This window comes from Mesorhizobium zhangyense, assembly GCF_011045115.1.
In the GTDB taxonomy this organism is placed as follows: Bacteria; Pseudomonadota; Alphaproteobacteria; order Rhizobiales; family Rhizobiaceae; genus Mesorhizobium_M; species Mesorhizobium_M zhangyense.
The window spans coordinates 113,348-171,018 of the sequence record NZ_JAAKZG010000011.1; the positions used below are offsets into that span (position 1 = coordinate 113,348).

A 57,671-nucleotide genomic window follows, 5' to 3' on the forward strand; every position below is an offset into this window, starting at 1 on the left:
CTATCAGCAGCTGATCGACGACCACAGCTACACGCAGGCTGATCTTGGCCAGGTCATTGGCAAGAGCCGTAGCCATGTCGCCAATACACTGCGGTTGCTGAAGCTGCCGGATGTGATCCGCGACATGCTGGTCGACGGAGCCTTGTCGGCAGGCCATGCGCGCGCTTTGGTTAGTGCCGCAGATCCGGCCGGTCTTGCCAAGCGGATTGTCGAGGAAGGCCTGTCGGTCCGCCAGGCCGAGGCCTTGGCCCAGCTGCCTGCTGAGACGCTGCATGAGGCAAAGACCACTGTACCGGTGGAAAAGGATGCGGACACGCTGGCGTTGGAAAAGCTTCTTTCCGACGTGACAGGTATGAAGGTCGGTATTCAGCACAAGAACAAGGGCGGCGAGGTGCGGATTGCGTATCGTACGCTCGAGCAGCTCGACGATCTTTGTCGCAGGCTAAAGCACTGATCTCATTGGTTTTAGTGTATATATTAGCCGGCTAACCACGGGCTCGCGCACGCTGGAAAAGACGCGCGCTTTCCACGGCGATGCCCAGCAGCGCCTGCCGTGCAATGGCAGTGGAAAGATCAGGCCGGCGGCGCGTCTGCAAGACTGCCTCCTGCAGCCGCGCAAGCGCACGGGAAAGCGCTTCGCCACTCCAGCGTTCCACGGCGTTCTCCACGATCTTGCGCCGGGAAAAGAAAATCGGCGGGCGAGCATTGGCGACAATTGCCGCCGCGTTGCGCGCACCGTTGCTCATTGCGCCGCGCATCAGATGGATGGCCTGGAACTGCCGCATGGCAGCAGCCAGAAGCAGGAACGACTGGCTGCCGGTCAAGGCATGGCGCGTGAAGACGGCGTCGAACTCCTCAACCTTGCCTTCGAGAATGGCGTCAACGGCATCGTCGAAGGACAGGCCGGAGACGTCGCCGATCATCGCCTTGACGTCTTCGAGCTCGATCTGCTTGCGGCCCATGGCATAGAGAGCAAGCTTCTGGACCTCGCCGCGCGAGGCGAGCCTGTCGCCGCCGAGATTTCGGCGGAGAGCCTGCCGTGCCTCGAGGGTCAGGGATAGGCCTGCCTTCTGCATCTCCTCGTCGATAACGGCGTCGATGCCCTTGGCTTCGTCGGCATAGCAGGGCAGCGCCATGGCCCAATCGCAGGCCTCGACAGTCGTGCGCAGGGCCGCATTCTTCTTCAGCTCGCCAGCCTCGATCAGGATGATGGCATCGCGCGGCGGCTCGGCGCACAATGCCTTCACATCATCAGCCAGGCCTTTCTGGCCGGTCGCGTTGCGGACCCACAACAGCCGGCGCGATGAGAACATCGGCACAGTGCGCGCTTCATCGAGCAGCCGTCCCTCGTCCTTGTCGACCTCCGATCCGTCGAGGCGGACCACGGAAAACGGATCGTCCAGCGGCAGTTCGGTTCGCGCGGCATAGGCTCGCGCACGTTCCGCGACGAGCCCGCGATCGGGGCCGTAAAGCAGGACGATGGCGGTCTGCGGATTGGGCCGCGCCAGCCAGGAATCGACTTCGTGTGCTTTCTTCTGTGCCATCCTGCTCGGTTACCACGTTGGCGGCCGCTGATGAACTGGAATCCGAGTTGAGCCTGACTGTGGGGCGCCGGTTTCAGGCCTTGCGCAGGAGTTTTGGCGTTGCGGCGACCAGAGCCTTGCCGATTGCCGACTTCGGATTTGCCACGACTTCGGCGGCAGGCCCGGTCTCGACGATCCTGCCGGCATCCATGATCGCCACGCGATGCGCAATGGAGCGGACGACGCCAAGGTCATGCGAGATGAAGAGGTAGGCGATGTTTTCCGCTTCCTGCAGGTCGAGCAGCAGTTCGAGAATTTGTCCGCGCACAGAGACATCGAGCGCGGAAACGGCTTCGTCGAGAACCATCAAGGCCGGCTTGGTTGCAAGCGCCCGGGCAATCGCCACGCGCTGGCGTTGACCGCCGGAGATTTCGTGGATGGCGCGGTCGCGCAGGTTCGGGCTTAGTCCGACTCGATCGAGCAGGGAGGCGATGATCTTGGGACGGTGGGCACGATCAGCAAGATCATGAATGCGTAGCGGATCGTCCAGCACCCGCGCCACAGTTGCGCGTGGATTGAAGGCGGCAAGCGGGTCCTGGAAGACCATCTGCAGCTTTGCCCGTCCGGCCCGAAGCCGAGCGCCGTGCTGGGCAAGAAAATCCTCGCCTTCGAAATGGATGTTGCCGGCATCGGGTTCGATCAGCCTCAAAATGGTGCGGGCCACCGTCGACTTGCCGCTGCCGGACGGGCCGACCAGCGCCAGCGTCTCGCCCTGCCCGATTTCAAAGCTTACATTGTCCAGCGCGACGACAGTCTTGCCACCGCGGCTGAAGCGCTTGTGCAAACCAGAGGCGACGAGGAGCGGCGCCGTCATGAAAGCTTTCCCGCTTCGGCTTTTCTCAACAACGGTTCAACATCGAGGCCCATATGGGCATCCAGAAGCTGGCGCGTGTAGGCCTCCGTGGGTGCCGTGACGATCCTGTTGGTGTCGGCTATTTCGACCAGGCGCCCATAGCGAAAGACTGCGATTCGATCGGCGATTTCCGACGCCAGCGCGATGTCGTGGCTGATGAAGAGCAGCGACATGCCGTCTTGCACTATCAGTTCCTGGATCAGCGTGACGATCTCTGCCTGAACGATTGTGTCGAGTGCGCTGGTTGCCTCGTCGGCGATCAGCAAGGCGGGTCTGGCGGCTATCGCCTCGGCTATCGCTACACGCTGCCGCTGCCCACCGGAAAGCTGGTGCGGAAAGGCGGAAAGGGCGGAAGCCGGATCGGGCAGGTGGACGCGGTGCAGAAGTTCTTCCGCGCGCTTGTATGACTGCCGCCAGTTCAGGCCGAGATGAGTGCGCGCCACCTCGGCGATCTGCTCGCCTATGGTCAGCACCGGATTGAGGCTGGACGCCGGATCCTGGAAGACAAAACCGATGTCGCGCCCGTTCTGCGGCACGCGCCCAAGCTCGGGCCAGTCGATGCGACCTTCGATCCTTGTCGAAGCCGGAAGCAGACCGGCGATAGCGAGCGCCAGTGTGCTCTTGCCCGAGCCACTTTCGCCGATAATCGCCAGCCTCTCACCAGTACGGATTTCCAGTGAGATGTCGCGCAGCGCTTCGACCTCGGTCCCATTACTGCGGTAGCTTACCCCGAGCTCTTGCAGGAACACGCGCGGCGTCATGAACGGCCTCGCCGAACGGCAGTGGTTTCCACCGCGCCCTCGCCGGCGAGATAGACGCCGAGAACGGTCAGCACCAGGGCGATGCCGGGTATGATCGACAGGAAGGGCGCCGAGCGGAGCACGGTGCGTCCTTCGGCGATCATGCCGCCCCACGTCACGCGGTTGGGGTCGCCAAGACCGAGGAAGGAAAGTGCTGCCTCCGTCAGGATCGCAGCCGCGACGATGACCGACGACAGCGCAAGAACTGGCGGCAGCGCGTTGGGCAGGACTTCGCGAAAGGCGATCTCCAGCGGATGCATACCGATGACCCTCGCGCTCGCGACATAATCGCGCTCGCGGATCGAAAGCACTTCGGCCCGGGCAATGCGCGCCGGGCCTGTCCAGGTGCCGAGCGCGATGGCCAGTACAACGACGAATAGTGACGGGCCGATCACGCTGACGAAGGCCAGTGCCAGAAGGAAGCCGGGCACGGTCTGGAAAGCGTCGGTGATGCGCATCAGCGCTTCGTCGGTCAGGCCGCCAGCGAAGCCGGCCAAAGTTCCGACGATCGTTCCTATGATGATTGCGGTCGCGGCCGAGGCAAGTCCGACGGCGAGCGAGGTTCGCGCACCGTGAAAGAGTCCGGCGAGCACGTCGCGGCCGAGCCGGTCGGTGCCGAGCGGAAGCGACCAGTCCTGAAACGGGCGCAGTAGTGCGGGGCCGGCAATCGAAAGCGGATCGCGTGGAAAGAGCAGCGGTGCAAAGAGCGCCATGACGACGAGTACGCCCAGGATCGACGCGCCAATCACGGCTTCGGGCGAGCGCGAGAAGCGGCGAAAGAAGCTCACGCGGCCTCCTCGCTTGCGCCGACGCGCGGGTCGAGCACGGCATAGAAAATATCGACGACCAGATTGATGACGATGACCATAACGGCGCAGACGAGAATGATGCCAAGCAGCAGCGGCGTATCCCGCGAGCTGACTGCCTCCTGTGCCAGCCTACCCAAGCCCGGGACGGAAAAGACGCTTTCGATGACGACACTGCCGCCGAGCATCGCTGCCGATTGCAGCCCGAGCATGGTGACCAGCGGCAACAGCGCGTTGCGCGCGACGTGGCGCAGAACGATGCGGCGGCGGCTGAGGCCCTTGGCGCGGGCGGCGAGCACAAAATCCATGCGCCAGACCTCGGCCATGCCGGCGCGCATGATGCGCAGGTAGAGCGCGAGATAGATGACGCCGAGGGCCGCAACCGGCAAGGCAAGATGCTGCGCAATATCGAGCGTCCGGGCAAATCCGGTCTTGCCGGAGGCTATGGTTTCAATGCCGCTGCTTGGAAACCAGCGCAGTTGCACCGAAAAGATCACGGTCAGCACCAGGCCGAGCCAGAAGCCCGGAACGGCATAGAGGGCAAGTGAGCCGATCGACAGGAACCGGTCGCGAAAGCTGCCCGGCCTGGCACCTGCAACGATACCAAGCGCGGAACCAAGCCCGAAGGAGAGTGCGGTGGCGCTGCCCATCAGAAGAAGGGTGTTGGGCAGCCGCTCAAAAATCACGTCGCGGATGGGGCGTGAGAAAGTGACGGAATAGCCGAGGTCGAGATGGGCGAGGGACCAGAGATAGGCGGCAAGCCGCGTCCCCGCCGACTGATCGAGACCCCAGCTTTGGCGCAGGCTTTCGATAAGGCCGGCGTCACCGCCGGTCGTGCCTATATAGGCATCGACCGCGTCGCCAGGGGCGGCTTCAAGGAGCAGGAATGTGCCTATGACCACGATCAGCAGCACCGGAATGCTGCCGATCAACCGCCTTCGCAGCAGGATGAATGCACGTCTCACGCTCTGTCACGGACCTCGAATGACGAAACGCCAGATGATGTCACGTTTCGAGAACAGTGTCCGCCCAGTTCGACACCGCCCAGCGCGGATTGTTCGAGACGTTCTTGACCGTGTTTCGGGCGACCGTGATGAAGCCCCATTCGGCGACATTGATCAGCGGCAGGTCTTCCGCGACCTTCTTCTGGAAATCGCGGTAGAGGGCGATGCGGGCTTCCGGGTCGAGCGTCTCGGACGCCTTGGCGATCAGCGCATCCAGGTCTGCATTGGCGTAGCCACCCTGATTGGAGAAGGGCACGCCGTCGGGAATGCCGCTCTGGACAAGGATGGTGGTGGAGATCGCCGGGTCGCCACGGAAGACCGGCGGTGCGACAGCGAGGTCAAAGGTGTGGTCGGTGTAGACGGCCTTCTGGTGGCCCGCCGCATCATTGTTGACCAACTCGGCATTGATGCCGATTTCGGCGAGCGCCTGGCGCAGATAGTCGCCGAACTGCTTCGTCTCGTTGAAGTAGGGAGCGGGCAGCAGCTTCAGCGCGAACCGTGTGCCGTCGCTGCCACGCTTGTAGCCGGCCTCGTCGAGCAGCGCGTTGGCCTTGGCGACGTCGAAAGCGTAGGTCGGCACATCCTTGGTGTAGAATTGCGGATCGTTCTGCGGCACCGGCCCGGTGGCCGCTTTGGCGTAGCCGAGGAAGATCGTCTTGACGACGAAATCCTTGTCGATGGCGTGCGCGATCGCCTGCCGCACCTTCACGTCCGCGAGTTCCTTGCGGCGATGGTTGATTTCGACGACGAGCTGATAGGTCAGGGCTTCATAGCCCTTGGAGATCACCTCGATGCCCGGCACTTTCGAGATGCGCTCCAGATCGGCAAGCGGCACCGCGGAGAAGGCGGCGAGATGGATTTCCTCGGCCTCCAGCGCGCCGGCGGCGGCGGCGCGGTCGGGCAGGACGCGATAGACGATCTCGTCGAGATGCGGTTCGCCTTCTCCCCAGTATTTGTCGTTGCGTTCGAGCCGGTAATATTCGCCCGGCTTGTGCTCGGCGAATTTGAACGGGCCGGTGCCGATCAAAGCGGTGTTGGCCGGATTGTCAGCAATCTCGCCTTTCTCAAAGATATGCTTGGGCACGACGCTGGTCAGAGCCGGAAGCGCGTTGCGGATGAGCTGGAAGGGTGTCGGCTTGGCGAAGCGGAAGACCGCGGTGTGCTCGTCTGGCGTGTCGACGGCTTCCAGGTCCTTGAACACGACGCGGCCGAGGTTCTGCAGCGGCTTCCATATCTGCAAGGCCGAGAAGGCGACATCTGCCGAGGTGAATGGCTTGCCGTCATGCCAGGTCACGTTCTCGCGAAGCTTGAAGGTGACCGTCAGGCCGTCGCTTGAGCCCTCCCAACTGGTGGCGAGGCGTGGATCGAGACCGTCCTTGCCCTCAAAGGAGGCTTCGGCCAGCGGCTCGACAACCTTGCTGGCGACGAAGAACACGCCGTTGGAGGCGACAATCGCGGGATTGAGATTGCGCGGCTCGGAATCGGCGGCGACGATCAGGCGTCCACCTTTCTTTGCTTCCTGCGCGCGGAGGATGCCGGGCAGCGCGGTCGAGGCAAGCAGCAAGGCCGAGCCGGCAAGTACGCCGCGCCGGGAAATCGTGAAATCTGACATGGCGTTCTCCGTTCTTTTCAACAGCGGATAACCGGATCATCTACCCAGGTTCGAAAACACATGGCCTTCGATGTCCGCCAACAAGATTAGTCGAGTATTCCGATTATCGATACGGAGACGCATTAAGCCAGACACGGATTTGCCACGGCCAGCCTTGATCCCGGAATTTCCATCCGGAAATCAACGGCGCCGTGATCGAGGTGCTGTGCAGGGTTGGTTTAGCGCGGCTTTGAAGCCGGCTTGTGGTAGTCGTGGAAACGCGCGGCTGCTTCCGTCCTGTTGTGCGCGCCAAGCTTCCGGATGATGTTGTGAAGGTGAATCTTCACGGTATGCTCCGACAGCCCGAGCGCTGCGGCGATGGCTTTGTTCTGCAGGCCGCGCGAGACCATTTCCAATATCTCGATCTCGCGGCTTGTCAGATCTGACAGGTCGTCTTCCGAGGTGTTTCTTGCAGCTGATGATGCCGAGCTGTTTGCTGGGCGAGCGGTCGAGTTCCGTACGAACTTGTCTGCGTAGGAATGGAACAAGCCGGTCGGGAAATATTCACCGCCGCGAAGCATCAACCTGATGACGGATAGCCACACATCGAGCTTCAGATCCATGGGCAGGACGCCGCGAATGAGCTTGGACTCAAAAATCTCTGGAAAGGTGGATGAGGGGTTGTGACTGTCGAGCTCCATCACCGCCGTCAAGGCCAATGGATGAAGCCGAGAAATGTCTGCTGCGGCATCCTCAGCCGCCTTCACATGCTCAGGATCAATCAGGATAAGCGACACCGGATGAGAAAACTTGGTGCAGGCTGCTTGTATATGCTCGACCCGTTCTATCACGAGCCAGGGCAATTCCCGCTCAATGGCATAGAGCAGGCAATCGGCCACCGATCCGGGCATCGTTACGAAGAGAAGGGTACGACGCAATCCTTGCTCGGCCTCGACGCGTGCGACGCTGGTAACTATGGAACCGTCTTCTGTGTCCATTTTCAACAGTTGGGTCATTTGAGACATCTGCAGTACCACCAGCGCATCCTGAGCCTCTAAGTAAGTTTCCGTTCAGGTGACTGATCAAACCGTATAGCGAAACGGTAATCTAAGAAATATAGACCGGACGGACTAGGACAGACATCGTTGTTTTTGTGCTGAAATTTGGCTTTAACCGATAGTGCTAAAGCGGTATCTGGAAATACCCAAAACCGATGGACGTCTACTCTTCTAATCAATTTGGCATCTGAAACCGGCGCTTGGCTGTGTTCGGGGGAAATTGCGCGGGATAGCCATCACTCCCTCGGTTGGTGGGGCTGTCATGTGTAGATGGCAGCCAGAGGCTATCCCAATGAACTAGCCAATACGGTCACTGCCATCTGTTTCGTCATGGTCATACTCTCAACGGTCGCTACGCCGTCGCGGACTACGGTATCGGCCGGCAAATCCTGACTGTTCGAGACTCCCGGCAAGCAGGGACCGCAATCGAGGCGTTTCGAGCGCCGCAAAAGGGCTTCCGGCGGCCTCTATCGCCCTGACTAGCTCAAACGGGGTAGTGAGCGTCGGCACAATCGGAAGCGCCTCCACCAATCGTCTTATCCGCTACCCCTCATTCAGACCAAACTGGCTAGGCTGTGCTGCGGGGAAATACTTAGGATCGATAGCAGACGCTCCAGGCCTCCCCCTTTCTCGACGTGATGTATCAAGATGTATGAGGTCTGAGATCGAGGCTTCCTCTTCTCAACTTCGCGAGAACTCCGCACATTGAACCCTGCTGAACAAGCCTCGTCGATCTGGCGAGGCCGGTCGTTGAGCGGAAACCTGAGATCAAGTTTCAGCCAGCGGGTTGGAGTCATTAATGGCTGTGCACTGCAAGATTCAATTGAGGCGCTTCCGCCAGGTGCTTGCACTCGGCGTTGCTTTTGCCGTCGGCTTGACGAGTCTAGCCGGCGCCGAAAACGGCGAACTTGCGCCTCAGACAAAACTGCGTCTCACGGTGGTGCAATGGATGCCGACCAAGGGCGAGTACCAGCAATGGGGTGCGCTGGGTGGAGAGTTCATCGTCTCGCAGGCCGGTACGGTTCTTCTTCCGGTAATAGGCTCGATCCCGGTGGGAAATCTCGACACAAGCGGCCTGGCCGAGGAAATCGCCACGCGGCTTCAGTCGAAGATCGGCCTGGTGAACAAGCCCGATACGACGGTCGAAATTGTCGAATATCCGCCGGTCTATGTGGTCGGCGATGTCACGAAGCCCGGCCAGTATCAGTTCAGGCTCGGAATGACGGTGCTGCAGGCGCTGGCCCTGAGCGGAGGCGAACTGCGTTCGGACGCGCATTCCCAGGATGAGATCAAGCTCGTCGGGGAGCTGAAGGGCGTGGACGATGACATCTTGCGCTGCATGGCGCGCATTGCCCGGCTGGAAGCGGAGATGTCCGGGACAACAGAAATAAAGTTCCCGCAGCCACCGCTCGGAAACAGCGAGAGCAGGGCTGCTGCGGAGATTTTCGGTCAGGAAAAGATCATCTTTTCGGCGCGCGCCAATGCGCTTGACCGGCAGACGAAATCATTGTCGGAACTGCGCGATCTCCTGGACGCCGAAATCAATGTCCTCCAGGAAAAGATCAAGGGCGCCGATCTCAACATCAAGAGCGCTGAGGACGAACTCGTCGGCGTCAAGGTGCTCGTCGACAAGGGCGTGGCGATCGTCTCGCGGCGATCGGACCTCGAGCGTGCGCTTGCCGGGTTCCGTGCGGACCGTCTCGACCAGGTGACCGCGATCATGCGGGCCCGGCAGGGCATCACGGAGGCGACGCGCAGCCTGGAAGGGCTTCGCGACCAGCAGCAGACCGACGTGGCCACCGAACTTCAGAAGGAGCAGGCCAATCTTGACCAGCTCAGGTTGAAGCGAGACGTGGCCCAGAGGCTTCTGCTCGACACGCTCGCCTCGGCTTCGAACGCACCCCGTCCCGGCGAACCGACCCTTATCGAGTTCTCGGTGACGAGACAGGACACCAGTGGAGAGCCAAAGCAGATCCAAGTGTCGGAGGCGACCACCCTCCTGCCGGGCGATGTGCTCAAGGTGACCTACAACAAACAGGCGCCGGTATCTTCCGAGCCGGCTGCGGCCAGCCTGAATGCACCTTCGACAAACAACGCAAAATCGGAACAGGCAAGAAGCCAATGATCCCTGCGGATCGTTGGTCGAGGAAACGTCACAGAGACGGGAACGTTCAGATGGGGGCGAGATGAAGGGGATAATCCTGGCGGGAGGCAGCGGCACGCGGCTCTACCCCCTCACCATTGCGGTGTCGAAGCAGATACTGCCGATCTACGACAAGCCGATGATCTATTACCCGTTGAGCGTGCTGATGCTGACGGGCATCCGCGAGATTCTGATCATCTCGACGCCGCGCGACCTGCCCTGTTTCCAGGCGTTGCTAGGCGATGGTTCGGATTTCGGGCTCAAACTTTCCTATGCCGAGCAGGCGCATCCCAACGGGCTGGCGGAAGCCTTCATCATCGGACGCGATTTCATCGGCGATGGCAATGTCGCGATGATCCTCGGCGACAACATCTTCTTCGGCCACGGTCTGCCGCGCATTTGCCAGCAGGCCGCGGCGAGAGAAAAAGGTGCCTCGGTTTTTGCCTATCACGTCGATGATCCTGAACGCTACGGCGTCGTCAGTTTCGAAAAATCCACAGGCAGAGCGCTGACGATCGAGGAGAAGCCGGTCAATCCGCGATCCAACTGGGCGGTTACCGGTCTCTATTTCTATGACAACGACGTGGTCGACATCGCTGCGTCGATCAAGCCTTCGGAGCGCGGCGAGCTCGAGATCACCACGGTCAACAACATCTATCTCCAGCGGGGAGACCTGAACGTCTGCCAGCTTGGCCGCGGCTATGCATGGCTCGACACCGGCACCTACGACAGTTTGCATGATGCCTCGTCCTTCGTGCGTACCGTCGAGCGCCGCCAGGGCGTGCAGATCGCCTGCCCTGAGGAAATCGCGCTGGATATGGGATGGCTCAGCCGCGAGGCAGTGCTGAAGCGCGCATACCAGCTCGGCAAGACTTCTTATGCGTCCTACCTCCGGCGTCTGGTGGAGGATGACAATAGCTTGGCGGAGGACAACGCCGCATGAGCCTCGAGGTCAGACCGCTGGGGCTCGACGGCGTGCTGGAAATCCTGCCGCGCCGGATCGGTGACGATCGCGGTTTCTTCTCCGAGACCTGGAATGCCGAGCGGCTCGGTGAGCACGGCGTGCAGCTGAACTTCGTTCAGGACAATCATTCCTATTCGGCGGCCAAGGGCGTGCTCCGTGGGCTGCATTACCAGATGCCGCCCTACGCGCAGGACAAGCTGGTGCGCGTGGTGAAAGGTGCGATCCTTGATGTCGCCGTGGATATCCGCAAGGGCTCGCCGAGCTTCGCGAAATGGGTTGCCATCGAAATTTCTGCACGGGAGTGGAACCAGATCCTCGTGCCCAAAGGCTTTGCCCATGGCTTTCTGACGCTCGAGCCGGACACTGAGGTCATCTACAAGGTGACCAGCCACTACTCTGCCGAGCATGACCGTTCGATCCGTTTCGACGATGCCGATATCGGCATCGAATGGCCTTTGGCCGCATCCGAACTTCAACTGTCAGACAAGGACCGCAAGGCGCCGATGCTGAGGCATGCGGAGGTTTTCGCGTAGTGAAACGAGGCGAGCGACCATGAATATTCTCGTGACCGGCGGCGCCGGTTTCATCGGCTCGGCACTGTGCCGCCATCTCGTGGCGGACCCGCGAAATCGCGTCGTCAACATCGACAAGCTGACCTATGCGGGCAATCTCGCCTCACTGCGGCAGATCGAGAACTTTCCGAACTATCGCTTCATTCAGGCGGATATCTGCAATGACGCGCTCGTGGCCGAGATCCTACGCGCTGAAAACATCGACCACGTCATCCATCTTGCGGCCGAGACGCATGTCGATCGCTCGATCGACGGTCCTGACGCTTTCGTGGAGACGAATATCGTCGGGACCTTCCGGCTGCTTCAGGCGTCGCTCGCCTATTGGCGTGAGCTGCCGGCAAATGCGGTTGCGGATTTTCGCTTCCACCACGTTTCCACGGATGAAGTGTTCGGCGACCTGCCATTCGACACGAGCCTGTTCACCGAGGATACGCCCTACGCGCCGTCATCACCCTATTCGGCATCGAAAGCAGCTTCCGATCATCTGGTCCGGGCGTGGCATCAGACCTTTGGCTTGCCGATCGTCGTCACCAACTGCTCGAACAATTACGGGCCGTTCCATTTCCCCGAAAAACTCATTCCGCTGGTGATCCTGAATGCGCTCGAGGAAAAGCCCCTGCCGGTTTATGGCAATGGCGGCAACGTCCGGGATTGGCTTCACGTCGAGGACCATGCCAGGGCACTTGCCCTGGTCGCAACGAAGGGCAAGGTCGGCGAGAACTACAATATCGGCGGCAGGGCCGAGCGCACCAATCTCAGCGTCGTCGAAACGATCTGCGATCTGCTGGACAGGAAGCGACCGCGCCGCAACGGTGCCTCCTACCGAAGCCTTATAAAATTCGTGTCGGACCGGCCCGGCCATGACCGCCGCTATGCAATGGATGCGGCAAAGATAGAGCGCGAACTTGGCTGGAGCCCACAGGAAAGCTTCGATGAGGGGCTGGCGCGCACGATCGACTGGTATCTCGAAAATGCCTGGTGGTGGAAGCCGATCCGCGACGGCAGCTATGCCGGCGAGCGTCTCGGCCGTCTGGTGGCGGCGCAATGAGAATTCTGGTCACCGGCACTCAGGGCCAAGTGGTCTGCAGCCTCGTCGAAAGAGCGGCGCAGATGCCGGATGTGGAACTGATCACGGTCGGCCGCCCCGAACTCGATTTGGCAAAGCCCCTGTCGGTGAGACGCGCGATCGCTGCCGCAAAGCCTGATCTGATCGTGTCGGCCGCTGCCTATACCGCCGTTGATCGCGCCGAGGACGAGCCGGAGCTCGCCTATGTGGTCAATGCGATCGGGGCGGCAAGCGTTGCCGAGGCGGCGGTACGCATAGGCGTGCCGATCATCCATCTGTCGACGGACTATGTCTTCTCGGGCGACTGCGACCGGCCCTACCGGGAGGATGACGACGCCGTCCCAAAGACCATCTACGGATACACCAAACTCGAGAGCGAGCACGCGATCGCGAGTGTTACCCCGCAGCACATCATCCTGCGGACCAGTTGGGTCTACAGCCCGTTCGGTGCGAATTTCGTCAAGACGATGCTCAGGCTTGCCGGCGAGAGAGACACAGTCTCCGTGGTTTCGGATCAGTGGGGAAACCCGACATCCGCACTGGATATCGCCGATGCAATCCTGCGAATTGCTCCGCTCTGCGTCAGGGGGAATTACGGTGTGTACCATCTCGCGGGGACGGGCGAGATCAATTGGTCGGGCTTTGCCAGTCACATTTTCCGTACGAGCGGCATCGCCGGCGGGCCATTCGCGTCGGTGCGCGAGATTTCGAGTGCCGATTATCCGACAAAGGCCAAGCGTCCGCTGAACTCGCGCCTTTCGACCGAGAAGTTCGAAAAGACTTTCGGCTGGCGTGCGCCGGCGTGGCAGGACAGCGTCGATATGGTCGTAAAGCGCCTGATCCCGGCAGGGCGGCATGACGAATTCAAACCCATGCGTCACGGAACCGGGGGCTGAAGCAACTCGATGGCTTTAACTGCTGCATCCGGGTCCGGGCAATCCTACACCCAGATCCTGAAGTCGACGGCCCTGATCGGCGGCTCGTCGGTCGTCAACATCATGTTTGCGATAATCCGCAACAAGGCGATGGCGGTGCTTCTCGGTCCCGGCGGCGTGGGGTTGATGGGGCTCTACAATTCCATAGCCGATCTTGCGCAGAATCTGGCAGGCCTCGGCATCCAGGCCAGCGGCGTGCGTCAGATAGCCGAGTCGGTGGGAACTGGTGAAGCCGACAGGATCGCCCGTACGGCGATAGTGCTGAGGCGGATATCGATCGTTCTGGGACTGGTCGGCGCGGCGCTTCTTGCCGCACTTTCCCTTCCGATCGCAGAGTTCACCTTTGGCGATAGCCAGCACACCGCAGGCGTCCTGCTCTTGTCTGTGGCGATCTTCTTCCGGCTCGTGTCGGCTGGACAAATTGCCCTGATACAGGGCATGCGGCAGATCGCAAACCTTGCCCGCATCAACATGTTTGCGGCGTTGTGCAGCACGGTCATCAGCATACCGATGGTCTATTTCTTCGGCGAGCAGGGCATCGTGCCGTCGCTGGTGGCCACGGCCGGCATCACGATCCTTACATCCTGGTGGTACGCCAGGAAAATCCGCATCGAAATGCCGGCCATGTCGCTGCCGCAGATGAGCCAGGAGACAGCGGCGCTTCTGAAGCTGGGCTTCGTCTTCATGGTCAGCGGGTTTCTGACCGTGGGTGCTGCTTACGCGATCCGCATCATCGTGTTGCGGGAAGATGGCGTTGCGGCTGCGGGGCTGTATCAGGCGGCATGGGCTCTCGGCGGTCTTTATGCCGGGTTCATTCTGCAGGCCATGGGTACGGATTTCTATCCGCGCCTGACAGCCGTCGCCGGCAACCACGCTGAATGCAACCGTCTCGTCAATGAGCAGGCGCAGATCAGCATGCTGCTTGCCGGCCCCGGTGTCGTGGCCACGCTCACGCTCGCGCCGCTGGTCATGAGGCTGCTTTACTCGCCCGAGTTCTACCCGGCCGTGGATCTGCTGCGCTGGATCTGCCTCGGCATGATGCTGCGGCTGGTGGCGTGGCCGATGGGGTTTATCGTGCTGGCGAAGGGGGCGCAGAAGATCTATTTCTGGACGGAGGTTGCCGCGGCAATCGTGCATGTCGGACTTGCCTGGCTGCTGGTCACGAAGCTCGGCTTCATAGGAGCCGGCATGGCCTTTTTCGGGCTCTATGTCTGGCACAATATCCTGATTTACCTGATTGTTCGCCGGCTAACCGATTTTCGCTGGTCGCGTGAGAACATCAAGCTGAGCCTGATTTTTCTGCCGTCCTCCGCACTGGTTTTCGGCGCTTTCCAGCTGTTGCCGCTTTGGCAGGCGACCACCCTGGGTGCTGCGATCGTACTCGTCAGCGGGCTTTATTCGCTGCGGATGCTTTTGCGTCTGATGCCGCCGGAGTCGTTTCCGGCAGCGCTCAGGCCGTGGCTGCCCAAATCGGCCTGAATGCAAAAAAGCCGCCGGCAATTGCCAGCGGCTTTATTGGATCGATCTCGATGCGATGCGGCTATTCCGCTGCCCGGATGTTGCTTGCGTCAAGGCATTCGCGAAGCGTGTCGACCACGGCCAGAAGCTCGGCGTCCGTCATCTGCGCATAGAGCGGCAGGATCACGGTTCCGTTTTGTGCGGCGACGCTTTGCTGGAGGCTCGTGCCAGAGCGATGCGTGTCGGGGGCTGCGTAGGCATCCTCGAGATGAATGTTCATCACGCCGCGCCTCGTCGAAACGCCCCTGTCGAGCAAGGCCTGCATGACTGAGCGCTGGCCGACCCAGTGAGGCAGCCTGACACAGTAACTTTGCCAGTTGCTGCGCCCCCAACTCGGCTCCAACGGTGTTTCGAGGCCGGGTATGTCGCGAAGATGTTTCGTGTAGAGGTCGGCAAGCTGCCGGCGCCGTGCGACGATTTCGGGGAGCCGCTTCAGTTGTTCGCGCCCGACGGCCGCCTGCATGTCCGTCATGCGGTAATTGTAGCCGATCTCGGGATAGCTTTCGTAGATGACCTGGCTGGAACCGTGGCGGACCGTATCAGGCACGCTCATGCCGTGCTGGCGCCACAGCTTGAACTTCCGGTCATATTCCGGATTGGCGGTCGTCAGCATGCCGCCGTCGCCGGTCGTCACCACCTTGCGGGGATGGAAGGAGAAGCAGGCGATGTCGCCATGCGGCTTGCCGATCTTTTCCCACTGGCCGTTCCAGAGAATTTCGCTGCCTGTCGCGCAGGCGGCGTCTTCGATGACCGGTATGGAATAGCGTTTGCCGATCTCCACGATCTGGCGCAGGTCGCAGGGCATGCCGAGCTGGTGCACGCACAGGATCGCCTTGGTGCGCCTTGTGATCGCGCCTTCGATCAGGTCCGGGTCGATGTTGAAGCCATCCGCCTCGATATCGACGAAAACCGGAACGCCGCCGCAATAACGGATGGCGTTGGCGGTGGCGATGAAGGAATGGCTGACGGTGATCACCTCGTCGCCGGGGCCGATATCCACGGCCCGCAACGCCAGGTGAAGTGCTGTGGTGCAGTTCGATAGTGCGCAGGCATGCGGCGCACCGACAAGCTCGGCAAATTCACGCTCGAATGCTGCAACCTCAGGCCCCTGCGTTACCCAGCCGGACAGAATTACACGGCGGACTGCTTCGACTTCGCGTTCGTCGAGAATGGGCTTGGCAACCGGTATCATTCCGCTGCCTCCCGGGTCGCGGCACTTTCGGCCTGCCACCAGGCGACAAGATCGCGAAGACCATCATCGAGTGGGATCTGCGCTTCGAAACCGATCATATCCCGCGCCTTGGTGATGTCGGCAAGACGGCGCGGCACGGCATTGACCTTGCGTGCCGGCGCATGCGTCGGTTCGATCGACGAACCCATGATACGGGTCAGCTTCTGCGCCAGTTCGAGCAGGCTGGTCTCCTCGCCGCTGGCGACGTTGAACACCTCGTCTGTGACATCGGATTTCGCCGCCAGGATGTTGGCGCGCGCGATGTCTGCGACATGGACGAAATCCATCGTCTGCGAGCCGTCGCCGAAGATAAGCGGCGGCTGGCCGGCAGCGAGGCGTTCCATCCAGCGGATCAGAACTTCGGTGTAGACGCCATAGACGTCCATGCGCGGGCCGTAGACGTTGAAGTAGCGCAGCGCGACATAGTTCAGGCCGTACATATCGGCGAAGCTGCGCAGCAGCCCTTCGTTGAAGGCCTTCGCCGCACCGTAGATCGTGCGGTTGTTGTAAGGGTGATGCGCTTCGGTCGTCGGGAAGCTTTCGGCCAATCCCAGCACCGAGGCGGAAGATGCCGCGACGACCTTGGACACCTTGGCACTGACCGCCGCTTCGAGCACGTCGAACGTGCCGCCGGCGAGCACGTCGAAAGCCAGTCGCGGCTCCTCGGCACATTGCGTGATGCGGATTGCCGCCTGGTGGAAGACGATATCGACGCCGTCGAAGAGCTTTGCCAGCAGTGCGCGATCGCGGATATCGCCTTCGACGATGGTGAGCGGAAAGGCGTCCATCGCCGCCTGAAGGTTCTCCCTCCGGCCACGCACGAAATTGTCGAGAATGATGATCTCGCGCGGCTGTTCCTTCGCAACCAGATCGGCGATGTGGGACCCGATGAGCCCCGCCCCGCCGGTGATGAGAACGCGCTTATCTTTCATGGATTGCCCCGTTGTTTTGCGACGCCGTTCGCGTCAGATCCGAATCCGTTCGCCAGTGCAGGAATTTTGCCGGCACGCCGGCGACGACCGAGAATGGTTCCACGTCCGAAACCACCACCGCGCCCGCGCCTACAATCGCGCCCTTGCCGATGGTGACACCGGGAAGGATGGCGGCGTTGGTGCCGATGTCGGCCCAGGCTTCAATGCGCACTGGCTTGATTTCGAGGTCGGTGCGCACGATCGGCACATCCGCCGGCATGCCGGTGTGGGCGGAACCGAGCACCTTGGCGCCGGGGCCGAAGCCGACATATTCTTCCATCACCAGATTACGCGCGTCGAGAAAGGCCTGCGGGCCGATCCAGACATTGTTGCCGATGACGCAGGTGCCGTCATAGCGGCCCTGGATGTTGGCCTGCGCGCCGACGAAGACGCCATTGCCGAACTCGAATGTTTCCGGGTGCTTGAACACCGCGCCGCTGCCGACCTGCAGGCGGGCGCCGCAGCTGCGCGAAAGCGCGCGCAAGATGGAACGGCGCATCAGCGCGTCGACGAAACCGTCACCGAACGAAAAACGGCCGTAGAGTTCGACCAGTCCCGAAGCGCCGTATGACGTTTTCAGGGTTTCCGCCAGTTCGAGTTCATAGGCGGGGTCGGCAAGGATTTCCTGCCTGCCATGAACCGCCTTGACGATGCGGGCGGCGGGAGCGGGATCAAGCGACATAGGCTTCCTGCTCCACCGCAGCGACCACCTGCTCCACCTGCCTCGATGTCATCTCGGGATAGATAGGCAGCGAGAGAACTTCGCGGGCAGCAGCCTCCGATTCCGGGAACGCGCCTGCCTTGTAGCCAAGGTCCGCATGCGCCTTCTGCAGATGGACGGGAATGGGATAATGCAGACCGGTCTGCACGCCTTCTGCCTGCAAGGCGCGCTGCAGCCCGTCGCGGTCGCGCGTCCGAACGGCATAGATGTGATAAACGTGGCGGCGGTCCGCGAGCTCGGTGGGGGCTTTAACCTGCCTTGATCCGGAAAGAAGAGCGGAATAGTGCCGCCCGTGGTCTCGCCGCGCCTCGGTCCAATCCTCGAGATGCCGAAGCTTGACCCGCAGGATCGCGCCCTGGATGCCGTCCATTCGATAATTAAAACCCTTCAGCGTGTGATGATAGCGCTGCTCCTGGCCCCAGTCGCGCAGCATGCGGATCGTCTTGGCATGCTCGTCGTCATTGGTGACGACGATGCCACCCTCGCCGCAGGCACCCAGATTCTTGCCGGGGTAGAAACTGAAGCAGCCCGAGATACCGATGCTTCCGGCGCGCCTCTTTTTGTATTCGGAACCATGGGCCTGGCAGGCGTCCTCAATGACCGGAATTCCGTAACGGTCGGCGATTTCCATGATCGGCGCCATGTCGGCCATCTGGCCGTAGAGATGAACCGGGATGATCGCCTTGGTGCGCGCGGTGATAGCGGCTTCCAGCTTGGCCGGGTCCATCGTGAAGGTCGTCGGTTCGATGTCGACGAAGACCGGCGTTGCGCCCGTATAGCAGACGGCAGAAACGGAGGCGACGAAGGTGAAAGGTACGGTTATGACTTCGTCGCCGGGACCGACACCGGCGGCGAGCAACGACAGATGCAGCGCGCTCGTTCCGGTGTTGACGGCGATTGCGTGTTTTGCGTCACAATAGGCGGCGAACTCACGCTCGAAGGCTGCAACCTCGTCGCCAAGAACATATTGGGCGGAAGCCAGCACGCCCAGAACGGCGGCATCCACCTCGCCCTTGATGCTCGCATACTGGGCTTTCAGATCGAGAAACGGGATCATGCTATGCGCCTCGCGCGCTCGAGTTCGATGACGCGCCCGCGTTGGGCAAGCGACTGGGTGGCGGCTTCAAGGATGCGCACGACGCGCAGGCCGGCATGGCCGTCGGCGGTCGGCACAGCGCCCTGCTCGATGCAGTTAACGAACTCGCGAAGCTCGACGCCGAGGGCTTCTGTCGAGTCGAGTTGCGGCGCCCACATGTCGCCGGTGCGGTAGCCGACCAGCATCTGATAGACCTTTTCGCCGTTCTTCTGCGGATTGCCGTTGAGCGTGATGCCCTTGTCGTAGACCTTGATCTTCTCGCTCGGCTCGAGATCGTCATAGACGATCATCTTACTGCTGCCGCCGATCAGCGTTCGGCGCACCTTCACCGGGGCCAGCCAGTTGACGTGGATATGAGCAATCATGCTGTTGTCGAAGAACAGGTTGAGATAGGCGATGTTCTCCGGCTCGCCAACGACGTGGCTCATGCCGGTCGCCGAGACGGCCACCGGCTTGGCGGGCAGGACATAATCCATGATTGAGAGATCGTGGACGGCGAGATCCCAGACGACGCTGACATCGTGCTGGAACAGGCCGAGATTCACGCGGACCGAGTCGTAGTAATAGATGTCGCCAAGCCCGCTTTCGACAAGCTCGCGCATCTTCCGGACGGCGCCGGTGTGAACGAAGGTGTGGTCCACGGCCAGCACGAGCTTGCGCCGCGAAGCCTCGTCCACCAGCCGGCGTGCCTCGTCAGCAGTGGCGGCCATCGGCTTTTCGACAAACACATGCTTGCCGGCCATCAGCGCGCTCATCGCCAGCCTGAAATGAGCGGAAACCGGAGTGGCGATCGCGATTGCATCGACGCGCGGATCGCGCAGGACTTCGTCGAAGTCGTCCGTGATCTCGACGGCGGGATAGCGCGCCTGGACGCTGACCAGCCGCTCCTTCTTGAGATCGCAGACGCTGATCAGCCGCGCACCAGGTGTTTCGGCAAAATTGCGAACGAGGTTGGGACCCCAGTAACCGTAACCAACTACAGCAACGCCGATCATGTCACTCTCCCGAAACGATGCGGCGGACCGGAGCGTCCTTGGCCCTGCCGACGATCCGCGCCGGAACGCCGGCGACGATCGCGTAGTCCGGAACGTCCTTGGTGACGACGGAGCCGGCGCCGATGAGCGCGCCCCTGCCGATGATCACGCCTGCGAGGATGGTGGCGTTGCTTCCGATCGAGGCATGTTGCCTGACCAGCGTGGGGATGACGGTCCAGTCTTCGTCGGTCTGGAGGCCGCCGTCGGTGGTCACGGCGCGTGGATGAAGGTCGTTGGTGAACATGACACCGTGGCCGACGAACACGCCGTCTTCCAGCGTCACCCCTTCACAGATGAAAGTGTGGCTCGAAATCTTGCAGTTCTGGCCGATCGTGGCATTTCGCTGGATCTCGACGAATGTGCCGATGCGCGAACCCGCGCCGACATGGCAGCCATATAGATTGACCAGATCCGGGTGATGGATGACCACACCTTCGTCCAGAGTGACATCGGAAGAAATCATTCCGTCAGTTTCCCTGTTTCCTGAGCCGCTGCCCCGCACACTGCGCGATGCGCCGGCTGGATATGGAAACAGAGGAGCAATCCGTGCCCGTCATGCCGATCCCCGCCGTTCACTTGCCAGAGTTTTGAAGAAGCGCTGAAAGTAAATCCGTCCGATAACCAGATTTCTTTTCAGGATCGGAGTAAAGGAAAGAAAACGCAGTACATTCCCGTCCGAAAGGCTTAGGTGGCATAGACCGAGTGGCAGGGTCTTGTTACCCGCTATTTGCGCAGCAGACGGGATTTGCGGGCTTGCGCGGCACCAGGCTCCGGGCGATGCGCATCAGCTAAGCGATAGTAAGCCATTCGAGCACTGGAAGGTGCGGGGAATAGTACCCGGCCTAATCCTTAGGGCTTATGGAGTGACCGGGCCATCCTCCGGAGAAATCAGGGATAGAAACGGGACCTACTCGTAAGCCTAAAGTTCGGAGCCGACGGAAACCTCTATAGTTCGGTCAAACTCGCCAGCGAGTCCATGCGGGACGCGTGGCCGTTGATCAAGCGCGGAGGTAGACAGGGTGCAAGTCGGGGAACGGATTTTCGAACAGATACAGGAACCGGACGCAAGGCCGAAGCTGATGATCGCCACGCGGGTGTTCGGCGCCAGCGGCCAGCCCTGGATGTGGCGGCAGGTGGTCGGGTTTCAGGGCTTTCGCAAGGAACTGCTTTGCTGGGAACGGCAGAACGCCGGCACCCAACCGACGAACGACGTTCGCGAGCACGTGCTGCCGGGCAAGCTTGCGCCCTACCACAATGACGGGCGCTGGCTCTATCGCTCCCGGGCGATCTTCAACGGCAGCTTCTATGCGGCGATCGGCGAGGAGCGCACGCGCCTGAAAGAGCTGTTCGACAAGGATCGGCCAGACGTCATCCTTTGCAACTTCGGCGACATCGCCATGCGCCTGCTGCCGACTGCGCGCGAGGCCGGAATTCCGCTGATCGCCTATTTCCACGGCGATTTTTCCTTCATCCGCAACAGGTGGTACCGCTGGAGCCTCTATCGCTGCCTGCATGATTTCGCAGCGATCGTCGTGGTGACAGACGCAGAACGGCAATGGCTGCGCGAACACGGCGCGCCGGAAGACAAGATCCATTACATTCCCTGCGGCGCGCCGACGGATGTGTTCCGGCCGGTGCCCGAGCGCAGCGACGATCTGGTGCGGTTCATCATGGTTTCACGGCTGTCCGAGGAAAAAGGCTGCGATATCTCGATAAGAGCCTTTTCCGAGGTCGCCAAGGTGAACCCGAAGGTCCGGCTCGGCATTTTCGGCGACGGGGTCGAGCGTGAAAATCTTGGGGAACTCGTCAAGAGACTTGGGCTGGTCGACAAGGTGACATTCCATGGCTTCATCGACGAGTTGAGCCTCGCGAAGAAACTGCCTTTGCACGACATCTTCATCCAGCATTCGCGCATAAAGGAAGGTTCGCCGGTATCGATCGTCGAAGCCATGTCCTGCGCCCTACCGGTGGTCGCAACGACGATCGGTGGCATCACCGACCAGATCGCCACCGGGCAGAACGGTTATCTGGTTTCGGAAGGTGACATCGAGGGCATGATCGCCGCGATGCAGCGGCTTGCAGCAGATCCGGTGCTGCGCAAGCAGCTCGGCGCCGTCGGCCGGGAGCGCGCCGTGGCCTGTCATGACGCTGCCAAGCAGACGCGACGGCTCGGCGAACTGGTCATGGATGTCACACGAATGAGCAGCATGAAGCTACAGGGCGCACTGGCCTCATGACGACCGTTCAGATCATCGTGCCGTGCTATAATTACGGCCGCTACCTGCGGGCATGCGTAAACAGCGCGCTATCGCAGGAAAATGTCGATGTGAAGGTTCTGATCATCGACGATTGTTCGTCCGACGATACACTGGATATGTGCAGGCAGCTGTCGTCCGAAGATCACCGCGTGGACTATATCCACCACGCGGTAAACAAGGGTCATATCGCGACCTATAATGAGGGTCTGGCACTTGCCGACAGCGACTATCTCGTTCTTTTGTCGGCGGACGATCTGCTGACCCCGGGCTGCCTGTCGCGGGCGACGGCCCTGATGAACTATCATCCTTCGGTCGGGCTGACCTACGGCTATCCCATACCGGTCTACGACGCGACGCTTCCGCTGGCGAGAACTGAGGACACCGGCTGGACGATCTGGAGCGGCGGCGACTGGATCGAGCGCATGTGCCGGGCCGGAAAGAACTTCATCTGCTGTCCGGAGGTGGTGATACGCACGAGCATCCAGCATCGGCTGGGTGGGTACAAGGCATCACTTCCCCATTCGGCAGACATGGAAATGTGGCTGCGCGCAGCCGCCATCTCGGATATCGGCCGCATCAATGGCGCCGACCAGGCCTATTACCGCGTTCACAACGCAAACATGCATCGGACGGTACATGCCGGCTTCCTGTATGATCTGCGGGCGCGCCGCGATGCCATTCTGTCGGCTTTCGAAAACGAGGCCGGAGCCTTGCCGGATGCGGCTGCGATGCAGGACACTGCGCGGCGGACGCTTGCGCTGACTGCGCTTCGCTATGCCTGCCAGATCATCGATTCCGGTAGAGCGGAGAATGAGCCGGTCGACCTCTACCGCGAATTCGCACTCGATCTCTATCCGGCGGCAGCGAACACCAGGCAGTGGCAAGGCCTGGAGCGCAGGCGCAATGGCGTCGATGGTGCGATCTCGACCGTGATGGCGCGCGGTCACGCGCAACTGCGCGAGATCGCCGACAAATATGCGTGGCGTCGCTGGTGGCAAACGGGGCTGTATTGATCGAGTTGCCAAACCGCTAACGCAGGCAGCCGGCTTTTGGGCGCGCAGCGTTAAACGCGTTCCACCGCCGCGTTGTGATGCAGAAGCTCGGAATAGATGCTGGTCACGTCTTCGCGCTCGCGCGCCGGCGAATATTCGGACAGGACGAAGCGGGACGCTTCAAGCCCGCGCTCGCGGCACCAGCCGGGCTCTTGGCGCTCCGCGATAATGGCTTTCTCCACCGCGCTGGCGAAACCAAGTATGTCGCCGGACTCGATCGGCGCGCTGAACTCGGCGCGAAAGAATTCCCGGCCGGCAAAACCATGATTGCCGATGACGTAGTTCCCGCATGCCATCGCCTCCGCCGGAGGCAGGCCGAACCCTTCCTGGTGGGTAAAGGCAAGGAAGATGCGTGTGGCTCGCAGGCGGTCCGCGACCTGCGAATGTGTCAGCCTGTCCAGCGGCACGATCTCCCAGCCGTCGAGGATGCCGCGCGCCTCCAGCATCTCCAGAACCTGCCGCGCATCTTCCCGCCCGCGCCGGGGCATATAGGCTATGCGCTGCCCGGACGGTTCGCTGCCCGGATGGAACAATGCCGGATCGATGCCTAGATGGACGCGCCGTATCAGCGTTTCGCCGAATGCCCAGCCGAGCATCTCCTGATTGTGCCGCGAGACAGTGATGATGCCTGCAAGGCCCGGATTGGCCGCGTAGAGACGTGCGACCTGATGGACCGGGCGCTTCCAGGTCAGATGGCTGTTCTGGTTGAAGATGACGTGGCGCGTGCCCCGTGGCAGCTGAAGCAGAAGGTCGATGTCGACTTCGGGAACAACGAGCAGGTCACCGCCGCACACTGCAGCGCTGGCGATATCCGTTACCCTGGTCTCGTGCTCGAACCATTCGCAGCGGAAGCCGGGGCGATGGTGAAGGACAAAGGCGCGAATTCCGGCCGCGTTCAGAATGTCGACGTGCCGGTATATGACGCGTATGCCGCCCGAGGGTTCGGGATGGTCCGGCGTCAGGAAATAGACCGCAGGCGTGGAGGTCTTCTTGTCACTGACCTGAATCTCCAGTCGGCGCCTGCGCCGGCGATCCTTCGCCTCGCTCATCCTTCGAAACAGGGATCGCGCCAGATTTTCCGCAGACACCAAGGTCATTCTTCAGCTCACCGCTTGCCTGGTCATGCTGCCGGAGCTTCGTGATGGCCTAAGCTTGGAGTATCCCCGACCTGTGGGAAAAGAGTTCCACGATGTCCGGTGCAAAGCAATTCCACCTTTTATACATCAAAGTAACTACTCACCTGACCCGGATATTTACTGCTACCCAAGTTGCAGGAGCGTAAATTCGGATCTGCTGCAAAGATTATCTGCGAGCGGCCGACATTGGAACGCGGGTGAACCGGGCAACCAAAATGGTGGATGGAACCTTCGGCGCGGTGTCCGACCACGCCGGCGAAGTCAGGCAAGGCCGGCAATCCGGAGCGGGCAGGCTTTCGGCCCGGGCCGAACAGTCCGGGCGTGAAAAGTCTACGCACCGCGGCCTGCCATGGCCCGTCTTCCTCTTCATGGCGGGATTGCTCATTCCCTGGATCATCACCATCGGTCCGATCCGGATGTCGCTCTATCGCTTCATTCTTCTTGCCTTCCTTTTACCCTGCCTGATCGGCTGGATAAGCGGCAAAGCGGGGCGTATCCGGGTCGCCGATATTTCCTTCATCCTGTACTGCTTCTGGTGCTTTCTCGCGATCGGGATGATCCACGGCTTCGACTATGCCTTTCAGCCATCCGGCATGATCTTCATCGAGACGGTTGGCGCCTATATGCTGGCCCGGTGCTTCATCCGCGACGCCGATGATTTCTACAACATGGTGCGCATGCTACTGCGGCTCGTGACCCTGCTCCTGCCTTTCGCGGTCTTCGAAGCGATCACCGGGCGCAATATATTGCTGTCGGTTTTTGCTGCAGTCTATCCGACATTCCCGGACAACTTCGTTGATCCCCGCTGGGGCATGCGGCGCGTCCAGAGCGTCTTCGAACATCCGATATTGTACGGCGTGGTCTGTGCCAGCGCGCTGGCTTTCACGCATATGGTGCTTGGCTACGGGAAGAGTTTTGTGGGCCGCTGGCGCGGCACGGGCATCGTCATAGCAGCGACTTTCTTTTCACTGTCCGCTGGCCCTATGACGGCGCTGGCCAGCCAGGGCATGCTGCTCGGCTGGAACTGGGTATTCAGAAACATAGAGGCGCGCTGGAAGATCCTGTGCGCCTTCGGGTTCCTGGCTGCGATGTCGATAGAACTCCTGTCCAACCGTTCCGTGCCGGTCGTGTTCATGTCGTATTTTTCGTTCGACGAATCCTCGGCCTATGTCCGCGCCGAAATATATCGATACGGTTCCGCATCGATCATGAACCATCCGCTTTTCGGTGTTGGTTTCGGCTATTGGGAGCGTCCGTCATGGATGAGCCCCAGCATCGACATGTTCTGGATCATCGACGGCGTCCGCCACGGGCTGCCGGCGGAGCTGTTCATGGCGCTGGGCTTCTTTGCGGTCTATCTGCCCGTGGCGTTCAGATCGGGGCTCGACGAGAGAACGCAGGCTTACAAGACCGCATTCGTGATCGCGATGACTGGTTTCTTCCTGGTCGGGTGGACGGTCTACTTCTGGAACGCGACCTACGTCATCTTCATCTTCCTGATCGGCAGCGGCGTATGGATACTGGATGTGGAGACGGATGCCGTGGCGGCGGCCCCACGCGATAGATCGCGCGGTGAAACGGCCGGCAATGATCGTCGAAATGGGCGTGTGGCGGGACGAGGCAAGCAGCCAGTCGCGGAAGGTCGCAAACGTCCATACGCCTAATTGCCGACCGATCTAAATCTATAGATGCCAGCCTACTTTCTGGCCGCTCGTGTATGCCTCAGGTAGCTTCGTAGCGGAGACTCCGCAATCGATGAAGAGTTCGTTCAGCCAATCCTCGGGGGTGCGGTTCATGACTGCCATTATGGAATCCCGCAGGTTCGTCGCCGACCACAGTGCGGTCGTCGAAGAGAAGGTAACGGTTGCGACCACGCTGGAAGAGGTCGAAGCGCTCCGGGATGTCTGGAAGTCGCTTCACGTCGACGACATCGATTCAGACATCGACTACTACATGACCGTGGTGCGCCATGCCGATCAGGTCATCCGACCGCATGTGGTTCATATCCGCCAGGACGGAGGGGCCGACCTGCTGGCGGTTGCCCGGCTTGAAAACCTGCCCGTGCCTTTCCGGTTCGGATACCGGCGGCTTGGTTCCGCCACCTTGCGTGCGATCGTGGTGACCTTTGGCGGCATACTGGGTGCAAGGAACAAATACGAGGAAGAAATCGTCCTGCGGCACCTGAAGAAGGATCTCGACAAGGGTGTCGCCGACCTCATCCTGATGCGCAATGTCGATGTCGACAGCACACTCTACGCGACCGCCCTTGTAGCAACGGGCTGGGCGCAGCGGGCACATGCGCAGCCCGTTTCCCGCCGCTGGATGGCGGTGATACCGGATTCGATGACGCGTTTCCTCGAGACGCGTTCGGCCAAGACGCGAGGCAATCTGCGCCGGCATGACAATCAGCTCCGAATGGAATTCGCAGGCCGGTTGGAGCTTCGGCATCTGGATCGTCCGGAAGATGCGGCCGATCTGTATCGCGACATGGAAGCTGTCGCCGCGAAAACCTATCAGCGCGGTCTCGGCGTGGGGTTTTCCGGCACACCGATGCAGTGTGCGCTGATCAAGCTCGGGCTCGACCGTGGCTGGTACCGAACCTGGATGCTCTATATCGACGAGCGCCCCGTCGCCTTCTGGAGCGGCTTTGGCTATGGCGGCACTTTCCAGATCGGCACGCCCGGCTTCGATCCCGATATGAGCAAACTCTCCATCGGGCGCTTCACAATGCTGCGAATGCTCGAGGATCTGTGCGCCGATCCCGCTATTTCGGAACTCGATTTCGGTCACGGCGAAGCCGATTACAAATCCTCCTTCGGGCGGGCTGTTCGCTCCGAAAGCGAGGTCATGCTTGCCGCGTCGCGGCCATGGCCGACGCTGGTGATGCTTGCCGTATCGTCACTGTCCTTTGCCAACAATCTGGTTCGCCGGCTTGTCGAGAATTCCGAATGGGGCCGCCGCCTGAAGGCAGGATGGCGCCGTCGCATGGCCAGCAGGTAACCATGGCCAGGCTTCTGCTCGTAGCACCGACCTGCAACGGCGAGGATGTCGGTGAGGCGTGGGTCGCCTTTCAATGGGCACGGCGTCTCGGCGAGCGGCATGATGTGACCTTGCTGACCTATCACAAGCGAGGGGCCCGGCCCGCAGCGCAGCAGCTTCCGGGCATGAAGGTCGTGGAATGGACCGAGCCGCCGCTGCTTGGCCGCGCCGAACGGCTGAACAGCATGCTGAAGCCCGGCTACGTTCCGTTCTATTTCCGCGCCAGAAAATGGATACGACAGGCAATTGCCGAGGGGCAGCGTTTCGATCTCGTGCACCAGCCCGTGCCGGTCGCCATGCGCTATCCTTCGCCTGCGGCCGGTCTTGGCATCCCGTTCGTGATAGGGCCCGTGGGTGGCGGTCTGTCGTCTCCAGATGGCTTTGCCGGCGATGAAGGCTCCGCGCCGTGGTTCATGGCGCTGCGAGGGCTCGATCGGTACCGGCAACAGTGGGACCCGCTTTTACGCAAGACCTTCAGGACCGCGGACTGCGTGTTCGGAATAGCCGCCTATGTGAAGGAGCAGCTGGCCGCAATCCCGCTGCGCCGGTTCGAGGTCCTGAGCGAAACAGGTCTGGACGAAATTCCTGCGCCCATAGATCGCAGTGGGCGATCCGAAACAATCCGGCTGCTTTACGTCGGACGCCTCGTGCGGACGAAAGGCGCTCGCGACATCATACGCGCCATGGGCATGCTGCGAGATGTTTCGGTCCGGCTCGACATCGTCGGCGAAGGTCCGGAACGCGCGGAGTGCGAAGCGCTCATCGCCAGCCTAGATCTTGGCGACCGCGTCGCGCTTTATGGATGGCGTTCCAAGGCCGAGGTCGCGGAATTCTACAAGCAGGCCGACGTCTTCGTCTTTCCGAGCTATCGCGAACCCGGTGGCAACGTGGCGCTGGAGGCGATGGGTTATTCGCTGCCGCTTATCGTCGTTGATCGCGGCGGACCGGGAAGTGCGACAACGGACGCCTGCGCCATAAAGCTTTCGGTCACCACGCCGGAAGCGCTCGCGATCGATATCGCGGCTGCGATCCGAAGGCTGGCGACCAATCCGGCACTGCGGCGCAGGATGGGCGAGGCAGCCCATGCGCATGTCAGGAAAAGCGCCTTGTGGAGCGCCAAGCTCGATCGTGTGGACAGCATCTATGCGCAACTCATCAGCGCCCGTCGCAAGGACGCGTGATCGTCCAGCCACCGGCACTGTCTCTATAAGGTGAGTGCGGCACGCAGCGCTGCGCGATGCCCCGGTCCGAATGTGAATCGCATGGTCTCGCCGACGACTATGCTCAGCCGGAACAAGGCCGTGGAAAGACGCCCGTGATGACGGCGATAATAGCGAATCCGGTTTTTCGTCATCAGCGCCGAAAGGAACGGATTGTCGTGATATTCGCCGCCGATATGAACGACCTGCGCCTGAGGATGGTACACCACTGACAGGCCGCTTCGGCGAACCCTCTCGAGATAATCGACTTCTTCGCTGTAGAGGAAGAATGACTCGTCCCATTCACCGGCGACTCGACGGGCTCGGGCTCCAACAAGCAGGGCGGCACCCGTCGCCCATTCGACGACGCCACCGCGATCGTAAATCGCCGGATCATCGACGATCTCGCCTGCGCCTATCCGCGCCGCGATCGTCGTTCCCAGCAAGGCGTCCGACCATGCCGTCGTCATCGACGGTTCGCGCCGAAGGGACAAAGCGGTCGTCCCGTCCTCATGGAGGATCTGCGGCACGACTATGCCCGCCGTGGGGTCCGACAGTCTTTTGCTGAGCAGACGCACGGAACCCGGCAGAAGCCGAACATCGGGATTGAGGATCAGGACGTCCAGGTCGGATCCGACTATAGCCGTCGCGGCGTTGATGCCGGCAGCGTATCCGGCGTTGCGGCCCATCCTGATCACTCTCGGATGGGTCGGATGGGCTAGCGCAATATCGACCGACGCGTCGTGAGAATCATTGTCGACGATGATGATCTCGTGACGGCTGATCCCGGCCAGTCCTTCCGGGATCGAGTCGAGCAGACCGGGCAAGACCTTGGCGCTGTTGTAGGTGACGACCACCACGGCAACGCCAGCCGTGTCACTAACGCCGGCAGGCGCAAGGATCGATGCAGGTTCAGTCGGTCCATCCATTTGCATTCACCCAGACTCTTGGCTTCGAGATGCCGAAATACAGGGAAATTCTGCCGGATAGTTTGCAGGAATATCAGCACAATGAAAGTCTACATGAGGTGGTGAACTTAGAGGTACACCAACAAGCTCTTTCAGCCATGGAGCTGACTCCGATGATACTAACCATAGTCCTATCGGAGTAGGTCGAACGCTCCAGTACAGGTCCGGAAAACGGCTCCGTAAGTCTTTCAGGGCGATAGAATATTTCTTCAGATTTTCTAGCATCGATCTGTGTCTCGGCGTGGCGGGACTGTGAAGCGTCAGTTCATCGCCGTGCCTTTCAACTGTAACCGCCAGTGCCTCCGGGCACATGGAGAAACCCTCGTGCAGTGGCCGAAAGGTCGACGCACGCAAGATCGAGAGGCCGTCGGCAAGCCGCATGAACCCGCAGCCAAATCTTACCGGACCCGTCGAAGTTTTCCCCATTGACCGCCTTCAGGCGCTCGACGCCGAATCCCGCGCAACCCGGGCGCGGACAGAGCAGCTCATCGAGCTGGCCAAGAAGGGCCTGCCGCAGATGTTTGCGCATGGCGCATTCGTTCACACCGTTCGCGAGCTTAAGACGGCATCAGGCCGGAGTGTCCGTGCCGAGGGCGACAGCCTGCGTTATGCGGCAAATGTCGCGTCGGGACTGGCCTTCGTGGACGAGGACGTTCAGCGGCACATTCTCGAAGGCGCAACCGCTGCGGATTTGGCCTTGAACTGCGCGCGGCGCGCGGAGAAATCAAAGGATCCCGGCGCGGTTGCACTTTGCGCCTGGGCTGCGGCAGAAGTGGCCGACGTCTATGCCAAGCCGCTGTTGAAGCGCTTGACTGCCCTGCTCGAGTCGGAAGAGACGATTGCCACGGTGGATTGTTCCTGGACGCTGATTGCCGCCCTTGCGGCGCGCCATCTTGGCGACACCGAGCATCTGAGCACGCTTGCGGCCAATCGCCTGATGGGTGGGCAAGGCGCGACCGGACTTTTCCCGCACATGCTGCCCGCCGTTTCCAATGGCCGGCTGCGTGCCCACATCGGCTGCTTTGCCGATCAGGTTTATTCGACGCAGGGGCTAGCCCGCCTGTCGGTGGCGAAGAACGATCCGACAGCGCTCGCCGCAGCCGAAGCATCGGGTGGGCGCATCGCTCACCTCCAGGGTCCAGCCGGTCAATGGTGGTGGCACTATGACACGCGCGACGGAAGTGTCGTCGAAGGTTATCCCGTCTACAGCGTCCATCAGCATGCGATGGGACCAATGGCCCTGCTCGACCTGCGCGAGGCCGGCGGCACCGATCATATGAAGTCGGTGGCCAAGGGATTGCGCTGGCTGGACGAACACCCCGAGGTCGATGTTCCGATGGTGTCCGAAGAGGACGGCGTGATCTGGAGAAAGGTCGCGCGCCGCGAACCGAAAAAGGCCGTCAGGGCAATTTCGGCACTCACCACAGGGCTCAAGCGCGGCTTCCACCTGCCAGGGCTCGACATCATGTTTCCGCCCAGCCGCGTCGACTACGAGTGCCGCCCCTATGAACTCGGCTGGCTGCTCTATGCGTGGCTCTCCGGCGGCGTCGTCGAGAGGCTGCGCAACGGTGCAGTCCGTGGCGGCAGGTGACAGACCAGGGAGCATTCGACATGCCGACCGAACAGCAATTGTTATTCGGGCTCTACCTCGAGCCGCTGCGGATGGAAGAGGTGATCCAGCGCTGCCACACGGCTCTCGTGACGAGGAGCAAGCTGCTGCTCGGCGTGCTCAATGCGGCCAAGGTCGTCAATCTGCGCAGCGACGCGCTTTTGCGGGACTCGCTGCTGGAATGCAACATGCTGCTTGCAGATGGACAGTCCATCGTCTGGGCGAGCAGGTTGCTGGGGCGTCCCCTGCCCGAGCGGATCGCCGGCATCGACATCTTCGAACAGCTGCTGGCGCTTGCACATCGCGAAGGCCGCTCCATCTATCTTCTTGGCGCCCAGCCCGATGTCTTGCGTATGCTCGAGACGCGCCTGCAGGTGCGGTTTCCGGGCCTGAAAGTGGCTGGCCGGCATGACGGTTATTTCAAGGCCAACGAGTCCGCACTCATAGCGGCCGAGATACGGGCCTCCGGTGCCGACATGCTGTTCCTTGGCATGGCTTCGCCGAAGAAGGAGATCTTCCTTGGCTCCTATGGGGCGACGCTGAATGTTCCGATACTTCACGGCGTCGGCGGCTCGTTCGACATACTTGCAGGCATCACCCGGCGCGCGCCGGTAATGTGGCAGCGTGCGGGGATGGAATGGGCCTACAGGCTGCTGCAAGAGCCGCGCCGACTGTGGTGGCGGTATCTGAAGACGAACACCGCCTTCCTTCTGCTTACTGCCCGCGAACTGGTTCACCCCGCTCGCGCTTTCCGGCCGACAAGGTCGATCACCGGCGGCGGCACATTGGCTGCCAGCCGTCAAAATCAGTAACGAGGCGGGCGTGGGGCTCCTTTGATGAACGAAGTTTTTTCCGGTCGATTGGCCATAGTCGGGATGGGGTATATTGGCCTGCCCACCGCTGTCGTTCTGGCGACGCGCGGCATCGACGTGATCGGCGTCGACATCAATCCCGCAACGGTTGCCGCGGTATCGCGTGGCGAGGTTCCCTTCGTGGAGCCGGATCTGGCTGTCGCCGTCAGCGGGGCGGTCGCCATGGGCCGCCTCTCGGCCACCAGCGAGATGCCCGAGGCGGACGCCTTCATCATTGCCGTGCCGACGCCGTTCAACGGCGACCGCACCGCCAATCTTTCCTATGTACAGGCTGCCGCCGAGCAGATCGCACCTAAGTTGAGGTCGGGCAACATCGTCGTGCTGGAATCGACCTCGCCGCCCGGAACGACCGAGAAGATCGCTGAATGGATCGGCGCGTTGCGGCCCGATCTGAAAATGCCGCATGACGGCGAGACCGGGGCCGATATTTTCGTCGCCCATTGCCCGGAGCGGGTTCTGCCGGGCCGCATCATGATCGAGATGATCACCAACGACCGCGTCGTCGGCGGGCTGACGAAGCGCTGCGCCGAGCGCGCCGCATCGATCTATCGGGTATTTGCGCAGGGCGAAATCCTGCTCACGGATGCCGCCAGCGCCGAGATGGCCAAGCTTGTCGAAAACGCCTATCGCGATGTGAACATCGCTTTCGCGAACGAGATTTCGCTCATCACGGAATCGCTGCATATCGACGTCTGGGAAGTCATCCGCCTGGCCAACAGGCATCCGCGCGTCAACATACTGAGCCCCGGTCCCGGCGTCGGCGGGCATTGCATTCCGGTGGACCCGTGGTTCATCGTTGCGGCAGCGCCCAAACTGTCTCCGCTGATCCGCACCGCGCGCGAGGTTAATGACCGGCGCCCGCACCATGTCGCCGAGCAGGTCGCCGAAAAAGCAAAGCGCTTCCGCGAGCCGACCATTGCGTGCCTTGGACTGACGTTCAAAGCCAATGTCGATGATGTCAGGGAGAGCCCGGCCATCGAAGTCGTCGGTCTGATTGCCGAAGCACTTCCCAATGTCGACATATTGCTTGCAGATCCCTATGTGGACTCCTTGCCGTCGATGCTCTCGGGTTACTCGAACCTGCGCATGGAAGGCGCCTATCAGGCCGTGGAGCGCGCCGACATCGTCGTGCTCCTGGTCGAGCACGAACCCTTCAAGGCGATCCGCAACACGCGGCTGGGCGGCAAGGTCGTCTACGATACGCGCGGTGCCTGGCGCTGAAGCCAGGCCCCAATTCCCTCACAAGAACCGGCCAGCTTCGCTGCAGTCTCGGCTAAGGATATCCCTATCCTTCGATGGCAGGGTCGAACTGCCACTCTCCCCGTCCACCCTTGTTGTTGAATGAAGCACGAGTGCCGACCCAGCCCATCCGATATCATCGGATGGGCTGGGTGTTTACGCCTGATTGGGATCAGGCGGCAAAACCGCTGACGACCTGCGCGGCGCGGCGTGGAGATGCGCTTTCCTCGATCCGGATCGTCGGATCGAATTCGACCGGAAGATCACCGATACCGAAGAAATGCTCGATCGCGCGAACGGAACGTTCGGCAGCGTGCCCGTCGCCGTAGGGGTTCACGGCGTGTGCCATCTTCTGGTAGGCGACCTTGCTGGTCAGCAAGGTCGAGACCTCGTCGACGATAAGGTCCTCATCGGTGCCGACCAGCCGCACCGTGCCGGCGGACACGGCCTCCGGGCGCTCCGTCGAATCCCGCATGACCAGCACCGGCTTGCCCAGTGACGGAGCTTCTTCTTGAACGCCCCCGCTGTCGGTGAGCACGACACTGCAGTGATACATGGCGCGCACGAAGTCGCTGTAACCGAGCGGCGCGGTGATCAGCACATTGTCGAGCCCGGCCAGAGGGGGAAGCAGCACCTCGCGGACGGCCGGGTTGAGATGGGCCGGCAGCAGGAAGGCTATGTCGGGAAAGGTTCTGGCGAGGCGGGCGATGGCGCGGGCGGTGCGGGCCATGGGCTCGCCCCAGGATTCGCGCCTGTGCGCGGTGATCAGCACGCTGCGCCGGCCGTTGATCTTGCCAAGGTCCGGGTTTTCGGCCGGCAGATCCCGGGAGACAACATCAAGCAGGGCGTCGATGACGGTGTTGCCGGTGACGACGATATTGCTCTTGTGAATCCCGTCGTACAGCAGGTTTTCCCGCGATGTGCTTGTCGGCGCCAGATGAACCGCTGCCAGCTGTGTCGTGAGACGGCGGTTGGCTTCTTCCGGAAATGGATTGTAGGGGTCGCCTGTTCTCAAGCCTGCCTCGAGATGAACGACCGGAACCTTGCGGTAGAACGCGGCGAGCGCCGCGGCAAAACAGGTCGTGGTGTCGCCCTGGACGAGAACGGCATCCGGTACTTCGGCCTCGATGACCTTCGAGACGCCGTCGAGTACGCGGCTGGTGATGTCCTCCAGCCGCTGCCGCTCGGTGATGATGTTCAGGTCGTGGCTCGGCCGGATGCCGAACAGATCGTTGACCTGGTCGAGCATTGCGCGGTGCTGGCCGGTGACGGCCACAACCGGTTTGCAGTGACGGGAGCGGCTCAACGCGTCAACCAGCGGCGCCATCTTTATGGCTTCGGGACGCGTACCGTAGACGATCAAGACCTTGCGCATGTCGAAATCCTTCTTCTGCCGGCGCTCCTGCAAGCGGCCGCGCTGTTGGACTAGTCTGCGAAACCCTGCTTGCCTGGTGTCTCGACCGCAGTCGTCGCGGCCATGTCGAGAAACTGCATCTTGCGGTCGGCGACGACCTGTCGGACGACGTCCTCGTCAACGACGGAAATGTCTTCGGCGAAAGCGTAGACCAGCGCGTAGTCGCAGATCTGGTTGATCACACGCGGCAAGCCGCGGCTTGCCTGGAACACGATTTCGCAAGCCCCCGGCGTGAAGATCTCGTGGTCGGCGCCTGCGACCTTGAGGCGATGCGCGATGTAGTCCTGCACGGCCTCGGCCGACATGCCGAAGAGATGAAAATCTGCGGCCACGCGCTGGGCGAACTGCACCATTTTCGCGCGGCTGATGATCTGTCTCAGCTCTGGTTGCCCGACCAGAACGATCTGCAGCAGCTCGTCTCTTTCGCCGTTCATGTTGGAGAAGCCCCTCAGCTCCTCCAGCATCTTCTCCGAAAGGTTCTGTGCCTCGTCGAAGATGAGAATGGTGTGACGCCCGGCTGCGTGCTGCTCCTTCAGGAAAGCCTCGAATCGGGAGAACATCTGGACATAGGACATCCGCCCGGTGATTGGCTGCCCGAGCGATGACAATATCCAGTGGAGCAGCTTGCCCCGCTCGCCATGGGCATTCGAGATCAATCCCAACTTGAGGTCGGAAGGCGCCGAGCGCAGCAGGTGCCAGATGAGCGTGGTCTTGCCTGCACCCACCTCCCCGGTGATGACGGTGATGGGGGCGAAGGTTGCCAGCCCATATTCGAGCATCGCGTAAGCGCGGGTGTGATTTGCCGACCAGAACAGGAAATCGGTGTCAGGCCGCAGGCTGAATGGCCGTCCGGTCAGGCCAAAGTGTTCGGAATAGATCAGAAAGGTACTCGACATCGCGATCCTGCGAACACTGCCTGTGTCAGTAACCGTATTTCTCGGGTGCGTAGCGGCACTTGTTCAGCACCACGCCGAGCACCTTGGATTTCTCCGAAAGATCCCGCTCGCAGATGTCCACTTCGCTGAAGGTGCTTGCCTCCGCGGCCGCAACCAGGATCACGCAATCGACATTGGGCAGGAAAGCCATGACGTCGTCATTGGCGAGCATCGGCGGAAGATCGAAGATCAGGACGTCGGGCTTGAGTTTCTGCTTGAGGCTTTTCAGCGCCTGCGCCGCCTCCGGGCTTTGCAGCAGTTCAGCGGCAAAGCGGACGGGCCGGCCATTGGCCCCGATCGCGATGTTGTCGCCATACCGGATGAAGACATCCTCGACCTCGCTTCGGCCGCGCAGGAAGCTTTCGATCGACGGCGGTTCCTTGATCCCCAGGACCTTGCTGACCTGCGGGCGGCGCAGATCGAGATCGATCAGAACCGTTCGGCATTCCTTGTGATGGGCCATGCTGAAGGCGAGGTTCAGCCCCACCACCGTCTTGCCGCAGGCAGGCGTGGGCGACGTGATCGCGACCGAGGTCCAGTTATTCTGGCGCAGATACTGCAGGACCTTGGTCCGCAGCATGTCGAACTGCGTGTGCGCCAGGTCCGACCGGTTGATTGTGACGAGACGGGTCTTGGCGAGATGCTTGGGGTCCGGCTTGAGCGACGGCAGGCTCGCCCAGAGCATGTCGCTTCCCATTTTTGCGACTGCCGTGGCCGTCTGATCATTCGCCGGGTCGGAGCCCCGCTGTTGCTTGGCCTTCTGCAAGGCCGCGTGAATATGCTCCATCGTCTGTGTTCCCGCACCTCTTGCAGATGGCTCTGCAGTCCCCTGTTTGCCTGTCACGTTAAATCACCCTGCCGCCGTGAACCCGGAGACAGGCCGTTCGGTCGAAAGTCCGGCTGGATGGTCCTGCCGGTCGATTGGGATCGAGCTTGTGGCCGTCGTCGCGACGAACGCGGCGAACCCTGCAGCCTGCGCCAGCTTTGCCGTCTTCTTTTCGCGTTTGACCGGAATGTAGGAGATCGTGGCGAGCGGCTGGATCTGGAGCGTTCGCACGAGTTCGGTCGGGCGGCGTATGCTTTTGTTGAGCAGCTCGAGCAGCACGATCAGGCCGAGCCCAAGCCCGATGCCGCCGGCGAAACCGGCGCCGGCAATGCGCCGGCGATTGGGGCTTGTCGGTTTCTGCGGCGCAACGGCGGGCTCGACAACGGTAAACCGCTCGCCCTTGGCGCTTACCTCGATCTGCTCACCGGTAGAGGCTTCGGCCGATCTCGCGGTCGCGATGTTGTATTGAGCCTGGATGTTCTCGCGGTTGCGCTCCAGCGAATTCAAGACCGTTTCGTTGCGCGGAGTGGCCGTGATCGATTTGGTCAGCTCGGCGAGATTTTCCGTTATGGAGGCCTTTTCCTGCGTGATGTATTTCAGCCGGTCGTCTATGTCGGACAACTGAAGATCGAGCTCGGAGGTGCCGCGCTTGCCCTTGCTCGTGTCGGCGTCGCTGGCTTGTTTTGCCTGCATGCCGTTTTCCAGGGTCTTGATGCGGGCGCGCAGCGCGACGATGTTCGGGCTGTTCTCGGAAAACAAAGCGAGCTGCTCGGCTAGGGTGCGCTGCAGGTCCTGCAGCATCTGCTGTTCCAGGGTGACCGGGCCGGCGCTGACGATGCGGCCTGTGCTCTCGAACAACTCGACCAGATTGTTGCGCCGGCTGCGCAGGGCGGCTTCCTCGCGCTCGAGCGACTGAAGCCGTTCCTGCTGGTTGTTCTGCTGGTTGCGCCTGAAATCCAGGCCGTCTGGAAGAGCGTCCTTGTTGGCGTTCTTGAACTTGAGGATTTCGGCCTCTAGCCGGGACAGCTCGCCACCGAGGCGAGCAACTTCCTGATTGAAGAACTGCATGGTTTCGCCGGCCCTGTCGGTGCGCAGGCGGACGTTCATCTGAAGGATCAGCTTAGTAAACTCGTTGACGACCTTCGCCGCCAGATCGGCATCGCCGGCAATGAAGGATACGCTGAACACCTTGGCGCCCAGGCTGCCGCTTGGGCCGTCCTTCTGCAGCAGCTCGAATTTCGTGCGCCCGCGCATGTCCTCGATGATATCGGCCTGCGGAATTTCGGACGCCTTGTCGCCGTAGATTTTCAGCTTCTCGGCGAGTGCGAGCACGTTTTCGCGCGTCATGATCTGCTGTTCGATGATCTGCAGCTGTTCCACCGCGTTGATGGGCACGGTCGAACGGGCAAGGTCCGCGGGGATCTGAGGCGATTCCACCAGAATCTTGGCGCTGGCCTGGAATATCGGTGGCAAATAGAGCGCAAGGGCTACCGCCGCGGTCGTCACGAATGTGGCGACCACCAGAAAGTACGGCAATCTTCGCAGGAAGATCGATAGATAGAAGCGCAGGTCTAAATCGCCCATTGCGCAGTGCCCCAAGCCTGAACATCGGAATATGCCGAGTGCTCATTTACAAACGCGGATGGATTGCTTGATAGATCATCGATAGTGGGTGCGCGGCGCGCGGCTAGACCGTTGATCTAATCCCTATGGGTGGTGGCCCGTTTCCCCTTACGTCTTAAGTGACAGGGACCGCTCGGCAATCTGGCGTTGCACAGCTCTGCCTGTGAGGCGACGTTTCGGCATCGCAATTGAGAACCACGCAGGTGCCTGGCTGGAATGGGTGCTTTCCCGGCACGGCCCATGCAATCGGGCGCGAACCGGTGCGCATCTGGCTGGTCACCAAGGCGTGAAGGTCGGTCTTGTGGGTAGGGACGATGCGGAAACTCGCGAACTCAACCGGAATCGGCCGAATGAAGGAATGGCTGTTCAAGCCGCGCCGAATTGGTCGCGTGCGACGGGAGCCGGTACCTCATGCGAGCTAACGACGGCGCTCGTCATAGCGGAGGGTACAAAGGCCTGCTCCCGCCGTGGCGCGCCCTGAAGATGCGAGTCCGCCAGCCAGAGGGCCAGTTTCATGATCGTGAAAGTCGGGTTGGCGCTACCTGCCGTCGGGAAGACGGAAGCGCTGACCACGGAGACGTTCGGCATGGCATGGCAGCGCAGGTCTGGGCCTACGACCGACTCGGCGGGGTCCGTCCCCATTCTGGTCGAACCGGAGGGATGCGCGCAGGCCTCTGCATTGTCGATGATCGGAAGTGCCGGATCGCTGCTTGCCGGCGACCATTCGAGCGGGCAGACGCGGTCCATGCCGGAACGTTTCCAGTAGCCGTCAATATGGGCAATTGCTGAGCGGAAGGTCCGCTCGTCGGTCTGGGTCGGAGCCCATTCGAGTTGCGCCTTCGGTACGCCGAACCTGTCGCGCTTGTCAGCCAACCGGATATGATTGCTCCATTGCGGCAGTTGTTCTGCGCAGACCATCAGATGCAGGTCCACACTTGCCGGAACGAAGAGCTGCTTGCGCAGATAGCGCCAGTAGGCGGAGCGGGCCACCAGGCCCATGTTCTTTGACGCCTGCCACAGATCGTTCGGATTGACCTGACGCTTCTGAATGCCATGCGCCAGCTTCTTGATATAGCCGAGGGGGCTTTCGGTAAGGTCCATCGCGACATAGGCGAATGCGCTTGCCACTGCGTCCCCGCGTTGCGCGGTTTCCGTGAGCTCAAGATGCAGGTCACGACGCGTCGCATTGAGGAATCGATAGCCGAAAATGCGATTGGTGAGTGATGGGTTCCGCCGATTTATCGTAGCGACTTCCGATTTCAGATGATCCTGGAAGTAACGGCCGAGCACCCGGCACGAACGAAAGGCGTTGTCGTCGGATGCCGCATTCATCAAAAGCAGTAATCTGGTCGTCTCAATTGTGCCGGCAGCGATCACGAATCGGTCGGCCGACACCTCCAGCTGCTTACCGCTAAAGTTGCGGGCGACGATCCCGTTCAGCCTTCCCCCGGCGCGATCTAGCTTGAACTCGCATACCGTGGCGCCGAGCCAGATTTCTATATTCTCCAGGTCTTTCAGTTCATCTTTCAGAACCGTGAAGACATTGCAGTTCTTGAAGCTTGGTACTTTCGCCCATCTATTGAGAAGTGATTTATCATCTACCGGGAAATACTTTGATGTTATCTCGTCGGAGATAACGCTTCCGCGGAATGGACCGTCGCCAACCTTGAATATCTTCTCGATTTCATCGTGGTAGGATTCTAGGGGATCTACCGCAATCGGCCAGCGCGGCTGCTGCAGATAGGGTCGCGCTTCGGTCTCATGCTTCCCTATCGGGATCATGCGGCCGCCCCACCGGCTTGAAGTCCCGCCAAGCCCCCGGTATCGTCCGGTCAAGGCCCTGGAATATCGTTCAGCCGGATCCTCGATCTCGTTGAGCGCGTGGATAGCCGGGTCAAAGGAAGCGTATCCGCTTTCCACTACAACAACCCGCTGGCCTTTCTTGGCTACTCTTCTTGCAAATAGAAGACCGGCGATGCCGGCTCCAATCACGCAAAGTGGAGCGGTAGATCGTGAACAGTCATTTTCCAGTTCGGAGAGGTTGTATATTGACATTTCTCTATGTACGCACACGCGTATCGGTTTGTCGATGCTATCCAAAAGGTTGATATCCTTTGGGAAATTGGTGAATTATTTTAAGATCGAATAAGTGTTACAGATCGGTGCTAGGCTTGGCCCGTTGGGTTTCGGCCAACTGATTGGCATTTCGCGAAAAAGCGGAAGGCTTCATTACAGGAAACGCCGATGCGATTGTCGCCACGAGTAAGCGTCGTCATCCCCCATCTGAACGAACCGGCGGATTTGCGGCGTTGCCTGCGTGCGCTCGCGGCGCAGCGGGTCGATGGCATTCCGTTTGAAATCATTGTCGTCGACAATGGATCAGCCGAGCTTCCCGCAGCGGTTTGTGCCGCCGTTCCAGGTGTCCGCCTTGAGAGCGAGCCTATTCCAGGCCCCGGCCCCGCGCGCAATCACGGTGCGTCGGTCGCACAGGCAGATTTGCTGGCGTTCATCGACGCAGACTGCATAGCCGAGCCGGGCTGGATTCGCTCGATCGTGGAATTCATGGATCAGAACCCTGGCGTGGATTTCGTCGGCGGCGACATACGGATCCTGCTCTCGGACCCGGACCGCATAACCGCGATCGAAGCCTATGAGAGCATCTACAGCTATCGGGCCCAGCGTTATGTCGAACAGCACGGCTTCGCCGCGACCGGCAACATGGCGGTTCGCGCCGAGGTCTTTCGCGCGGTCGGGCCCTTCGGCGGTATATCCTCCATGGAAGATACCGAATGGGGCCAGAAGGCTACGGCGAAAGGATACAAGATCGCCTATGTGGCCGATGCAACGGTGCGGACCGCATCCTGCAAATCATTTTCTGAGCTCACGCGGCGCTGGGATCGGCATATCGCGCACGAATTCCGGCAGATCAAACGCGGCGGAATGAGCCTTGCAAAATGGGTGGCGACCAGCGGCATCATTGCCGCCTCGCCCGGTGGCGAGGTCGTACGCATCCTGCGCTCCGATCGCGTCTCCGGCCTTCGCGACAAATGCCTTGCCCTGGCCTGCCTGACGCGGGTGCGCCTATACCGGGCCAGGCGCATGCTCGGATTGGCTTTCCATGACAACACCGCCTTGATGGTCGGGTCGTGGAATCGCGAAAACTCCTGAGCGCACCCTCCTTCCCCTGAACTGACCCCAGGCCCTTACCGGCTCGGCCGACATCTGTGCTGCCGTAGCAGTCGCTGACCCCTCATCCGTTCTACCTCCCCAGTCTGCCGACGCTCATTCGAGCGCAGGATCGGTGTTGATTCGTGCTCGTTCCTTGCCACTGCGACACCGCCAAAGGTCGAGCGACCGGGGGTATCTGACTCGTCAATTCGGACGAACCGGAAGGCATCCGGGTTGTCTAGCCCGAATTGTTTAAAGAGGATTTATTGATATCATAGTGAACAGGCGATTAACTTTTGGCAAAAGCGTAGCTGTGTGATTCTCTTCTTTTTATAAAAAGAACAAGTCGGAAGAAATAATCCAAGCAACGGTCAGATACGCTTCCTTTTGATCTTAGCACAGCTGACGAAGAAGATTTTATCTTCGTTCGTGGCGGGGAGATTCTGTATGCTCGAAAGTTATCCCAGATCGCATCTTGGCGATCTGCCAGTCGATGCCGCCCCTTCAAGGCAGGAAATTCGATCAGGCGCGTTTTATCTCGGTGTGAAGCGTATCCTCGACATCGCGGTCATACTGCTCATCGCGCCTCTCGCCCTTACCATCGTCGGCATCCTGGCGTTTCTCGTCCATCGGGACGGCGGCAAGGCCTTCTACGGCCAGAAGCGCCTGGGAAGAGACGGCAAGATCTTCACGCTCTGGAAGCTGCGGTCGATGGTTCCCGATGCCGCGCTGCGGTTGGAGGAATATCTGCAGGACAATCCTGCCGCGCGCCGGGAGTGGGACGGGACGCAGAAGCTGAAATATGATCCGCGCATTACCAGGCTCGGCTATTACATTCGCAAATACTCCGCCGACGAGCTGCCGCAGTTGTGGAACGTGCTTGTTGGCGACATGAGCCTCGTCGGCCCTCGCCCGATGTTTCCCGAACAGCGCCCGCTTTATCCGGGTACCGCCTACTTTAGCATGCGCCCCGGAATGACTGGGCTTTGGCAGATAAGCGAGCGGAATGGGTGCACCTTCGCCGAACGCGCCACGCATGATACGCGCTACGCGATGAAGATGTCGTTCGGCACCGATATCTGGATCCTGATGATGACGGCGGTCGTGGTTCTCAGAGGCACGGGCCTGTAGGCTTTCGCCGGTCTCAAAATCATCCCCGGTCTTGTGGTTTGTTGGCCACTGCGAAAGCGGTGGCCAACTGCTTTGCGTGGCATGGTCGCAAGAAGTCTCTCGCGGACGCACCGCGCCGCGGGGCTCTTTCGGAGACATCGTGCAAGAACTTGGCTAAGCTTGAAGGTATCGATCAGCGTCTTTTGAGTCGCGCCGGACGCGCTTCAAGTCGGCCAAGCGCTTTTTGAGATGATCAATATATCATCTCAAATAGACCATGATCGGCATTAGAAGATAGGATGTAGAAACGAGTTATTAGTTTTTAGCTGGATGTATACCCGAAAGTTGTACTGAAGGGATTGTGATCCTGGTGTATCTATTAGTGAGATTCGATCGAGGACGACAGGAGGCGATGTAAGAATGACGCTTGCCCCGGAGAGCAATCCGAAGATCCAGGATACGCCTCCATTCCGCATTCCGCTCAGTGAGGCAGATAGGGCGTTCCTCGCAGGCCTGGGAGCGACGCTGCGCCGTTATGCTCCGCATGAAACGATCATGCGGCAAGGCGACGATGAGGGCAGGGCGTTCATCATTCACTCCGGCTGGAGCTGCGTCCACACCGATCTTCCGGACGGCGAGCGACAGATCATCGACTTTCCCTTCAGCGGCGACATCATCGGCCTGCGAGCTTACCAGAGCCCCAGCTACATCTCCCTCACGTCGATTACCAAGTTGATTGTATTCGAAGTTCCGGCAAAGGCGCTTACCGCGGCGGTAGAGCACTCGCCCCGGCTGGCAGGAACTTTCCTGTCGGTCGCAGCTCGCCAGAGAGCAATACTCGTCGAGCATCTCACCAATGTCGGGCGAAGGCGCGGTGCTGCGCGTGCCGCCCACCTGCTGCTTGAAATCGGAACCAGGCTAGGCGGTGATGGCCAGCGCCTGGCAAGCCACTATGAATGCCCACTTACACAATATGATCTAGCCGATGCGCTCGGAATGACGGCGATTCATATCAATCGGATACTCAAAGATTTGCGCGAACTGGACCTTCTCTCGTTTCGGCACAGAACGGTGGATTTTATAAACCTTCCGGCAACGAAAAAGTTTGCAGGCTTTAATCCTTCCTATCTTTTACTTGAAAGAATATAATTATATAGTTATGTATGGAAGTAATTCTAAACGTACTGCCATGTTATTGAAAGAGTTTCTGATTGGTTTTTATAAATATGGAATACTTTCTTAGGAAAATTCATCGAAGACTATGTGATATCAACAAATTATTACTAAAAGTATTTATATGTGTAGATAGATATGTTTAATATATGCGATCATCATCACAAGATTTACACCAACGGAAATTTAACCAAAAATATTCATTTTTTGCTAACTTAAATTAGCGCCTTTCTCCCGTCGTGATGTACCTTTGGTTGTAGCACTGCTTGCGGTGGGGTGAAACGGGCTGGGTATCAATCACATCCTTTCTTGTGACGTTTGAAGGTGCGAAACAGCACCGCAAAGTGACGTTACCACATGCAACAGTACTATTGGGAGGATGACCGTCGCCTGAACGGTCATCTGGGTAAATACAGTTGTCAAACGGAGCGTAAACTTATGAGTACCACGAGTGGAACCAACGGAAGCCATGCTTCTGAACATAACGTGCCAATCGAATTGCTTCAGACATCCATGCTCGGAGGACAGGGGCCTGTCGAAAGCGTGGTCAACTTTCACGGAACGAGAAGCGCAAATCGCTCTCTGGTTGTCCTGGATAATAGAGCGCTCGATCGCGAGTGCTTCGCGCAAAGCCTTACGTCCCACAAGATAGGGATGGAAGTATTGGCGTTCGGGACTATCGAAGACTGGAAAGCCGAGAAAGATCTTCATCCGCCGCTGTCGGCTATATTGCTGAACGTTGGCGGATGCAAAATCACCGATGCCCTCGTTGCCGACGAAATCAAAAAACTGACGTCAGAATTTCGGACCACGCCGGTCGTGGTGCTGGCCGACACGGATGATCTGACGCAAATACTGAAGGCGCTCGAATATGGCGCACGCGGCTACATTCCATCGTCAGTCGGCATCGACGTCTGTGTCGAGGCTATCGGCCTGGCGCTTGCCGGCGGCATCTTCGTGCCTGCAAGCAGTGTTCTGGCAATGCGCCAGACCATCGCCTCCGGTGGCGAAGCCGCTCGGCCGATGGCAGGGCTGTTCACCTCGCGCCAGGCTGAAGTCGCCCAGGCGCTGCGGCGTGGCAAGGCGAACAAGATCATCGCCTATGAACTCAATCTGCGCGAAAGCACGGTGAAGGTTCACATCCGCAACATCATGAAGAAGCTGAAGGCCACGAACAGGACCGAGGTCGCCTACAAGATCAACGATCTGTTCCCGGGCGAGATGAATGCCGCCTGAGAAGGCCAACAGAGGGTAACACTGCATCTTCGGCGTAAAATGCAAAGACACGACGCCGGAGACGTCTGACAAAATAAGAAACGCCGCGTAACCTCCGGGTTGCGCGGCGTTTCAGCGATCGGCGGAAAGAAAATTCTCGATCACCTTTGCGTCGAGCCCGGCTTTCGAGCCGATTCGACGTATGAGCTCAGCCGCCGCTGGCCGCGGCCGACCCATCGGCCGGTCCATCCAGTAGGAAACCGGATTGAGTACCCGGCGCTTGTCCACCGCCACGATGCGGCCTGATTGCAATTGGTCCTGTGTCAGAGGCGGCCGCGCCAGCGCAATGCCCAAATTGTGCGCCGCCGCATCCAGCACCAGATTGTAATCTTCGAAACGGCGATCCTGCGGCCGGGGCCGGTAGTCCATGCCATGTTCACCGAACCAGGCACGCCATGCCGAGGCATCGGAATCGTGAATGAGCGGATAGCGCAGCAATCGCTCCGGTGCGCCGGCGCCGATCTCCTCGGCCAATGCCGGCGAGGCGATCGGAAAACACCTTTCCTCGAAAAGCTGCACGGATATTCGCCCGGGAATGCGTCCACGCCCGCAGCGAATGGAAACGTCGATGCCTTCATCGTCCAGGTCGGCCTGGCGTATGTCGATGTCGAGCACGATTCGCAGCTTTGTCGGGCCGTTTTCCAGCGCCGAGAGCCGCGGCATCAGCCACAGGCCGCAGATGGAGGGGATGGACGTAAGGCGCACGACCGCCGTTCCGCGCGGCTCGCTCCACCGCTCGGTTGTATTGGCGATCAACGCGAAGGCTTCGGTGGTCCGCAGAAACAGACGCTGGCCTTCCAGCGTGAGGGATACGCCGCGTGCGCCGCGATCAAAGACTTTCAGGCCAAGCCACGCTTCCAGCTTTGCGACCTGACGGCTGATCGCCCCATGCGTGAGATTCAGCTTTTCAGCCGCTGAGGAAAAGCTGCCCAGACGGGCCGAGGCCTCGAAGGCACGCAGTGTCTCAAGCGGTAGGATGGGTTCTGAGCTGTGATCCATACTCACAGCAGAACCTCGATTTATTCGTTTGTCAATCAGCTCTCGACGGCGCTTCTTGTCGACGACCCCAGAGGAGGCCGTCATGAACGCAACCGCATCGCTTTATCGCTCGGCAAACACCGTTACTGCTGCTGCGGTCATCGTCACGATCCTGGCTTGGGCGTCCTCTTTCCCGGCAATCCGGGCCGGGCTTGCTGCGTTCGGACCGCTGGAACTGGGAGCCTTGCGCTTTGCCATTGCCGCCGTTCCCGCCGTGATTTTCCTGGCGGTGACGAGGCCGGCCTTGCCGAGGCTTGGCGAGATGTGGCGCTTTGGCTTTGGCGGCGTGGTCTTCGTCGCGCTCTACACCGTCCTCCTGAATTTTGGCGAACTGACGGTCTCGGCGGGTGCTGCAAGCTTCATCATCAATGTCAGCCCAATCCTGACCGCCGTCTTTGCCATGGCAATGCTCGGCGAGCGCTTTACGGGCCTGGCATGGCTCGGCACCTTCCTGTCATTTGCCGGCATCGGTATCATTGCCCTGGGCGAAGGGCAGGGCCTTCACTTCGACAATGGCGCTCTGCTTATCCTCGGATCGGCATTGTGCACCTCGCTCAATACGGTCGTGCAGAAGCCGCTCTTTGCTCGCCACAAGCCGTTGACCGTGTCGGCCTGGAACATGATCATCGGCGCCATCTGCCTGCTGCCGGGGCTGCCGAACGGAATTGCGCAGATGGCGGTTGCAGATCATCAGGGGCTTGCTGCAGTCGTCTATCTCGGAATCGTACCAAGCCTCATCGCCTATGGAAGCTGGGCGGTTGCCTTGTCGCGCCTGCCGGCTTCCCGAGCTTCGAATTTCCTCTATTGCATACCGCCGGTGGCCACCTTGATCGGCTTCGTCTGGCTTGGCGAAGTGCCGACGTTTCTAGGCATTCTGGGTGGTGTTCTGGCGCTTGGCGGCGTGGTCATCGTCAACCTGCGCCGCTGATAGCCATCCGGCTCCAATCTCCATCGAAATTCACCGCCGTCGCGATATGTCACCGCCGGAAGGGCATCTGCGCCTACCGCGATAATCACATCGGTGGATGGCGATCCCCGGCCACTCATCCACTTTAGAAGGGTGGTGCACACCGATTGATGCCGTTCACTGACACGTAAAAGCTGGCAGGATCAACATTCTTGAATGTCTGATCCAGATGTTCGGGTCAGGCGGCAATCAGGGCGATGCACATGCTCAAAATCCATTTCAGGAATCATGATTATTTGAGCGCTTCCGGCGGTTCGACACGGGTCTATACCGCAGCGAGCGAGGACATTTCCGCAAATGCAAACGCCGGGCCATCGACGGGTATCACAGCCGAGGCTGAAGAGTCAGAATCTGGGGGCAGAAAGCGTGTAGCCTGTTCGCTTCCGGATGCGTCCGGCGGCGGCGGTGGAAAAGTGCTGACGGCCATGCTTGGCGAGGGCGGTCATTCTTCCGCCCTGTCTGGCGTGGGAGCGTCTGCGCGCGTGTTTTCGGCTGGTGGCGACGCGGAACCGAGGAGCATCGGATTTTCGCTGGATAAGTCCGTCGTCATCGCTCAGTCGGGATCTTCCGGAGCGCCTGCCGCGCTTGCCCCATTCCCATCCTGGACCATTGGCACGACATCTGTCCTGTCCACCGGCCTGTCACCAAGCACCATCTCGCGGGTGTCGAGCGACGCCGGGTCCGGTGTCGTCGATGCCTTGTCGCCGGCCGCGCCGGTTGCGTCGATCACCGATGCCATTTCTTCGGGCTCAGCCGGGGGCACCACCAATCCCGTAACGTCCACCGCACCGGTGACAAGCATACTGCCTGCCGTGACAGGTGCGCTCCTACCGACTGTCGATGTCTCCGGCATAGCGCCGGCGGCGACCGATACGGACATGGATGGTGGCGCCACGCCTCCTGTGGGGCCTTCATCAGTTGGCGCCGAAACACCGGCCGAGCCTTCGACATCCAGCCTTGTCGCGCCAACCACAGCCACCACTTCAGATCCCACCGCTACCGGCACTCCCAATGTGGAGAGTTTCAGTGCCTTCGTTGCGGCGGCCACTGCGGGAGATCCCGCTGCGGCAGCACCAGCGGCAGCTTTGGCAGCGACGCCGAACAAGATCGCCATCGAAAACGCGAAGCAGGGCAACCCGCAAAGCGAGTGGGGCATCACCGGCGACGGCGACGGCAACATCCAGGGTTTTGCGACGGAAATCAGCACCAATATCGGCCAGACCGTCAATTTCAAGATTGCCACCGACTCAACCCACTACCGAATAGACATTTACCGGATGGGCTATTACGGCGGCGATGGTGCCCGTAAGGTCGACTCGATCGACAAATCGCTGACCACCGCGCAGATCCAGCCGCATCCGATCGTCGACATGTCGCTCGGCCTGATCGATTGCGGCAACTGGTCGGTTTCGGCAAACTGGGCGATCCCTGAAGATGCCGTTTCCGGCATCTACTTCGCGAAGCTCGTCCGGCTCGACGGCACCGAGGGCGAGAGTATCATTCCGTTCGTCGTTCGCGACGACGCCTCGACCAGCGATATCGTTTTCCAGACATCGGATACGACCTGGCAGGCCTACAATGCCTGGGGTGGCGCCAGCCTCTATTATGGCGAAGTGCCGGTCGATCCAGCCGATATGATCGGCTATATGCCGCCCAATTGCAGCTGCGGCATCAACGCCATCGGCCGTGCCTCCGCGGTCAGCTACAATCGCCCGATCATCACCAACACCAGTCCGGTCGGTGGCACGCACGATTTCATCTTCGGCGTGGAAAGCTCGGCCGTAAGCTGGCTCGAGCAGAACGGCTACGATGTCTCCTACATTTCAGGCGTAGACGCGACCCGCAACGGCAGCCAACTGCTGAACCACCAGGCGTTTCTTTCGGTTGGGCATGATGAATACTGGTCGGCCGAGCAGCGCGCCAATGTCGAGGCCGCGCGCGATGCCGGTGTCAATCTCGCCTTCTGGAGCGGCAATGAAGTTTACTGGAAGGTTCGCTGGGAAACCAGCATCGACGGTAACGGCACGCCTTACCGCACTATGGTCTGCTACAAGGAAACGTGGGGCACCAGCAGCGATCCAAGTGCTGTAGGCACCGGCACGTGGCGCGATCCGCGCTATGCCGATCCCGGACAGGAGCCCGAAAATTCGCTGACCGGCACGATGTTCTCTGTCGACGGCTATCGTATGGACACGATGACCATTCCGTCGGATTACGGCAATCTCCGCTTCTGGCGAAACACGGACGTCGCCAATCTTCAGCCTGGACAGACGCTTGAGCTCTCTCCGAACCTTCTCGGTTATGAGTGGGATTCGGACGTAGACAATGGCTTCAGGCCGGCCGGCCTTATCAACATGTCGCTCTCCACCGTTTCGGTGAACACCTATCTCCGCGACTATGGCACGAGCGTTGGCGCTGCAGACGCAACGCACAGCCTCACAATGTATCGGGCCGAAAGCGGTGCGCTGGTGTTCGGAGCGGGCACGGTGTTCTGGTCGTGGGGCCTCAGCGACAATCATGAGGGCCCGGAAACGGCCACGGACCGCAATGTCCAGCAGGCAATGGTCAATATGTTCGCGGATATGGGCATCCAGCCGACGACGCTGGACGCAAGCCTGATCCTGGCGACGCAATCCACCGATCACACCAAGCCGATCTCAACGATAACGTCTCCGACCCTTGGCGCGAGCTTCGTTGAAGGGCAGCACGTCACCATCACCGGCACCGCGCAGGATCTTGGCGGCGGCGTCATCGCCGGCATCGAGGTTTCGCTGGACGGCGGCCTGCGCTGGTTCAAGGCCACAGGCCGGGAGAACTGGAGTTTCAACTGGGTCGTCCAGGCCAGCGGCACCTACAACATCATGTCGCGTGCCGTCGACGACAGCCTGAATCTCGAAACGCCCGGCACGGGCAAGCAGGTGACCGTCAACCTGCCGTCGACTTCGAGCCTTTGGACGCTGGGCACCAAGCCTGACGTCGAGACCGCGCTCGACCGCGATGGTATCGAGCTTGGCGTCAAGTTCGAGACCACCACCGGTGGTTTCGTGAACGGCATCCGCTTCTACAAGGGTTTCTACAATGTCGGCGAACATGTCGTCAGCCTGTGGAAGGCGGACGGCACTCTCCTGGCGACCGGGATTTCCACCGGTGAATCGCTATCCGGCTGGCAGACCGTAAGCTTCTCGAGCCCGGTGCAGATCGCAGCGGGCACGACCTATGTGGCCTCGTATCATACGGGCGGCTACTACTCGATCACCGATGGTTACTTCAATTCGCCCTATGCCAACGGAGCGATCAAGGTTCAGCCGGGCGGCGGCGTATTCGCATATGGCGATACACCCAGCACATTCCCCGGCAACACCTTCAACGGAAGCAATTACTGGGTGGACGTGGTCTTTGATGCAGGTCCCAACTCATTACCTGTGGCAACCGACGACAGTGGCTTTACGGTCACAAAGAACGGCACGCTGACGATTTCCATCGCGGCGCTGGTCGCCAACGACACCGATCCTAACGGCGATGCGCTGACGATTACCGCTGTCGGCAACGCCGTGAACGGCACGGTGACGCTGGACACGCTGACCGGCAATGTGATCTTCACGCCAACCGCCGGTTATGCCGGTCCGGCGACCTTCAGCTATACGCTTTCCGATGGGCGAGGCGGAACGGATCAGGGCGGCGTCAGCCTGACCGTCGAAGATGGACCAGCAGGCGTTTCGCTGTTCCAGCCAAGCGACGGCCCGACGGGTGGGGCCACCAACGAAGGTGTCGGGCTCGAACTCGGCATGAAGTTCATCGCATCGGCCAGCGGCACGATAACCGGCATTCGTTACTACAAGGCGGCCGGTGCCACCGGTACGCACACCGGCTCCATATGGAGCGCCACCGGTGCGCTTCTCGGCACTGTGACCTTCACCAACGAGTCCCTGAGCGGCTGGCAGACGGCGAAATTCTCAAGCCCGATCCAGCTCACCGCCGGCACGACCTATACCGCTTCCTATCACACGACCGGAAGTTATGTCGCGACGTCGAACTACTTCACCACCGCGGTTACCAACGGCCCGCTGACTGCGCCGTCGTCGACGACGAGCGGCGGCAATGGCGTGTACACCTACGGCTCGGGCGGCGTTGCGCCGACATCGAGCTATCAGGCGACGAACTATTGGGTCGATGTCGTCTTCAACCAGTCGACGGTGAATACTGCGCCGGTCGCCAACAACGACAATGGCTTCAGCGTCACATATGACACGCCGCTTGCCATCACGTCGGCCTCGCTGCTCGCAAACGATACCGACCCGGACGGCGATGCGCTTACGATAACGGGCGCCAACAATGCCACGAACGGCACGGTTTCGTTCAACAGCCAGACTGGCGCCATCACCTTCACGCCGACCGCCGGCTACAGCGGACCGGCAAGCTTCTCCTACGGCATATCGGACGGCCGCGGCGGAACCGCCTCGGCAACGGTCAACCTGACAGTGCGTCCGCTCGATACGAGCAAGAGCCTGTTCTCGACCTCCGACACGCCGGCCACTCCGGCGGTCAACGATCAGAATTCAGTGGAACTCGGCGTCAAGTTCATCGCGTCCGCCGGCGGCACCATCACCGGCCTGCGCTACTACAAGAGCGCGCAGGATATCGGCACGCATACCGGTTCGCTGTGGACCAGCACGGGCACGCTGCTTGCCACCGCTACCTTCACCAATGAGACGGCGAGCGGCTGGCAGACGGTCAACTTCTCGCAACCGGTCACGGTGTCGGCAGGTACCACCTATGTCGCGAGCTACCATTCCAACGGCTTCTATTCCGCGACGCAGAATTACTTCACCACTGCTCATACCAATGGCCCGCTTACAGCACCGTCGAGCACATCGAGCGGCGGCAATGGCGTCTATCGCTACGGCTCGAGCAGTCTCTTCCCCAATGCGAGCTATGCCGCAACGAACTACTGGGTAGATGTCGTCTATCAGCAGGCGACGCAGAATATGGCCCCTGTCGCCAGCAACGATTCGGGCTATTCGGCGAGCTTCAATACGCCCTATGCGATCCAGGCGTCCGCCCTGCTTGCCAACGACAATGACCCTGACGGCGATCCGCTGACGATTACAGGCGTCAGCAGCCCGGTCAACGGCACTGTTGCCTTCGACAGCCCGTCGAACACGGTCACCTTCACGCCGACGACCGGCTACACCGGGCCGGCAAGCTTCTCCTATGCCATCTCCGACGGACATGGCGGCACGAGCTCGGCCCAGGTCTCGCTCAATGTCATAGGGCAGGGCGCCGAACAGAACGTGTTCTCGGCAAGCAGCACCCCGGCGACGGTCACCGTCAACGACAACAACTCGGTCAATCTCGGCATGAAGTTCCAGGCCGATGTCGCCGGCTGGATAACCGGTTTCAAGTTCTACAAGGGTCCCAGCAATACCGGCCCGCATACCGGCTATCTCTGGACGGCAGGCGGGACACTCCTGGCAAGCGCCACCTTCACCAACGAGACCGCGAGCGGCTGGCAGTCCGTCGACCTGTCCCAGCAGGTTCAGATCCAGGCGAACACCACCTACGTCGTCTCCTACAGCACCAACGGCTCCTATTCGGCGACGGGCAACTTCTTCACCTCCGATATCGCCAACAACAATCTGCATGCCCTGTCGTCAGCCCTTAGCGGTGGCAACGGCGTCTACGCATACGGGTCGAGCGGGCTGTTCCCGACGAGTTCCTTCAACAGCACCAACTACCATGTGGATGTGGCTTTCAGACCGCAGCTTGCGGCGTAGAGGCGGGCATGGGGGCTCAGAAAATATGCGACAATCGCCTGCCGGTGACAGTGCTGGCAGGGTTTCTGGGCGCCGGCAAGACGACGGTCCTGAACCATGTCCTGCATAACCGCGAAGGCCGCCGCGTCGCGGTCATCGTCAACGACATGAGCGAGATCAACATCGATGCCGATCTCGTTCGCGACGGCGGCGCCGATCTTTCGCGCACCAATGAAACGCTGGTCGAACTCACCAATGGCTGCATCTGCTGCACGCTGCGGGATGACCTTTTGGGCGAAGTTCGCCGGCTGGCTGCCGAAGGCCGCTTCGACTACCTGCTGATCGAAGGCACCGGCATCGCCGAGCCTTTGCCGATCGCGGCGACATTCTCTTTCAAGGATGAAACGGGTGCAGCACTTGCCGATGTCGCACGGCTCGACACGATGGTGTCGGTCGTCGATGCGGCAAACCTGCTTTCCGACTATTCGAGCTCGGATTTCCTGAGCGATCGCGGCGAGACCCGCGACACGGACGACAAGCGCACGCTGGTCGATCTACTCGTCGAGCAGATCGAATTTGCCGACGTCGTGGTGATCAACAAGATCTCGGAGGTGACGGCCGATGCCCGGGCCACCGTGCGCCGGATCGTTGCCGCCCTCAATCCCGATGCGCGCGTCATCGAAACCGATTTCGGCCACCTGCCGCTTGGCGCGATCCTCGACACCGGGCTGTTCAGCGAGGCGAAGGCGGCGAGACACCCGCTTTGGCACAAGGAACTCTACGGCTGGGGCGACCATATGCCGGAAACGGAAGAATACGGGATCGCGAGTTTCGTCTATCGCGCCCGGCGACCCTTCGATCCTTCGAAGCTGAACGACTTCCTTGCGCAGGAATGGCCGGGCCTCATCCGCGCGAAGGGACACTTCTGGCTGGCCACGCGTCCCGACTGGATCGGCCTGCTCTCGATCGCCGGCACGCAGCGCCGCACCGAGGCGAAAGGTCTCTGGTGGGTGACGGTGCCGAAGGCGCACTGGCCGCGCTATCCGCAATTTCGCGAGTTGCTTGATCGCCATTGGAGCGATGTCTGGGGCGATCGCCGACAGGAGCTCGTCTTCATCGGCTCCGACCTCGATGAGCAAGCAATCTGCTCAGCACTCGACGCCTGCCTGGTCGGCGAAGAAGCCGGCTTTGATCCTCGGCTTGCGCGTGACCTCAACGATCCATTTCCACCGTGGCAGCACGCACATGCTGCATGACCGAACTAAAACCTGAAACCCCATGGAGAAGACAATGAGCAACGAACTCTACGCCGACGGCATCGGTGAAATCACCGTCACCGGCACGATCGTCAGGATCGACCTGATGTCCCTGTCCGCCACCGAGCGCGACGACAAGAACAATCCCAAGCCGGTGTTTCGCCAGCGGGTGATCATGCCGGTCGATGCCTTCGCCAATGCAGTGGATCTCATGCAGAAGGCGCTTGGCGGTCTGGTCGAAGCGGGCGCGGTGCGCCGGGTCGGCGACGTCCAGAAGACGCCAGTGGCAGATACGGGCTCCCAGGGCCAGAAATCACAGAACGCATCGCCGAACTTCAATTGATCGGTAACGCAGCTTCTATTGCTCGGGCGGGGCCATGGACACGTATCAGCATACCAGCCTTCAATGCCTGGCCTTGGTCGCGCGCCATCATGGCGTCGACCTATCGCCCGAACGGCTCGTTCACGATTATGCCGTGGGCGACCAGCCCGTCGCTACGCGGAAGCTCCTGCGAATGGCCAAGGATTCCGGGCTGCGCGCCCGGCATATGAAGCTTGCCTGGCGCGCGCTTTTCCAGTTGGGCGATGCCTATCCGCTGCTTGCCGAACTCGAAAACGGCAACTGGGTGGTGATTGCCGGCGCCGCCATTGGCGGCGAAGAGGATATGATCCGCATCCTCGACCCGCTGGCCCAGCGTCCGGAATTCCTTCTGCTGAACGAACAGCAGTTTTCGAAGGGCTGGAGCGGCTCCGTTATCCTTCTGAAGCGCAATTACCGTCTCGCCGATGATGATCAGCCGTTCGGCTTCCGCTGGTTCTTGCCGGAAATTATCCGCCAGCGCAGCCTTTTCCGCGATGTCGCCCTGGCGGCATTCGTTCTCTACGGGCTCGGCCTGACAACGCCGATCTTCTTCCAGCTCGTCATCGACAAGGTGCTGGTGCATCAGAGCTATGCGACGCTCACCGTCCTTGTGATCGGCGTTGCCGTTGCCCTTGTCTTCGATGCGGCCTTCACCTTTCTCAGGAAATATTTGCTCCTCTATGCGACCAATAAGATCGATATCCGCATGGCGACGCGCACGTTCGGGCATCTCCTGAACCTACCCATCGCGCTGTTCGAGCAGGCATCGGCCGGCGTTCTCGTCAAGCATATGCAGCAGACCGGGCGCATCCGCGAGTTCCTGACAGGGCGGCTCTTCCTGACGCTTCTCGACGGGTTGTCGCTTCTGGTCTTCATACCGATCCTGGTTCTCTACAGCGTCAAGCTCACCTTCGTGGTCCTTGGCTTTGCCGCTTTGGTCGGCCTCGTCGTCATGTGCCTTGTCGGGCCGTTCCAGAGACGATTGCAGGCGCTCTATCAGGCGGAAGGTGAGAGGCAGGCGCTGCTTGTCGAAACCGTTCATGGCATGCGCACCGTCAAATCCCTTGCTCTGGAACCGCGCCAGCGCCGCGTCTGGGACGACAGCTCGGCGCAGTCGATCTCGGTTCGCTTCCGTGTCGACAAGATCTCAAACATCGCGCAGGCGCTGACCGGTCTTCTCGAAAAGCTGATGAGCGTCGCCATCATCGGCCTTGGCGCGCTCGATGTGTTCAGCGGAACGATGACGATCGGCGCGCTCGTTGCCTTCAACATGCTCGCCGGTCGGGTTTCCGGGCCGCTCGTCCAGATCGTCACCATGGTTCACGAGTACCAGGAGGTAGCACTTTCCGTCCGCATGCTTGGCGAGATCATGAACCAGCGCCCCGAGCAGTTCGGGCGCGGGCGCGGCATCAGGCCCGAACTCAAGGGTCAGATCGAATTCGAAAAGGTGACGTTCCGCTACGGGCCCGATGGCGCGCCGGCGCTCGACGACGTCTCGTTCACCGTGCCTGCAGGCTCGGTGTTCGGCATCGTCGGCAAGAGCGGTTCGGGCAAGACGACGGTTACACGCCTCATCCAGGGGCTTTACCAGAACCAGCAGGGGCTGGTTCGCATGGATGGCTATGACAGCCGCGAGATCGATCTCGTTCATCTCAGAACGAGCATCGGCGTCGTGCTGCAGGATAATTTCCTGTTCAAGGGGTCGGTGCGTGAAAACATAGCGGCGGCAAAGCCGAATGCGAGCATCGAGGAGATTGTCGAGGCCGCCCGTATTGCCGGCGCGGAAGAATTCATCGAGCGCCTTCCGCGCGGTTTCGAAACCCTGCTGGAGGAAAACGGGTCGAACCTCTCCGGCGGCCAGAAGCAGCGCCTCGCCATTGCGCGCGCTTTGATCACCGATCCCAAACTGCTTATCCTTGATGAAGCTACCAGCGCGCTCGATCCCGACAGCGAAGCGATCATCCGCCAGAACCTCAGCAAGATTGCCGAGGGGCGCACGGTCATCATCGTTTCGCATCGCCTGTCGACGCTGGTCGACGCCGACGCCATCCTGGTCGTCGACCGCGGCAAGATCGCCGATATCGGCCGCCACGATCAGCTCGTGTCGCGTTGCATGACATATCGCCACCTGTGGTCCCAGCAGACGAGGCAGGTGGCATGAACGCGCACACGCCAAAGCCCAGCGAGAACCTGCCCGTTCCGGTCACCAAACCGGCGACCGAACTGGTTGTGAAGCGCGCACCGCTTCCGCCGGTCATTGCGGAATTCCAGTCGGACGCGGTGGAGCTTGAAGAACGCTTGCCGCCGAAGATCGCGCGGCTTACGCTCTATGGCGTCACCGCGCTCATCGCCGCCGCGATAACATGGGCCTCGGTCTCGCAGATCGACGAGGTGGTCATCGCCCCCGGCAAGCTGATCACCACACAGCCGACCATCATCGTGCAGCCGCTGGAAACCTCCATCATCCGCTCGATCGATGTCGCCAATGGCGATGTGGTTCGCGCCGGCCAGACGCTGGCGACACTCGATGCAACGTTCAGCCAGTCGGATGTCGATCAGCAGCGTGCGAAGTTTGCCGCGCTCGATGCACAGGTCAAGCGCAGCGAGGCCGAACTCAGCGGCGCCGATTATTCCAAGATCGCCGGCAGTTCGGCGGATGAGCAGCTGCAGGTCCAGCTCTTCGGCCAGCGGCTCGCCTTCTATGTAGCGCAGATCCAGAATTTCGATCAGCAGATAGCAGGGCAGGCGGCGGCGATGACGGCCGGCAAGGAGCAGGAAACGATCCTGCTCAGCCGGCGTGAAAATCTCAGCCTTATCGAAAATGCGCGCGAGACATTGTACAAGCAGGAGACCGGCTCGCTGCTCAACCTCCTGAGTTCGCGCGACGCCCGTCTCGATGTCGATTCGAGCATCTCGCAGCTGCGCGGCAAGGCCGAGGAGGCCGGACATTCGCTGGCGAAGCTCCGGGCCGATCGCCAGGCCTTCATCGAGGATTTCCGCCGCGTGACGATGGAAAAGCTTGTCGAGCTCAGAAGCCAGCGCGACACGGTCGGCGAAGAGCTTAAAAAAATGGAGCTGCGCCGCAATATGGTTGTCCTGACCGCGCCGGCAGATGCGGTCGTGCTCGATCTTGCCCAGCGCTCCATCGGCTCCGTTGTGCGCGAGGCCGAGCCGATCGTCACGCTCGTCCCCCTGAATGTGCCTCTGGAGGCCGAAGTCTCGGTCAATTCGCGCGACATCGGGCGTATTGCGGTGGACAAGGAAGTCCGGATCAAATTCGACGCTTATCCGTTCCAGAAATTCGGCACGGCTTCCGGCTCGATCCGCACGATCAGCCGCGATGCCTTCACGCCGAGCCAGCAGGAGGCGGCGGCAGGTCAGCCCGCGGTTCCGTATTTCAAGGCCCGCGTCCTGCTCGCCGACACGCGGCTGCATGCTTCCGCCGAGCCCGTCC

The 57,671-nt window shown here is 60.7% G+C and carries 47 protein-coding genes (2 of these 47 running past the window's edge); 25 read left to right on the forward strand and 22 right to left on the reverse strand.

The features are described 5' to 3' along the window. Positions 1–454, forward strand: the 3' portion of a protein-coding gene (locus tag G6N74_RS22370; protein ID WP_165120218.1) for a ParB/RepB/Spo0J family partition protein. 422 nt of this gene lie to the left of the window's left edge; the window shows 454 of its 876 coding nt (coding positions 423–876); the start codon falls outside the window, past its left edge; the stop codon is at positions 452–454. 31 nt (positions 455–485) lie between these two features. On the opposite strand, the gene holA is transcribed toward G6N74_RS22370, so the two are convergent. The 7 genes from holA to G6N74_RS22405 form a co-directional block, all read right to left on the reverse strand. Then, on the reverse strand, positions 486–1,544 hold the full coding sequence (holA, locus tag G6N74_RS22375; protein WP_165120219.1) for a DNA polymerase III subunit delta: 1,059 nt from the start codon (positions 1,542–1,544) through the stop codon (positions 486–488). 73 nt (positions 1,545–1,617) lie between these two features. After that, positions 1,618–2,397: an ATP-binding cassette domain-containing protein gene (locus tag G6N74_RS22380; RefSeq protein WP_165120220.1), complete on the reverse strand. Its 780-nt coding sequence runs from the start codon at positions 2,395–2,397 to the stop codon at positions 1,618–1,620. Further along, on the reverse strand, positions 2,394–3,197 hold the full coding sequence (locus G6N74_RS22385) for an ABC transporter ATP-binding protein (RefSeq protein ID WP_165120221.1): 804 nt from the start codon (positions 3,195–3,197) through the stop codon (positions 2,394–2,396). Before G6N74_RS22385 ends, G6N74_RS22380 begins: the two co-directional genes overlap by 4 nt. Beyond that, a complete protein-coding gene (locus G6N74_RS22390) occupies positions 3,194–4,024 on the reverse strand; it encodes an ABC transporter permease (RefSeq protein WP_165120222.1) in 831 nt (276 codons plus the stop codon). The genes G6N74_RS22385 and G6N74_RS22390 overlap by 4 nt, the downstream gene beginning before the upstream one ends. Beyond that, entirely contained in the window at positions 4,021–5,007 is a 987-nt protein-coding gene (locus G6N74_RS22395) for an ABC transporter permease (protein WP_165120223.1), read from the reverse strand. The genes G6N74_RS22390 and G6N74_RS22395 overlap by 4 nt, the downstream gene beginning before the upstream one ends. 40 nt (positions 5,008–5,047) lie before the next feature. Next, positions 5,048–6,658: an ABC transporter substrate-binding protein gene (locus G6N74_RS22400; RefSeq protein ID WP_165120224.1), complete on the reverse strand. Its 1,611-nt coding sequence runs from the start codon at positions 6,656–6,658 to the stop codon at positions 5,048–5,050. A 218-nt stretch (positions 6,659–6,876) separates the two neighbouring features. Then, positions 6,877–7,674, reverse strand: coding sequence for a helix-turn-helix domain-containing protein (locus tag G6N74_RS22405; protein ID WP_312857910.1), 798 nt, complete (start codon positions 7,672–7,674; stop codon positions 6,877–6,879). Between the two features lie 820 nt (positions 7,675–8,494). Between G6N74_RS22405 and G6N74_RS22410 the strand changes: the two genes are divergently transcribed. The 6 genes from G6N74_RS22410 to G6N74_RS22435 all read left to right on the forward strand — a co-directional run bounded on the left by G6N74_RS22410 (position 8,495) and on the right by G6N74_RS22435 (position 14,854). Further along, positions 8,495–9,820, forward strand: a complete 1,326-nt coding sequence (locus G6N74_RS22410; protein ID WP_165120225.1) for a polysaccharide biosynthesis/export family protein — start codon at positions 8,495–8,497, stop codon at positions 9,818–9,820. A 61-nt stretch (positions 9,821–9,881) separates the two neighbouring features. Beyond that, a complete protein-coding gene (gene rfbA, locus G6N74_RS22415) occupies positions 9,882–10,781 on the forward strand; it encodes a glucose-1-phosphate thymidylyltransferase RfbA (RefSeq protein ID WP_165120226.1) in 900 nt (299 codons plus the stop codon). Continuing rightward, the gene (rfbC, locus tag G6N74_RS22420; protein ID WP_165120227.1) at positions 10,778–11,335 is read left to right on the forward strand and encodes a dTDP-4-dehydrorhamnose 3,5-epimerase; all 558 of its coding nucleotides are present in this window, start codon (positions 10,778–10,780) and stop codon (positions 11,333–11,335) included. Before rfbA ends, rfbC begins: the two co-directional genes overlap by 4 nt. Positions 11,336–11,354: 19 nt before the next feature. Beyond that, positions 11,355–12,422 carry a dTDP-glucose 4,6-dehydratase gene (rfbB, locus tag G6N74_RS22425; RefSeq protein ID WP_165120228.1) on the forward strand — a complete coding sequence of 356 codons (1,068 nt, stop codon included), beginning with the start codon at positions 11,355–11,357 and terminating at the stop codon, positions 12,420–12,422. Beyond that, on the forward strand, positions 12,419–13,336 hold the full coding sequence (gene rfbD / locus G6N74_RS22430; RefSeq protein ID WP_165120229.1) for a dTDP-4-dehydrorhamnose reductase: 918 nt from the start codon (positions 12,419–12,421) through the stop codon (positions 13,334–13,336). The genes rfbB and rfbD overlap by 4 nt, the downstream gene beginning before the upstream one ends. Before the next feature lie 9 nt (positions 13,337–13,345). Next, positions 13,346–14,854, forward strand: a complete 1,509-nt coding sequence (locus G6N74_RS22435) for an O-antigen translocase (protein ID WP_165120230.1) — start codon at positions 13,346–13,348, stop codon at positions 14,852–14,854. 61 nt (positions 14,855–14,915) lie between these two features. Here G6N74_RS22435 and G6N74_RS22440 read toward each other — a convergent pair whose 3' ends face one another. The 6 genes from G6N74_RS22440 to G6N74_RS22465 are packed head-to-tail and all read right to left on the reverse strand — an operon-like array spanning position 14,916 to position 20,409. Further along, a complete protein-coding gene (locus G6N74_RS22440) occupies positions 14,916–16,085 on the reverse strand; it encodes a DegT/DnrJ/EryC1/StrS family aminotransferase (RefSeq protein WP_165120231.1) in 1,170 nt (389 codons plus the stop codon). Beyond that, entirely contained in the window at positions 16,082–17,056 is a 975-nt protein-coding gene (locus G6N74_RS22445) for an NAD-dependent epimerase/dehydratase family protein (protein WP_165120232.1), read from the reverse strand. The genes G6N74_RS22440 and G6N74_RS22445 overlap by 4 nt, the downstream gene beginning before the upstream one ends. Beyond that, positions 17,046–17,777 carry an acyltransferase gene (locus G6N74_RS22450; protein ID WP_165120233.1) on the reverse strand — a complete coding sequence of 244 codons (732 nt, stop codon included), beginning with the start codon at positions 17,775–17,777 and terminating at the stop codon, positions 17,046–17,048. The genes G6N74_RS22445 and G6N74_RS22450 overlap by 11 nt, the downstream gene beginning before the upstream one ends. Beyond that, positions 17,767–18,873 (reverse strand): DegT/DnrJ/EryC1/StrS family aminotransferase, encoded by a 1,107-nt coding sequence (locus G6N74_RS22455; protein WP_165120234.1) that lies wholly within the window; start codon positions 18,871–18,873, stop codon positions 17,767–17,769. Before G6N74_RS22455 ends, G6N74_RS22450 begins: the two co-directional genes overlap by 11 nt. After that, positions 18,870–19,907 (reverse strand): Gfo/Idh/MocA family protein, encoded by a 1,038-nt coding sequence (locus tag G6N74_RS22460; RefSeq protein WP_165120235.1) that lies wholly within the window; start codon positions 19,905–19,907, stop codon positions 18,870–18,872. Before G6N74_RS22460 ends, G6N74_RS22455 begins: the two co-directional genes overlap by 4 nt. Position 19,908: 1 nt before the next feature. After that, positions 19,909–20,409 (reverse strand): acyltransferase, encoded by a 501-nt coding sequence (locus tag G6N74_RS22465; protein ID WP_119814149.1) that lies wholly within the window; start codon positions 20,407–20,409, stop codon positions 19,909–19,911. A gap of 556 nt (positions 20,410–20,965) precedes the next feature. Here G6N74_RS22465 and G6N74_RS22470 point away from each other — a divergent pair. Further along, positions 20,966–22,183 (forward strand): glycosyltransferase family 4 protein, encoded by a 1,218-nt coding sequence (locus G6N74_RS22470; RefSeq protein WP_165120236.1) that lies wholly within the window; start codon positions 20,966–20,968, stop codon positions 22,181–22,183. Beyond that, positions 22,180–23,217 (forward strand): glycosyltransferase family 2 protein, encoded by a 1,038-nt coding sequence (locus G6N74_RS22475; protein WP_165120237.1) that lies wholly within the window; start codon positions 22,180–22,182, stop codon positions 23,215–23,217. The genes G6N74_RS22470 and G6N74_RS22475 overlap by 4 nt, the downstream gene beginning before the upstream one ends. 50 nt (positions 23,218–23,267) lie before the next feature. Here the strand turns inward: G6N74_RS22475 and G6N74_RS22480 are convergent, their stop codons facing one another. Continuing rightward, on the reverse strand, positions 23,268–24,353 hold the full coding sequence (locus G6N74_RS22480) for a glycosyltransferase family protein (RefSeq protein WP_246245872.1): 1,086 nt from the start codon (positions 24,351–24,353) through the stop codon (positions 23,268–23,270). A 254-nt stretch (positions 24,354–24,607) separates the two neighbouring features. On the opposite strand from G6N74_RS22480, the gene G6N74_RS22485 reads away from it, so the two are divergent. The 3 genes from G6N74_RS22485 (at position 24,608) to G6N74_RS22495 (ending at position 28,612) form a co-directional block, all read left to right on the forward strand. Next, on the forward strand, positions 24,608–26,056 hold the full coding sequence (locus G6N74_RS22485) for an O-antigen ligase family protein (RefSeq protein ID WP_165120238.1): 1,449 nt from the start codon (positions 24,608–24,610) through the stop codon (positions 26,054–26,056). A gap of 130 nt (positions 26,057–26,186) precedes the next feature. Continuing rightward, complete coding sequence (locus G6N74_RS22490; RefSeq protein WP_165120239.1) at positions 26,187–27,392, forward strand: GNAT family N-acetyltransferase; 1,206 nt, start codon at positions 26,187–26,189, stop codon at positions 27,390–27,392. A 2-nt stretch (positions 27,393–27,394) separates the two neighbouring features. After that, positions 27,395–28,612, forward strand: coding sequence for a glycosyltransferase family 4 protein (locus G6N74_RS22495; protein ID WP_165120240.1), 1,218 nt, complete (start codon positions 27,395–27,397; stop codon positions 28,610–28,612). A 23-nt stretch (positions 28,613–28,635) separates the two neighbouring features. Here the strand turns inward: G6N74_RS22495 and G6N74_RS22500 are convergent, their stop codons facing one another. Further along, the gene (locus G6N74_RS22500; protein WP_165120241.1) at positions 28,636–29,559 is read right to left on the reverse strand and encodes a glycosyltransferase; all 924 of its coding nucleotides are present in this window, start codon (positions 29,557–29,559) and stop codon (positions 28,636–28,638) included. Between the two features lie 418 nt (positions 29,560–29,977). On the opposite strand from G6N74_RS22500, the gene G6N74_RS22505 reads away from it, so the two are divergent. Genes G6N74_RS22505 through wecC form a run of 3 tightly spaced genes read left to right on the forward strand, consistent with a single transcriptional unit; the run spans position 29,978 to position 33,300 of the window. Then, on the forward strand, positions 29,978–31,189 hold the full coding sequence (locus G6N74_RS22505; RefSeq protein WP_246245873.1) for a hypothetical protein: 1,212 nt from the start codon (positions 29,978–29,980) through the stop codon (positions 31,187–31,189). A gap of 20 nt (positions 31,190–31,209) precedes the next feature. Then, on the forward strand, positions 31,210–32,019 hold the full coding sequence (locus G6N74_RS22510; protein ID WP_165120242.1) for a WecB/TagA/CpsF family glycosyltransferase: 810 nt from the start codon (positions 31,210–31,212) through the stop codon (positions 32,017–32,019). A gap of 24 nt (positions 32,020–32,043) precedes the next feature. After that, positions 32,044–33,300: a UDP-N-acetyl-D-mannosamine dehydrogenase gene (gene wecC / locus G6N74_RS22515; RefSeq protein ID WP_091915783.1), complete on the forward strand. Its 1,257-nt coding sequence runs from the start codon at positions 32,044–32,046 to the stop codon at positions 33,298–33,300. 190 nt (positions 33,301–33,490) lie between these two features. Here the strand turns inward: wecC and wecB are convergent, their stop codons facing one another. The 5 genes from wecB to G6N74_RS22540 form a co-directional block, all read right to left on the reverse strand. Then, complete coding sequence (wecB, locus tag G6N74_RS22520; protein ID WP_165120243.1) at positions 33,491–34,693, reverse strand: non-hydrolyzing UDP-N-acetylglucosamine 2-epimerase; 1,203 nt, start codon at positions 34,691–34,693, stop codon at positions 33,491–33,493. A gap of 50 nt (positions 34,694–34,743) precedes the next feature. Then, positions 34,744–35,628: an ExeA family protein gene (locus G6N74_RS22525; protein WP_205826810.1), complete on the reverse strand. Its 885-nt coding sequence runs from the start codon at positions 35,626–35,628 to the stop codon at positions 34,744–34,746. Between the two features lie 25 nt (positions 35,629–35,653). Then, entirely contained in the window at positions 35,654–36,454 is an 801-nt protein-coding gene (locus G6N74_RS22530) for a CpsD/CapB family tyrosine-protein kinase (protein ID WP_165120244.1), read from the reverse strand. Between the two features lie 63 nt (positions 36,455–36,517). Continuing rightward, positions 36,518–38,077 carry a GumC family protein gene (locus G6N74_RS22535; RefSeq protein WP_165120245.1) on the reverse strand — a complete coding sequence of 520 codons (1,560 nt, stop codon included), beginning with the start codon at positions 38,075–38,077 and terminating at the stop codon, positions 36,518–36,520. A 405-nt stretch (positions 38,078–38,482) separates the two neighbouring features. Then, on the reverse strand, positions 38,483–40,216 hold the full coding sequence (locus tag G6N74_RS22540; protein ID WP_165120246.1) for a GMC oxidoreductase: 1,734 nt from the start codon (positions 40,214–40,216) through the stop codon (positions 38,483–38,485). Between the two features lie 144 nt (positions 40,217–40,360). Here G6N74_RS22540 and G6N74_RS22545 point away from each other — a divergent pair, with 144 nt between their 5' ends. The 4 genes from G6N74_RS22545 (at position 40,361) to G6N74_RS22560 (ending at position 44,803) form a co-directional block, all read left to right on the forward strand. Further along, on the forward strand, positions 40,361–41,284 hold the full coding sequence (locus G6N74_RS22545; protein ID WP_165120247.1) for a glycosyltransferase family 2 protein: 924 nt from the start codon (positions 40,361–40,363) through the stop codon (positions 41,282–41,284). A 447-nt stretch (positions 41,285–41,731) separates the two neighbouring features. Beyond that, positions 41,732–42,415 (forward strand): sugar transferase, encoded by a 684-nt coding sequence (locus G6N74_RS22550; protein ID WP_165120248.1) that lies wholly within the window; start codon positions 41,732–41,734, stop codon positions 42,413–42,415. A gap of 399 nt (positions 42,416–42,814) precedes the next feature. Then, the gene (locus tag G6N74_RS22555) at positions 42,815–43,543 is read left to right on the forward strand and encodes a Crp/Fnr family transcriptional regulator (protein ID WP_165120249.1); all 729 of its coding nucleotides are present in this window, start codon (positions 42,815–42,817) and stop codon (positions 43,541–43,543) included. Positions 43,544–44,080: 537 nt separating this feature from the next. Continuing rightward, positions 44,081–44,803, forward strand: a complete 723-nt coding sequence (locus tag G6N74_RS22560) for a response regulator transcription factor (RefSeq protein WP_091915965.1) — start codon at positions 44,081–44,083, stop codon at positions 44,801–44,803. 111 nt (positions 44,804–44,914) lie between these two features. On the opposite strand, the gene G6N74_RS22565 is transcribed toward G6N74_RS22560, so the two are convergent. Next, a complete protein-coding gene (locus G6N74_RS22565) occupies positions 44,915–45,841 on the reverse strand; it encodes a LysR substrate-binding domain-containing protein (RefSeq protein ID WP_205826811.1) in 927 nt (308 codons plus the stop codon). 82 nt (positions 45,842–45,923) lie between these two features. On the opposite strand from G6N74_RS22565, the gene G6N74_RS22570 reads away from it, so the two are divergent. Further along, complete coding sequence (locus tag G6N74_RS22570; protein WP_165120250.1) at positions 45,924–46,808, forward strand: DMT family transporter; 885 nt, start codon at positions 45,924–45,926, stop codon at positions 46,806–46,808. A gap of 592 nt (positions 46,809–47,400) precedes the next feature. Here G6N74_RS22570 and G6N74_RS30885 read toward each other — a convergent pair. After that, positions 47,401–47,649: a hypothetical protein gene (locus tag G6N74_RS30885; RefSeq protein WP_246245874.1), complete on the reverse strand. Its 249-nt coding sequence runs from the start codon at positions 47,647–47,649 to the stop codon at positions 47,401–47,403. Here G6N74_RS30885 and G6N74_RS22575 point away from each other — a divergent pair. The 5 genes in view from G6N74_RS22575 to G6N74_RS22595 are tightly spaced (at most 34 nt apart) and all read left to right on the forward strand, a layout consistent with a single transcriptional unit that may run on beyond the window. Then, a complete protein-coding gene (locus G6N74_RS22575; protein ID WP_512698584.1) occupies positions 47,639–52,621 on the forward strand; it encodes a DUF4082 domain-containing protein in 4,983 nt (1,660 codons plus the stop codon). The genes G6N74_RS30885 and G6N74_RS22575 overlap by 11 nt on opposite strands. 8 nt (positions 52,622–52,629) lie before the next feature. Further along, positions 52,630–53,856, forward strand: coding sequence for a GTP-binding protein (locus tag G6N74_RS22580; RefSeq protein ID WP_165120251.1), 1,227 nt, complete (start codon positions 52,630–52,632; stop codon positions 53,854–53,856). 34 nt (positions 53,857–53,890) lie between these two features. Next, positions 53,891–54,199 (forward strand): hypothetical protein, encoded by a 309-nt coding sequence (locus G6N74_RS22585; RefSeq protein ID WP_165120252.1) that lies wholly within the window; start codon positions 53,891–53,893, stop codon positions 54,197–54,199. A gap of 34 nt (positions 54,200–54,233) precedes the next feature. Continuing rightward, positions 54,234–56,378, forward strand: a complete 2,145-nt coding sequence (locus tag G6N74_RS22590) for a peptidase domain-containing ABC transporter (protein WP_165120253.1) — start codon at positions 54,234–54,236, stop codon at positions 56,376–56,378. Then, a protein-coding gene (locus tag G6N74_RS22595; protein ID WP_165120254.1) for an HlyD family type I secretion periplasmic adaptor subunit crosses the window boundary here: on the forward strand, positions 56,375–57,671 show its 5' portion. The gene runs 116 nt beyond the window's last position; only the first 1,297 of its 1,413 coding nucleotides appear in the window; the start codon lies at positions 56,375–56,377; its stop codon lies off the right edge, out of view. Before G6N74_RS22590 ends, G6N74_RS22595 begins: the two co-directional genes overlap by 4 nt.

What these genes read in the sequence shown, in the direction of transcription:
- holA (WP_165120219.1), bottom strand. Translation starts at nt 1,544, where the DNA reads ATGGCACAGAAGAAAGCACACGAAGTCGATTCCTGGCTGGCGCGGCCC.
- G6N74_RS22380 (WP_165120220.1), bottom strand. Translation starts at nt 2,397, where the DNA reads ATGACGGCGCCGCTCCTCGTCGCCTCTGGTTTGCACAAGCGCTTCAGC.
- G6N74_RS22385 (WP_165120221.1), bottom strand. Translation starts at nt 3,197, where the DNA reads ATGACGCCGCGCGTGTTCCTGCAAGAGCTCGGGGTAAGCTACCGCAGT.
- G6N74_RS22400 (WP_165120224.1), bottom strand. Translation starts at nt 6,658, where the DNA reads ATGTCAGATTTCACGATTTCCCGGCGCGGCGTACTTGCCGGCTCGGCC.
- G6N74_RS22410 (WP_165120225.1), top strand. Translation starts at nt 8,495, where the DNA reads ATGGCTGTGCACTGCAAGATTCAATTGAGGCGCTTCCGCCAGGTGCTT.
- rfbA (WP_165120226.1), top strand. Translation starts at nt 9,882, where the DNA reads ATGAAGGGGATAATCCTGGCGGGAGGCAGCGGCACGCGGCTCTACCCC.
- rfbC (WP_165120227.1), top strand. Translation starts at nt 10,778, where the DNA reads ATGAGCCTCGAGGTCAGACCGCTGGGGCTCGACGGCGTGCTGGAAATC.
- rfbB (WP_165120228.1), top strand. Translation starts at nt 11,355, where the DNA reads ATGAATATTCTCGTGACCGGCGGCGCCGGTTTCATCGGCTCGGCACTG.
- rfbD (WP_165120229.1), top strand. Translation starts at nt 12,419, where the DNA reads ATGAGAATTCTGGTCACCGGCACTCAGGGCCAAGTGGTCTGCAGCCTC.
- G6N74_RS22435 (WP_165120230.1), top strand. Translation starts at nt 13,346, where the DNA reads ATGGCTTTAACTGCTGCATCCGGGTCCGGGCAATCCTACACCCAGATC.
- G6N74_RS22440 (WP_165120231.1), bottom strand. Translation starts at nt 16,085, where the DNA reads ATGATACCGGTTGCCAAGCCCATTCTCGACGAACGCGAAGTCGAAGCA.
- G6N74_RS22445 (WP_165120232.1), bottom strand. Translation starts at nt 17,056, where the DNA reads ATGAAAGATAAGCGCGTTCTCATCACCGGCGGGGCGGGGCTCATCGGG.
- G6N74_RS22450 (WP_165120233.1), bottom strand. Translation starts at nt 17,777, where the DNA reads ATGTCGCTTGATCCCGCTCCCGCCGCCCGCATCGTCAAGGCGGTTCAT.
- G6N74_RS22455 (WP_165120234.1), bottom strand. Translation starts at nt 18,873, where the DNA reads ATGATCCCGTTTCTCGATCTGAAAGCCCAGTATGCGAGCATCAAGGGC.
- G6N74_RS22460 (WP_165120235.1), bottom strand. Translation starts at nt 19,907, where the DNA reads ATGATCGGCGTTGCTGTAGTTGGTTACGGTTACTGGGGTCCCAACCTC.
- G6N74_RS22465 (WP_119814149.1), bottom strand. Translation starts at nt 20,409, where the DNA reads ATGATTTCTTCCGATGTCACTCTGGACGAAGGTGTGGTCATCCATCAC.
- G6N74_RS22475 (WP_165120237.1), top strand. Translation starts at nt 22,180, where the DNA reads ATGACGACCGTTCAGATCATCGTGCCGTGCTATAATTACGGCCGCTAC.
- G6N74_RS22480 (WP_246245872.1), bottom strand. Translation starts at nt 24,353, where the DNA reads ATGACCTTGGTGTCTGCGGAAAATCTGGCGCGATCCCTGTTTCGAAGG.
- G6N74_RS22485 (WP_165120238.1), top strand. Translation starts at nt 24,608, where the DNA reads ATGGTGGATGGAACCTTCGGCGCGGTGTCCGACCACGCCGGCGAAGTC.
- G6N74_RS22490 (WP_165120239.1), top strand. Translation starts at nt 26,187, where the DNA reads ATGACTGCCATTATGGAATCCCGCAGGTTCGTCGCCGACCACAGTGCG.
- G6N74_RS22495 (WP_165120240.1), top strand. Translation starts at nt 27,395, where the DNA reads ATGGCCAGGCTTCTGCTCGTAGCACCGACCTGCAACGGCGAGGATGTC.
- G6N74_RS22500 (WP_165120241.1), bottom strand. Translation starts at nt 29,559, where the DNA reads ATGGATGGACCGACTGAACCTGCATCGATCCTTGCGCCTGCCGGCGTT.
- G6N74_RS22505 (WP_246245873.1), top strand. Translation starts at nt 29,978, where the DNA reads ATGAACCCGCAGCCAAATCTTACCGGACCCGTCGAAGTTTTCCCCATT.
- G6N74_RS22510 (WP_165120242.1), top strand. Translation starts at nt 31,210, where the DNA reads ATGCCGACCGAACAGCAATTGTTATTCGGGCTCTACCTCGAGCCGCTG.
- wecC (WP_091915783.1), top strand. Translation starts at nt 32,044, where the DNA reads ATGAACGAAGTTTTTTCCGGTCGATTGGCCATAGTCGGGATGGGGTAT.
- wecB (WP_165120243.1), bottom strand. Translation starts at nt 34,693, where the DNA reads ATGCGCAAGGTCTTGATCGTCTACGGTACGCGTCCCGAAGCCATAAAG.
- G6N74_RS22525 (WP_205826810.1), bottom strand. Translation starts at nt 35,628, where the DNA reads ATGTCGAGTACCTTTCTGATCTATTCCGAACACTTTGGCCTGACCGGA.
- G6N74_RS22530 (WP_165120244.1), bottom strand. Translation starts at nt 36,454, where the DNA reads ATGGAGCATATTCACGCGGCCTTGCAGAAGGCCAAGCAACAGCGGGGC.
- G6N74_RS22535 (WP_165120245.1), bottom strand. Translation starts at nt 38,077, where the DNA reads ATGGGCGATTTAGACCTGCGCTTCTATCTATCGATCTTCCTGCGAAGA.
- G6N74_RS22545 (WP_165120247.1), top strand. Translation starts at nt 40,361, where the DNA reads ATGCGATTGTCGCCACGAGTAAGCGTCGTCATCCCCCATCTGAACGAA.
- G6N74_RS22550 (WP_165120248.1), top strand. Translation starts at nt 41,732, where the DNA reads ATGCTCGAAAGTTATCCCAGATCGCATCTTGGCGATCTGCCAGTCGAT.
- G6N74_RS22555 (WP_165120249.1), top strand. Translation starts at nt 42,815, where the DNA reads ATGACGCTTGCCCCGGAGAGCAATCCGAAGATCCAGGATACGCCTCCA.
- G6N74_RS22560 (WP_091915965.1), top strand. Translation starts at nt 44,081, where the DNA reads ATGCTCGGAGGACAGGGGCCTGTCGAAAGCGTGGTCAACTTTCACGGA.
- G6N74_RS22565 (WP_205826811.1), bottom strand. Translation starts at nt 45,841, where the DNA reads ATGGATCACAGCTCAGAACCCATCCTACCGCTTGAGACACTGCGTGCC.
- G6N74_RS22570 (WP_165120250.1), top strand. Translation starts at nt 45,924, where the DNA reads ATGAACGCAACCGCATCGCTTTATCGCTCGGCAAACACCGTTACTGCT.
- G6N74_RS30885 (WP_246245874.1), bottom strand. Translation starts at nt 47,649, where the DNA reads ATGCTTGTCACCGGTGCGGTGGACGTTACGGGATTGGTGGTGCCCCCG.
- G6N74_RS22580 (WP_165120251.1), top strand. Translation starts at nt 52,630, where the DNA reads ATGGGGGCTCAGAAAATATGCGACAATCGCCTGCCGGTGACAGTGCTG.
- G6N74_RS22585 (WP_165120252.1), top strand. Translation starts at nt 53,891, where the DNA reads ATGAGCAACGAACTCTACGCCGACGGCATCGGTGAAATCACCGTCACC.
- G6N74_RS22590 (WP_165120253.1), top strand. Translation starts at nt 54,234, where the DNA reads ATGGACACGTATCAGCATACCAGCCTTCAATGCCTGGCCTTGGTCGCG.